Genomic DNA, 42,161 nt, shown 5'->3' on the forward strand with positions numbered 1-42,161 from the left:
CGTCCACAACGTCCAGCCTATTTCCGGTGATTGACCCAATTGTTCTGATTTGGGGCCGTTAGGCACACTCAAGCCATCTCCCCCCCCGACCTGGAGGAATGTATGACGACGGCTGCCCCCTCCGCCTCGCCCGGCGCCATCGAGGTCCGTTCGATCGACTACGTCCCGGAGGGCGAGCGGCACGGCAAGGTCTGGCACCAGGGCCCGTTCTGGTTCTGCGGCAACTTCCAGCCGTACACCGTCGCGATCGGTTTCGTCGGCCCGGCGATGGGGCTGCCGCTCGGCTGGACCTCGCTGGCGAGCACGCTCGGCATCCTGTTCGGCACCTTCTTCATGGCCTTCCACGCCTCGCAGGGCCCCTGGCTCGGGCTGCCCCAGATGGTGCAGTCGCGGGCCCAGCTCGGATATCGCGGCGTCATCCTGGCACTCGCCGGCACGCTCTTCACGTACGTCGGCTTCAACGTCATCGACACGGTTATCATCGACAACGGCCTCAACGCGGTGTTCGGCTGGGGCAAGCCGGTGATCGGGCTCGTCATCACCGTGGTGGCCGCGGTGCTGGCCATCTACGGCTACGACTGGCTCCACCGGGCGTTCCAGGTGCTGTTCTGGATCTCGCTGCCGCTGTGGCTCGTGCTGACCGCCGTCATCCTGTTCGGGGGCGCGGGCGGGCAGGCGGCCCCTTCCTCCGGCGGCTTCACCTGGGTCGCCTTCATGGTCCAGTTCGCGGTCGCGGCCTCGTACAACATCACCTACGCGCCGTACGTCTCGGACTACTCGCGCTATCTGCCCCGGCGCACCAAGACCTCGCACATCGTGTGGTCGGTCTTCTGCGGCGCCTCGGCCTCGCCGCTGTGGCTGATCCCGATCGGTGCGTGGATGGCCACCCGGCTCGGCGTCACCGACACGCTCGTCGGCATCCACGACGCGGGCGAGAACGTGTTCACCGGCCTCGGCAGCGTGCTCACGGTAGTGTCCGTGCTCGTGCTGGTCGCGACCATGGGCCTCAACGCCTACAGCGGCATGCTGACCGTCGTCACCGCCGTCGACACCCTGCGGCCGGTGCGGCCGACCCGCTCGATCAGGATCGTCACCGTCGTCGTGCTGGCCGTGGTGTGGGCACTCGTGGGGATGCTGCTCATCGGCGACTTCTCCACCGCCTTCACCAACGTGCAGCTGATCATGCTGTACGTGCTCGTGCCGTGGACGGCCGTCAACCTGGTCGACTACTTCTTCGTACGGCGCGGCCACTACGCGATCACGCACCTTTTCCGCAAGGACGGCATCTACGGCATGTGGGCGTGGCGCGGGCTGGTCTCCTACCTGCTTGGCCTGGCCGCGATGGTTCCCTTCGTGGTGCTCAGCTTCTTCACCGGCCCGGTGGCCGAGGCCATGGGCGGCGTCGACATCGCGTTCGCCGTCGGGCTGATCGTCGGCGGCGGCGTCTACCTGCTGCTGTGCCGCACGCTCGACGTCTCGTCCGAGGAGGGCGTCGTCGCGGCCAGCGAGCGCGAGCTCGCCGCGTCCTGAACCCCGCCGGATGTCGTCCGAGGAAGGAATCACATGACCGTCACCAACGCGGCCGTCCTCGTGCCGGGGCAGGGCCTGCGAAGCCGGGTGTTGCGCCTGGCCGACCCCCGGGACGACCAGGTCCTCGTCCGTATCGAGGCGAGCGGCGTCTGCCACTCCGACCTGCACGTCCTCGACGGGGACTGGCCGGTCGAGGAGCCGATCGTCCTGGGACACGAGGGCGCGGGCGTGGTCGAGGCCGTCGGCCCTGCCGTACGCGACGTCAGGCCCGGCGACCACGTCGTGCTGTCGTGGTTCGCGCCGTGCCGCCGCTGCGAGGCGTGCGCAGCCGGCCGTGCCTGGCTGTGCTCGAACACCAAGGCCGTGTCCAACACGCTGCCGGACGGCTCGACCCCGCTGTCCGACGAGGACGGCACGCCCGTGCTGCCCTTCCTCGGGCTCGGCACGTTCTCCGAATATGCCATGGTGCCCGAGACCGCCGCGATCGTCGTTCCGGACGAGGTGCCGTTCCCGGTGGGGGCGCTGATCGGGTGCGCCGTGACGACCGGGGTCGGGGCCGCAGTGCACACGGCGGGGGTGCGGCCGGGCGAGTCGGCCGTCGTCATCGGCTGCGGAGGCGTCGGGCAGGCGGTCGTGCTCGGCCTCGGCCTGGCCGGCGCCCAGCCGGTCGTCGCCGTCGACCTGTCGGACCGGCGGCTCGGCCTTGCCCGGGAGCTCGGCGCCACGCACACCCTGCGCGGCGACGACCCGGCGCTGGCGGAGAAGGTGCTGGAGATCACCGGCGGGGCGCATCACGCGTTCGAGGCCATCGGCCGGGCCGCCACGATCGAGGCGCTGCCCGGGCTGCTGCGCGCGGGAGGCAACGCGGTGCTCGTCGGCATGACCGCGCTCGGCACACGGGTCTCCTTCGACCCGTTCGACCTCGCCGACCAGGGCAAGAACATCCTCGGCTGCAACTACGGCTCCAGCGTGCCCGCGGTCGACTTCCCCCGGCTGGCGAGCCTCTACCTGTCCGGGCGCCTGCCGCTCGACCGGCTGGTCGGCGCCGAGGCCGGGCTCGCCGGCCTGCCCGCGGCCTTCGCCGACCTGCGCGCCGGCACCGGCCTGCGCACGGTCGTACGGCCGGGGGCGCCCGCGGGGACGTCCGCGGGGACGTCCGCGGGGACGGACACATGGACGGACACAGGGGCGAACGCGGGGACGAACGAGGGGGTGCGGTCGTGACGCGGGTCGCGGTGGCGCAGCTCCCGCTGCGGGTGGGCGAGCCGGAGGCGAACCGCGCCGCCGCCGAGGCGGCGATCAGGGAGGCGGCCGAGGCCGGCGCCCGGCTGGTGGTGCTGCCCGAGCTGGTCAACAGCGGCTACGTCTTCACCGGAGCCGAGGAGGCCAGGAGTCTCGCCGAGCCCGCCGACGGCCCCACCGTGACCGGATGGCGGCGGCTGGCCCGCGACCACGACCTCGTGATCGTCGGCGGGTTCTGCGAGCTGGACGGCGGTGCCGTACGCAACAGTCAGGTCATGGTCGACGCCACCGGCACCAGGGCCGTCTATCGCAAGGCCCACCTGTGGCACGACGAGCAGGACGTGTTCGTCCCCGGCGACGAGCCGGCCCCGGTCGTCGGGACCACGCTCGGCCGGATCGGCATGATGGTCTGCTATGACCTGGAGTTCCCCGAGTGGGTGCGGTCCGTGGGCCTCGCGGGGGCCGACCTGCTCGCCGTCTCCACCAACTGGCCCGCCTCGCCCGTCCCCGAAGGGGAGCGCCCGGTGCTGGTCGCCTTCGCCCAGATCGCCGCGGCGGCCAACCGCATGTTCGTCGCCGTGGCCGACAGGTGCGGGGTGGAGCGCGGCGTCGGCTGGGTCTGCGGCACCTCCCTGATCGGTCCCGACGGCTATCCCCTGGCGGGCCCCGTGCTGCGGGACGGGCCCGCCGTGCTGGTCGCCGACTGCGATCTCGCGCACGCGCGGGACAAGGCCACCGGCCCCCGCAACGACGTCCATCGTGACCGGCGGACCGACCTCTACTGGAAGGAAGAGCGCACGCCATGACAGAGCCCCGGGGACCCGTCGACTCCTCCCGGATCCCTCGATTCGCCGGACCGGCCACGTTCGCGCGGCTGCCGCGGCTGGACGAGGTCGGGCACGCCGACGTCGCGGTGGTGGGCGTCCCGTTCGACGGCGGGGTCTCCTACCGCCCGGGCGCCCGGTTCGGCCCTGCGGCCGTCCGGGAGGCCAGCCGCCTGCTCCGGCCGTACCATCCGGGCCTGGACGTCTCGCCGTTCGCCACGGTCCAGGTGGCGGACGCGGGCGACATCGCGTGCAACCCGTTCGACATCCGCGAGGCCGTCGAGACGGTGGAGGAGTCCGCCTCCGGGCTCATGGACGGCGGCGCGAAGCTCGTCACCATCGGCGGCGACCACACGATCGCGCTGCCGCTGCTGCGCGCGGCCGCCCGGCGGCACGGCCCGGTCGCGCTGCTGCACTTCGACGCGCACCTCGACACCTGGGACACCTACTTCGGGGCCGAGTACACGCACGGCACGCCGTTCCGCCGTGCGGTCGAGGAGGGCATCCTCGACACCGAGGCGGTCTGCCACGTCGGCACCCGCGGCCCGCTGTACGGCAAGGAGGACCTGGAGGACGACCGGCGCCTCGGCTTCGGCATCGTGACCAGCGCCGACGTGATGCGCCGGGGCGTGGACGAGATCGCCGACGCGCTGCGGCAGCGCATCGGCGGCCGGCCGCTCTATCTGTCGATCGACATCGACGTGCTCGACCCGGCGCACGCGCCCGGCACCGGCACCCCCGAGGCGGGCGGCCTGACCAGCCGGGAGCTGCTGGAGATCCTGCGCGGCCTGGCCGGCTGCGACATCGTCGGCGCGGACGTGGTCGAGGTCGCCCCGGCGTACGACCACGCGGAGATCACCTCGGTCGCGGCCTCCCACGTGGCCTACGATCTGATCGGCCTGCTCGCGCTGGGGAAGGCCTGACGCCAGGGGGAGAAGCCGTGATCGTCGACCTGTCGGTGCCCGTCGTGAGCGGCATGCCCGTCTACCCCGGCGACCCGGAGGTGGAGATCGCGCCCGCCCTCACGGTGGCGGCCGAGGGCGTCAACGTCCTCGGCCTGCACCTCGGGTCGCAGTCGGGCACGCACGTGGACGCGCCGTTCCACATCGACGACGCGCTGCCCACGCTCGACGACCTGCCGCTGGAACGCTTCCTCGGACCGGCGGTGGTCCTCGACGCCCGGGGCCTGCCGCCGTGTGCGCCCGTCACCCCGGCGATGCTCGCCGCGGTGACCGGGCGGCTGGCCCCGGGGACCGTCCTGCTGGTCGCGACCGGCTGGGACGAGCACTGGGGAACCCCGGAATACCGGACCCACCCCTACCTGGACGCGGAGACCGCCCGCCTGATCGTCGCCGCGGGCGTGCGCACCGTCGGCGTCGACGCGCTCAGCGTCGATCCCACCCCGGCTCCCGCCGATCTGCCGGCGCACCGCGTGCTGTGCGGCGCGCACGCCGTCATCGCGGAGAACCTGCGGGGTCTCGGCCCGCTGCTGGACGCCCAGGCCGCCGGCCGCCCGATCGAGGTCTCGCTGTTCCCGCTGCGCCTGGCCGGGGCCGACGGCGCTCCCGTCCGCGCCGTCGCCCGGATCGGCTGACCCCCGCGTACGCCGTGGGTTGACGGATGGCGGCATCGGGCTGCTATCGTGTCCGGCGCTCGTGACCCCAGGCTAGGAGACCAGACGTGGCAGGTGAGGACGACATCTCCGGGTGATACCGGAGATCGAGCGGCCCCGGCAGGCGCGCATGACCGCCGCCGATGTGGCCCTCGTTGTCGTTCTCTGATCCCTGTCCCCTTGCCGGGCGGCTCCGGTGCGCCCGGATCACGTACGAGGTCTCTCGCATGTCCGATGCGTTCATCATCTGTTCCGGCCTGTCCTTTTCCTGGCCTGACGACACGCCCGTCTTCGACGACCTGTCCTTCACCGTGGGCGGTGGCCGTACGGGCCTGGTCGCTCCCAACGGCGCGGGCAAGAGCACGCTGCTCAAGCTGATGGCCGGTGAGCACCGGCCTCGCGGCGGGAGCGTGTCCGTCAGCGGCGTGCTCGGTTATCTGCCGCAGAGCCTGCCTCTCACCGGCGACCTGACCGTGGCCGAGGTGCTCGGCATCGCCCCGGTGATCGCCGCGCTCGATGCCATCGAGTCGGGCGACGCCGCCGAGGAGCACTTCACCACGATCGGCAACGACTGGGACATCGAGGAACGCACCCGTGCCCAGCTCGACCGGCTGGGGCTCGGCGACCTCGCGTTCGACCGCATCCTGCGTACGCTGAGCGGCGGCCAGGTCGTCTCGCTCGGCCTGGCCGCCCAGCTTCTCAAGCGGCCCGACGTCCTGCTGCTGGACGAGCCGACGAACAACCTCGACCTCGGTGCGCGCCGCAGGCTCTACGACGTGCTCGGCGACTGGAACGGCTGCCTGCTGGTGGTCAGCCACGACCGGGCCCTGCTCGACCGCATGGACCGCATCGCCGAGCTCGACCGGGGAGAGATCCGCTTCTACGGCGGCGGTTTCACCGCCTACGAGGCGGCCGTACGCGCGGAGCAGGAGGCCGCCGAACGGACCGTGCGCAGCGCCGAGCAGGAGCTCAAGCGCGAGAAGCGGGAGATGCAGCAGGCGCGTGAGCGGGCCGAGCGCCGCGCGGGCAACGCCGCCCGCAACCTCAAGAACGCCGGGCTGGCGCGGATCTTCGCCGGGAACATGAAGCGGGGCGCCCAGGAGTCGGCCGGGCGGGCCGGCCAGATGCACGCCGCCCGCGTGAGCGACGCCAAGGCCAGGCTCGACGAGGCGGGCCGGGCGCTGCGCGACGACCAGAAGATCGCGCTGGAGCTGCCGGGGACCAACGTGCCCGCCGGGCGGACGGTCTTCCTCGGCGAGGGCCTGCAGGTCCGTGGCCTGTTCGCCGAGCCGGGCATCGACCTGGCGATCCTCGGCCCCGAGCGCATCGCGCTGACCGGCGCCAACGGCGCGGGCAAGTCCACCCTGCTGCGCGTGATCGGCGGCGAGCTGGAGCCGGACGCCGGCACGACCAGGCGGGCCGACGGCCGGGTCGCCTACCTGTCGCAGCGGCTCGACCTGCTCGACGTGGATCGCACCGTGGCGGAGAACCTGGCGGCGTTCGCCCCCGGCATGCCGGAGGCGGAGCGGATGAACCTGCTCGCCCGCTTCCTGTTCCGCGGCGTGCGGGCGCACCTGCCGGTGGGCGTGCTGTCGGGCGGCGAACGGCTGCGCGCCACGCTGGCCTGCGTGCTGTGCGCCGAACCGGCGCCTCAGCTCCTGCTGCTCGACGAGCCCACCAACAACCTCGACCTGGTCAGCGTGGGGCAGCTGGAGAGCGCGCTCGGCGCGTACGAGGGGGCGTTCGTGGTGGTCAGCCACGACGAGCGGTTCCTCGCGGAGGTCGGGGTGGACCGGTGGCTGGAGCTGTCCGACGGCCGACTGCTGGAGACCTGAGCCCCCCGGCCCCGCCGGGCCGGGGCGGGGACGGTCGTCAGTGGGTGCCCCAGGAGTAGGTCTGCTTGTGCAGCTTGAGGTAGACGAAGGTCTCTGTCGCCCGCACGCTGGAGATCGCCCGGATCTTTCCGAGGATCTCCAGCAGGTGGGTGTCGCCCTCGCAGACGACCTCGACCATGATGTCGACCGACCCGGCCGTGAGCACCACGTAGTCGATCTCGGGGATCTGCGACAGCTCGTCGGCCACCTGCTCCAGGTCGCCCTCGCACTTGATGCCGATCATGGCCTGGCGGGGGAAGCCCAGGGTGAGCGGGTCGGTGACGGCGACGATCTGCATGACGCCGAGGTCGAGCAGGCGCTGCACGCGCTGGCGCACCGCGGCCTCCGACAGCCCCACCGCCTTGCCGATGGCGGCGTACGGCTTTCGCCCGTCCATCTGAAGCTGCTCGATGATCTGCTTGGAGATCTCGTCGAGCACCACCGGCCCACCCTTCGCGGCAGCCGCGCGAGCCTTTGGCGGAGTCGTCATCCTCGGGGGGTGTCCTCTCTTGGCGGGCTTCGGCTTCGATCGCCGTAGCGACCTGGTGTTACAGCATCATTTTTGACATGTTGCGATCGTGGTCTGACATGTTGTCAGCTCCGTCGCTCACGTCAAGCGATTTCGTAGCAATTTGGTATCTTAGCGACGAAATCCCTTGTCGTTGGCTCTTTCCTCTGCCAGAGTCGCGACAACTCAGCCACCACCAGGAGGTCACCGGTGACCACCCGTCTCCAGAACTTCGTGAACGGGAAGTTCGTCGACGCCGCCAGCGGCCGTTTCTCCGACGTCGTAGACCCTACGACGGGGGAGGCATACGCCCAGGCACCGGTGTCGGGCCAGGAGGACGTCGACGCCGCGTACGCCGCCGCGACGGCCGCCTTCGAGACGTGGGGCCAGACGACCCCGGGCGAGCGCGCGGCGCTGCTGCTGAAGGTCGCCGACGCGATCGAGGCCCGCGCTGACGAGATCAACGAGGCCGAGTGCCGCAACACCGGCAAGCCCCGCGCCCGCATGGCCGAGGACGAGACCCCGATCGCCGCTGACCACTTCCGGTTCTTCGCCGGTGCGGCCCGCACCCTTGAGGGCCCGACCGCCGGTGAGTTCCTCGCCGACCACACCTCGGTGATCCGGCACGAGCCTATCGGTGTCATCGGTCAGGTCACGCCGTGGAACTACCCGATGATGATGGCGGTCTGGAAGATCGCCCCCGCTCTCGCGGCCGGCAACACGGTCGTGCTCAAGCCGTCCGACACCACGCCGGTCTCCACGCTGAAGCTGGCCGAGATCCTCGGCGACGTCCTGCCCGCCGGGGTTTTCAACGTCGTGACCGGCGACCGGGAGACCGGTGCGCTGGTGGTCGGCCACCCGGCCGCGAGCATGGTCGCGATCACCGGTTCGGTCGGCGCGGGCATGTCGGTCGCCAGGACCGCCGCCGACGACGTCAAGCGCGTCCACCTGGAGCTGGGCGGCAAGGCCCCGGTCGTGATCTTCGAGGACGTCAAGGACATCAAGGCCGTCGCCGAGGCGGTCGCCGGGGCGGGCCTCTACAACGCCGGCCAGGACTGCACCGCCGCCTGCCGCGTGCTCGTGCAGGAGAGCATCCACGACGAGTTCGCCGCGGCGCTGGCCGAGGCCGCGGCCGCCACCAAGCTGGGCGGCCTCGAGGTCGAGGACGCCTACTTCGGCCCGCTGAACAACGCCAACCAGCTCGCCCGGGTCGAGGGCTTCTTCCAGCGCCTCCCCGAGCACGCGAAGGTCCTCACCGGCGGCACCCGGGTCGGCGACAAGGGCTTCTTCTTCGCCCCGACCGTCGTGGACGGGCTGAAGCAGGACGACGAGATGGTCCAGGACGAGATCTTCGGCCCCGTCATGACCATCCAGACCTTCACCGACGAGGCGGACGCGCTGGCCAAGGCCAACGGCGTCCGTTACGGCCTGTCCGGCTCGGTGTGGACCACCGACCACGGCCGCGCGATGCGGATGTCCAAGCGACTCGACTTCGGCGTCGTCTGGGTCAACACCCACATCCCGTTCGTGTCCGAGATGCCGCACGGCGGCTTCAAGCACTCGGGCTACGGCAAGGACCTGTCCGTCTTCGGCCTGCACGACTACACCCGCGTCAAGCACGTCATGCACTACATCGGCGAATAGGCGCCATCGGCCGCGGCCGGACGCCTATCGAAAAAGAGGGATAAGCCTGGAATGACAGAGATCCAGGCGGGCTCGGGGGCGGCCGTCGCGGCTGCCCCCGTATCAGGAGACGTGCCCGCCATCGAACTCGACCACGTGGTCAAGGAGTACGTCTCGCACGGCGAGGTCGTACGGGCGGTCAAGGGCGTGAGCCTCGCCATTGCGGAGGGGGAGTTCTTCTCCCTCCTCGGCCCCTCGGGCTGCGGCAAGACCACCAGCATGCGCATGATCGCCGGGTTCGAGGACCCCACCCAGGGGATCGTCAGGCTCCACGGGGAGGACGTCACGAACGTCCCGCCCAACAAGCGCGACATCAACATGGTGTTCCAGTCCTACGCGCTGTTCCCGCACATGAACGTCTGGGACAACGTCGCGTTCGGGCTCAAGCGCAAGAAGGTCCCCGACGCGGAGATCAAGCGCCGCGTCGGCGAGATCCTGGAGGTCGTCGACCTGGTCGGCCGCGAGAAGCGCCGGCCGAAGGAGATGTCGGGAGGCCAGCAGCAGCGCGTCGCGCTCGCCCGGGCCCTGGTCAACCGGCCCCGCGCGCTCCTGCTCGACGAGCCGCTCGGCGCGCTCGACCTCAAGCTCCGCCAGGCCATGCAGATCGAGCTCAAGCGCATCCAGCGCGAGGTCGGCATCACGTTCGTCTACGTGACGCACGACCAGAGCGAGGCGCTGACGATGAGCGACCGCATCGCGGTCATGAACGACGGCCTCGTGGAGCAGCTCGCGGACCCCCGCGAGATCTACGAGCGGCCCGCCAGCAAGTTCGTGGCGGGATTCATCGGCACCTCCAACCTGCTGAGCGGCACCGTCCAGCAGATCACCGGCGACACCGCCGTGCTCGCGCTCGGCGCGAGCGACCGCATCCTCGTCCCCGCCGACGGCGCGCTCGCGCCCGGCGCCACAGTCGACCTCACGGTCCGGCCCGAGAAGATCAAGATCGCCAGGGACCGGCCGGAGGGCGACCTCAGCGTGGTGCGGGGGACCGTCTCCGAAGTCGTCTACCTCGGCACCTACAACAGCTACGTCGTGGCGCTCGGCGACGGCGCCGAGATCACGGTGTTCGAGCAGAACGCCCACGACAGCACGATCACCGCCGAACGCGGCGACACCGTCTGGCTCTCCTGGCAGCCCTGGCACTCCTACGCGCTGCGGTAGATTCCCCCACCGGTTTCACCCTTCGAACCCCGCCACGAATCCCGAATCCCCGGCATCCCGAATCCCCGGCATCCCGAGTCCCCGGTTATCCCGAACCCCCCGGTTATCCCGAACCCCCCGGTACAGCGAACCCGGTAGAGCGAACCCGGAGCACGAACTCCTATGAACGACCCATACAGGCAGGACCCCGCCCTCCTCCGCGGCATGACCCAGCGCCGGCTCGGCAGGCGCGACGCCTTCCGGCTCGCGGGCCTGTCGGCCGCCGGGCTCGCTCTCGCCGCCTGCGGCGTGCAGGGCAAGGGCACGGCCAGGCCGTCCTCCTCCGCCCAGGCCCAGTCAGAGGTGGAGAAGTTCTGGTCGGGCAAGACGAAGAACGGCCACGTGGACTTCGCCAACTGGCCGCTCTACATGGACCCCAAGCAGCCCGAGCTCAAGCAGTTCACCCAGCAGACCGGCATCACGGTGAACTACAAAGAGGTCATCCTGGAGATGCCGAGCTGGTTCGCCAAGATCCAGCCGCAGCTCGCCGCCGGGCAGTCGATCGACTACGACCTCATGGTCGTCACGAACGGCCTGCACTTCCAGCGGCTCGTCGAGCTCGGCTACCTGGCCCCGCTCGACCACACCAAGCTGCCGAACTTCGCGGCCAACGTCGCGCCGGAGTACAGGAACGAGTCGTTCGACCCCGGCAACGTCTACAGCATCCCGTGGGCCTCCGGCATCACCGGCATCGCGTACAACCCGAAGTACGTCGACACCCCGCCGACCATGGCCGACCTGTGGAACCCCAAATACAAGGGCAAGGTCGGCATGATGTCCGACTCCCAGGAGATCGCCAACTTCGGCCTCTTCGCGATCGGCGTGGACCCCGACAAGTCCACCGAGGCCGACTGGCAGAAGGCCGCGGCCAAGCTCCAGGAGCAGCGCGACGCCGGCATCGTGCGCAAGTACTACGACCAGGCGTACACCGACCCGCTCGCCAAGGGCGACATCTGGCTCACGATGGCCTGGTCGGGCGACGTCTTCCAGAAGAACGTCTCCGACGGCACGGACCTCAAGTTCGTGGTCCCGCAGGAGGGCGGCACCATCTGGACCGACAACATGACGATCCCGAAGACCGCGACCAACCCGGTCGACGCGATCATGCTGATGGACTTCTTCTACGACGTGAACGTCGCGGCGCACCTCGCCGAGTACATCAACTACGTGACGCCGGTCCCGGCCGCCAAGGACGTCATCGCCGCCGACGCCGCCAAGGCCACGGGCGACGACAAGAAGCTCCTCGAACAGGTGGCGAGCAGCCCGCTGGTGTTCCCGAGCGAGCAGGACACCGCCAGGCTCCGCAGCTACGTGAACGGCAAGACGCCGGAGGAGCAGAAGAAGTTCGAGTCCATCTTCCAGGCGATCACGACGTCATGAGCAGGCTCCGGGCTTCGCTGACGCCATACCTGCTGCTGTTCCCCGGCACGCTCTGGCTGGCGATCTTCTTCGTCATCCCGACGGTCGTCATGCTGTCGCTGTCGCTGCAGTCGGGCGACGTCGTCAACGGCTACGCGTTCACCTTCAACTGGCACAGCTACGTCGACGGGATCAGCACCTACCACGACCAGATCGTCAGGTCCCTGGTGTACGGCGTGATCTCGACGGTGATCCAGATCGTCATCGGGTTCCCCGTGGCGTACTGGATCGCCTTCAAGGGCGGCACCCGCAAGTCGGTCTACCTGTTCCTCCTGCTGCTGCCCTTCCTGGTGTCGTTCGTGCTGCGCACCATCTCGTGGCAGTTCTTCCTGTCCGACAACGGCATGCTGCTCGGGCCGCTGAAGTCGCTGGGCCTGGTGCCGCAGGACTTCCACATCCTCGCCACGAGCGCGGCGGTGATCGGCGGCCTGGCCTACAACTTCCTGCCGTTCATGATCCTGCCGATGTACGTGGCGCTGGAGCGGATCGACCCGCGCGTCCTGGAGGCCGCGCAGGACCTCTACGCCAGCAAGACGCAGACCTTCCTGCGGGTGGTGCTGCCGCTGTCGTTGCCAGGCGTGTTCGCCGGCGTGCTGATGACGTTCGTCCCGGCCACGTCGGACTACGTCAACGCCTCGGTGCTCGGCGGCACCAGCAACACGATGATCGGCAACGTCATCCAGAACCAGTTCCTGATCAACCAGGACTATCCGACCGCCTCGGCGCTGTCGTTCACGCTGATGGCCCTGCTGCTCGTGGGCATCTTCGCGTACGCCAAGGCGCTCGGCACCGAAGACGTGCTGGAGGTGGCGGCGCGATGAAGCGTGGCCTGCTGCGGGGCCGCGGCCTGCAGATCTACACCTGGCTGGTGATCGCCTGGCTCGTGCTGCCGATCGCCGTGATGATCCTGTTCGGCTTCAACGACACCAAGGGCCGCTACAACACGGCCTGGCAGGGCTTCACGTTCAAGTGGTACGGCAAGCTGTTCGAGATCGGCGACCTCACCCAGGCGCTGGTGAACTCGCTGCTCATCGCGGTGCTGACGATGCTGATCGCCGGGGTGCTCGGGTCGCTGATCGGGCTGGCGCTCGGCCGCTACCGCTTCCGCGGCTCCGGGGCGATGAACCTCGTGATGTTCGCGGCGATCTCCTGCGCCGAGATCGTGATGGGCGCGTCGCTGCTGTCGCTGTTCGTCACGCTCGCCGTGCCGCTCGGCTTCTGGACGATCCTGATCTCGCACGTCATGTTCTCGATCTCGTTCGTGGCCGTGACCGTGCGGGCACGGGTGATGACGCTCGACTCCTCCCTTGAGGAGGCCGCCCGCGACCTCGGCGCGGGACCGTGGACGACGTTCCGGCTGGTCACCCTGCCGATGATCTTTCCGGGCGTGCTGGCGGGCTCGATGCTGGCCTTCGCGCTGTCGATCGACGACTTCGTCATCACCAACTTCAACTCCGGCGGCACCATGACGTTCCCGCTGTGGATCTGGGGGGCCACCCGCGTGGGCCTGCCACCGCAGGTGAACGTCATGGGGACGCTGATCTTCGCGGCCGGTGTGCTGATCGCCGTGGTCAACGCCCTCCTGGCCCGCCGCCGCGCCAACGCGTGAGGATGTGGGATTCGTGGTTCCGTCGAAGGCGCTCGCCGACGCGGAGCGCAAGCCGTACTGGCTGGACCGGCCGATCGCGCCCGAGCCGCTGCCCCCGCTGACGGGAGACGTCACGGCCGACCTGGCGGTGGTCGGCGGCGGGTTCACCGGCCTGTGGACCGCGCTGATGGCCAAGGAGCGCGACCCCTCGCTCGACGTGGTCCTCCTGGAGGGCCGCGCGGTCGGGTGGGCCGCCTCCGGCCGCAACGGCGGGTTCTGCGCCGCCAGCCTGACCCACGGTCTCGGCAACGGGCAGGACCGCTGGCCCACGGAGATCGCGACGCTGGAACGGCTCGGCCGGGAGAACCTCGACGAGATCGAGGCGACCCTCGCCCGTTATGGCGTCGACTGCTCCTTCGAACGGACCGGGGAGCTGCGGGTCGCCACCGAGGAGTGGCAGCTCGCCGGGCTCGACGAGGAGGTGAGCGGGGCGGCCTCGCTCGGCGTCCGGCTGGAGCGGCTCGACCGCGAGCAGGTGCGGGCCGAGGTGGACTCCCCGACATACCTCGGCGGCGTGTGGGACCGCGAAGGCGTCGCCATGGTCGACCCGGCGCGGATGGCATGGGGGCTGCGCGACGTCTGCGTGCGGCTCGGCGTGCGCGTCTTCGAACACACGCCGGTGCGCGCCGTGCACGACGACGGCGTCACGCTCGAACTGGAGACGCCGAAGGGGCGGGTCAGGGCCGGGCGGGTGGCGCTCGGCACCGGCGCCTTCCCACCGCTGCTGCGCCGGCTCAGGCACTTCCTCGTGCCGGTGTACGACTACGCGCTGATGACCGAGCCGGTGCCGGACGACCTGCTGGCGGCGATCGGCTGGCGGCACCGCCAGGGCATCGGCGACTCGGCCAACCAGTTCCATTACTACCGGCTGACCGACGACAACCGGATCCTGTGGGGCGGCTACGACGCCGTCTATCACAACGGCGGCCTGGTCAAGCCGGAGTACGACCAGCGCGACGCCACCTTCGAGAAGCTCGCCACACACTTCTTCGAGACGTTCCCGCAGCTCCACGGCCTGCGCTTCACGCACAGGTGGGGCGGGGTCATCGACACCTGCAGCCGGTTCAGCGCCTTCTTCGGCACCGCGTACGGCTCACGCCTCGCCTACGCCGCCGGATACACGGGCCTCGGCGTGGGGGCCACCCGCTTCGGGGCCAACGTCATGCTCGACCTGCTGCAGGGCAGGGTGACCGAGCGGACGGACCTGCAGATGGTGCGGCACAAGCCGGTGCCCTTCCCGCCGGAGCCGGTGCGGTCGGGCGTCATCCAGCTCACCCGCTGGGCCATCGCCCGGGCCGACGAGCACGAGGGCCGCCGCAACGCCTGGCTGCGCACCCTCGACGCCTTCGGGCTCGGCTTCGACTCCTAGGTTCTCGTACCTTTCGGCGTGGACGACGACTGGGGAGCCGCCCGGGCCGTCCGCGAGATCTTCGTGCCTTTCGCGCACAGGTAGCCTGCCGGCGCAGAAGACACGGATCGAGGAGTTCCGAGATGACCACAGAAGCCGGGCCCCCGCTCCTGGCCGTGGCGCGGCCGCCGCATCCCGCCCGATCGCGCTCGTGACCGGTGTCGGCCGGACCGTGGGCATCGGCGCGGCGATCGCCCGTGAGCTGGCCGCGTCCGGCTGGACATCGCGTTCACCTACTGGACGCCGTACGACGAGCGCATGACCTGGGGCGCCGAGCGCGGCGCGGCAGACGAGATCGGCAGCTCACTCGCCGCGCGGGGCGCGGCGTTCGCGGCGATCGAGGCGGACCTCGCCGACGTGCGTGCGCCGGCGCGGATCTTCGACGAGGCGGAGCGCCTGCTCGGAGGCGTCACCGCGCTGGTGATGAGTCACTGCGAGTCGGTCGACTCCGGCCTGCTCGACACCACCATAGAGAGCTTCGACCGGCACTTCGCGGTGAACGCGCGTGCCGTCTGGCTGCTGATCCGTGGGTACGGCCGGCGGTTCCGCGGCGTGCACGCCAACGTCGTCAACCCGGGGCCCGTGGACACCGGGTGGATGTCGGATGAGGTGCTGGCGAGATGCCTCGCGCAGACACCCCTGGGCCGGCTCGGCATGCCGCAGGACACCGCGCACCTGGTGAGCTTCCTGTGTTCCCGGCAGGGGCAGTGGATCAACGGTCAGTTGCTCAAGAGCAACGGCGGGTTCTCCTGAGCCGCCCGTCGCGAGCCACCTGCGGCACTACTACCAGAGGTAGCATGCATGGTATGAGCGGTAGTAAGAAATACTCCGTGAGCCTGCCTGAGGAGCTCGCCGAGGCGATCCGTGCCCAGGTCGGACCGGGCGGTTTCTCCGCCTATGTCGCCGAAGCCCTCGAGCACCGGATGGCCATGGACAAGCTGCGCGAGATCGTGGCCGACTTCGAGACCGACAACGATCCGCTGACGCGAGAGGAGATCGACGCGGCGCGTGCCCTCCTGCGTCACGACCACAGGGCCAAGGGCGGGGCGGCCGCCTGATGCCGGGCACGCTCGTCCTGGACAGTGAGGGCCTGTCACGGCTCTACCGCAAGGACCGCAGCGTGCTGGCGCTTCTCGCGGCTGCGGAGGAGGAGGGCGTACGTGTCGTGACCACGGTGATGACCACGCTCGAGGCCGACGACGAACGGGTGCATCCGGCACGGGTCCGATGGGTTCTGTCGCGTATCGACGTCCTCGACGTCACCCGGGAGGTGGGAGCCGAGGCGGCGGCGCTGCTGCGTACCCACCGCCTTCGCGGTCACAGGTACGCGATCGACGCCGTCCTGGCCGCGAGCGCGCGTGTCGCGGCCCGTCCGGTCACGGTCCTGACCTCCGATCCCGCGGATCTCACGCCACTCTGCGGCGACCACGTCGAGATCGTCAAGATCTAGGTGCACCGCCACGATGTCGGTCATCACCGCGGACACACCGCATGAAGCCCCGGTTCGACGTTCAGACGAGGGGATGAATCTCGCGCTGAGGGAGTTCGAACCACTCCGGGTCCAGATGAGCACCGCTGTCCATGGTGACGAGCGCCAGAGCGCTCGCGCGCGACGCGATCGTGAACGGGTCAGGCAGCAGGTGCACCAGGTGGTCGAGAGCGTGCGGGTCCGGTCCGTGCACCTCATGCGGGTCGAGATTGTGCATCCACAGCCGGATGTGCCCATCGGCCGCGTAGAGCATCCATGCGCGCCCGACCGGCCTGTCCGGCCGTTGGACCACCGTCCAGTTCAGCCCCATGTCCAGCCACTGCGCCACGCTGAGCAAGCGCCGGTAGTGCTCGACCAGGTCCATCGGGCCGTCAGGCGGTGAGCCAGCGGAGCGGGTTCTCGTGGGTGATGAGACGCAGGGTGTCGTCGTCCACGCCGGCCTCTCGCAGGGCAGGGAGGACTGAGGAGAACAGCCGCCCGTAGCCCTGCCCGCCGTAGCCGGACAGGTGCTCCCGCAGGCGTACGCCGCTGCTGAGCAGGACGCGCTCGGCGTGCCCGCCGTCGAGGAGGGTGAGGACGTCCTCGGCGTCGTCCACGCTCACGTACGCCCCGGTCTCGGCGATCTTGCGCTGGACCAGTGGATCGCCGGAGCGGGCGGCCAGACGCCGGGCGGGGACGTTCTGCGAGAGCAGGAGCTCCAGCAGCTCCAGGCCGCCCGTCGCCACGGGGAGGTCGGTGCGCAGCGAGGCGCGGGCGGCGGCGGTGACGGCACGCTCCTCGGCCGGGGTGGGCGTCTCGTCCCACGCGGCGGCGACGATGACACCCGGCCGCGCGCCCGTCCCGTCGAGCCCGGCGCCGATCTCGTGCAGCAGGTCGGCGGTCAGGTCCTCCACGCCGTACCGCGTGATGGCCGCACCCGCGAACGGCTGCGCGGCGAAGCCGGTGGCGGCCACGATCGGCACCCGCGAGGCCATCGAGATCCGGGCGAGCGCGGCGGGGTCGCGGGCCATGCCGATGCAGCTGTGCTCAACGATCAGGCCCAGCGCCTGCTCCCTGCCGAGGTTCTTGACCTCGGCCAGCACATATCGCTCCTCGTCCAGCCACCGATGGGGATCGGAGTCCACGCCGATGCCCCAGCGGGTGTCGGTGCGCAGGTGCTCGTACGGCAGCACCGGCCCGTCGATCTCGGAGACGGGGACGGCGCCCGTGACGGTCTGGATACGGGGAAAATATGCGCCGGACATGAACGGACATTAACCGATTTTTTGCCGAAACAGCTCGCGAATCACATGATTCTTTGGTTTCGACCAGGTGAAATCAGCTCATCGTCTTGCCGCCGTTGACGGCGAGCCGCTGGCCGGTGACGAACCGGGCACCGGGGGAGGCGAGGAACGCCACCGCCTCGGCCACGTCCATCGGCACGCCCATGTGGCCCAGCGGGACGTCGCTCAGATAGCCGGTGTAGTCCTCCGGGGGAACGTCCGCGTGCCGCTCCACCGGGATCCAGCCGGGCTCGACGGTGTTCACCGTGATCCCGTACGGCCCCAGCTCCCGGGCCCACGACCGGGTGAGCCCGTGCATGGCGGCCTTGGCGGCGACGTAGTGCCCGAACTCCGGGTTGCCGAGATCGGTGACCTCGCTGCCCACGTTGACGATCCGGCCCGAGCCGGCCTCGCGCATGCCGGGCAGCACGGCCTGCAGGATCAGCAGCGGGGCCTTGACGAAGAAGCGGAGCTGGCCGAGGTGGTCCTCCCAGGTCTGCTTCTCCACCGGCACCAGCGGCTGGGGACCGGTGGCGTTGTTGACGACCACGTCGACAGGCCCGATCGCGGCCACGCCCTCCCGTACGGACTCCTCGTCGGTGACGTCGAACCTGGCCAGAGCGGCCGAGCCGCCGGCGGCGGTGATGCGGTCGACGACGGCGGAGGCCCCGGCCGTGTCGTTGGCGTAGTTGACGGCGACGTGCCAGCCGTCCGCGGCGAGTCGTTCGGCGATGACGGCGCCCAGACCTCGTGAGGCGCCGGTGACCAGTGCGTTACCCATGACATGCGTCCCTATCACAGATCACGTAGGGCGATGGGGCGGGGGAACCGGCCCGGATCGGCGCCGACGCCCTCGTGGGCGGGTGGCGCACCGGCCTGCACGCCCGCAAGCAGAGCTTCCACACCGTGAGCAACTTCGCCGTGACGGTGGACGGCGCCGAGGCGCACGTGACCACCAAGGGATACTCCTACAACCTGCTCGACGCCGAGCTCGGCGGCGGCATGTTCGAGGTGTGGGGCGTCTACCGGCTCCGGCTCGTACGGCAGGCCGTGGGGTGGAAGGTGACGGCCTTCGCGTTCGACGCCTGGCACACCCGCGGCGACGAGGCGGCGCGCACCCACCGGCTGGAGGCCTGACGGGGGCTGACAAGGACCAACGGGGACTAAGGGGGGACTAACGGGTGACCGCCGGAGTCTCGGTGTGCAGCCGCCCCAGGACCCGGCGGAACGCCCAGACGGATGCCGCGAAGGCCAGGCCGGTGACGACGGCGACGGCGGCGGTGCGGATGATCAGGTAGTCGCCGATCGACTCGTTCAGCAGCAGCCAGATGCTCATGGCCGAGTTGGCCAGGAGGACGAACGCCCACAGCAGGGTGATCCGGGCGAAGAAGGTGCGGACGCGTTCGTGCCGCAGCACGAACGACGGCAGGTGGATGTAGTCGAGTGTGAGCCGCTGGACCAGCGGGCGGCGCATCCGCACCGACGCCAGGAGCACCATGCTGATGCAGATCGTGCCGAGCTCCGGCTGGATGAAGTAGAGGACGGGGCTGCCGGTCCACAACCCGATCACGGTGCGGAAGGTGATCGCGATCGTCGCCATGATCATCGTTCCCGGCACGGGCTGGCGCCGGACGAGCCGCCACAGGACGCCCAGGTAGACCCATGACACCGCGGCCATCAGCGCGCCGCGCAGGCCGAGCACCGCGAGGGCCGTGTAGAAGACCACGAGGGGGGCCACCACGCCTTCGAGGAGCCTGGGCACCGCCTGCCTGATCAGCGCGGTGAGCCGTGGCAGGGCGAAGGGTGCGTGGTTCATGGCGACTCCAACGGGCCGGTGGGGGAGACCGACGCTGTAGTTGGGCAACGCGCCTACCCGGACATAACGGATGGAAACCCCGGGTTGGGCGGCATCGTCGGTGGCTTACCGTACCTGACCGTCACGCCCGCGGGGGCCGAATGCCGAAGCGCCCCCGCGCTTCATAACGGTACGGTATGCCTCCAGTGGCCGTCTCGGCCGATGGAAAACCCCTGATCAGCGCTTTACCAGGGGGTGCTGAGCGCTTTTCCCGGCGGGTGGCGGATGCGGGTTACGTTGACGGCATGGACTCGGGTTTCGGCTACTTCGCAACGGATGATGCGGTTCGTCCTGATTCCTTGGCCCGGCTCGTCGAGCAGCGCGGCCACACGGCGCTGCTGTTCACCGAGCACACGCACATTCCGGTGCCACCCGCCGGCGAGACGCCGAAGGACCAGGAGGGAGGCGAGCTGCCCCGGCGCTACTGGCACAGCTACGACCCGTTCATCGCCTGCATGGCGGCGGGCGCGGCGACGACGCGGCTGCGCGTGGGCACGGCAATCTGCCTCGTGCCCGAGCACGAGCCCATCAGCCTGGCGAAGACGGTGGCGAGCGTGGACAACCTGACCGGCGGGCGGTTCGAATTCGGCATCGGCGCCGGATGGCAGCGTGAGGAGCTGCGCAACCACGGCGTCGATCCGGCCCGCCGCTTCGCCGTCATGCGGGAGCGGGTGCGGGCGATGCAGGAGATCTGGACCCGTGACGAGGCCGAGTTCCACGGCGACTTCGTGTCCTTCGACCCGATCTGGTCATGGCCGAAACCGGCGCAGAAGCCCTACCCGCCGATCCTGGTGGGCGGCGCCGGGCCGCGTGTCTTCGACCGCGTGCTCGGTTATGGGGACGCGTGGCTGCCCAACTACGGCCCCGGAATCCTGGAGCGCATCCCCGAGCTGTTCCGGCGGGCCGAGGAGGAGGGCAGGGACGTCGAGGTCATCGTGGTGTCCGTGCCGGCCGACCCCGGCGTGCTGGAGCGGTGCGAGAAGGCGGGGGTCGCCCGGGTCATGCCCTGGCTGCCGTCGGCCGGGTGGGACCGGATCCAGCGGGCGATGGACGCCTTCGAGAACGCCCTCGCCGACATGCGCGGCGAATGAGCCTGCCGGATGCCCGCCGGATGAGCCCGCCGGATGAGCCCGCCGGATGAGGCCGCCGGATGAGGCCGCCGGATGAGGCCGCCGAATGGGCAAGGCCCAGGGCGGGTGTCAGCTCAGGGTCGCGGTGGCCAGCTTGGCGCCGAAGCCGAGGAAGAGCGCGCCGACACCCGAGGTGAGCCCGGCGGCCAGCTTGCGGCGGCGCCGGAAGTGGCTCGCGAGGAACGTGCCGCCGAAGATGAGCGTGCTCAGGTAGGTCACGCTGAAGATCTGCACGATCAGCGCCAGGATCAGGAACGACAGCGCCGGCGCGCCGTACGACGGGTCCACGAACTGCACGAAGAACGCCACGAAGAACAAGATGGCCTTGGGGTTGAGCAGGCTGATCGTGAACGCCTTGCGGAACGGGCTGCGCACCGGCGCCTGCTCGGTGGTCTCCGTGGCCTGGGCCGTCTCGGCGACCTGGGAGGCCGCGGCCGTGCCGCGGGAGGCGCGCAGGGAGCGCCAGGCGCCGCGGAGCATGCCGAAGCCGATCCACGCCAGATAGATCGCGCCCGAATACTTCACGATCGAGAACAGGACGGGCGTCGACTTCAGCAGCGACGCGACCCCCGCGGCCGACAGGAACATGAGGACCGAGTCACCGGCGAAGACCCCGGCCGCCGCCCGGTAGCCCTGCCGCACGCCACGCTGCGCGGCGGTGGACAGCACGAAGAGCGAGTTGGGCCCCGGAAGCAGGATGATCAGGAACGTTCCCGCGATGTAGGTCCAGATGTTGGTGATGCCGAAGAACATGCTCGCTCCCGTCACGAAATCGCATGTCCTGTTATAGCCCTATCCAGGCGCCGGTCACAGTCAGTAGATTCCTATTGACTTGGTAGGGAACGCGGGAGAATCCTGGGGTGCATGACGTTGTGGAAGCCTGACCCCACGTTCTATCCCTCGCCGAGGGACGCCGCCGAGGCGCCGCCGGAGAAGCTGGCCTACGTGGCCGCCTTCGACCGGTCGGCCCAGCGGCCCGACGCGCTCGCCGTCCTCGACACAGATCCCGGCTCCCCGTCGTACGGGACCGTGGTGGGCTGGACCGACCTGCCGTACACGGGGGACGAGCTGCACCACTTCGGCTGGAACGCGTGCAGCAGCGCGCTGTGCCCCTACGCCCCGCACCCCCACGTCGAGCGGCGCTACCTGATCATCCCCGGCCTGCGGTCGTCGCGGATCTACATCTACGACACCAAGGACCGGGTCAGCCCCGAGCTCGTGAAGGTCATCGAGGCGGAGGAGCTGGGCAAGCGGGCCGGCTACTCCCGCCCGCACACCGTGCACTGCGGCCCCGAGGGCCTGTACGTCAGCGCGCTCGGCGGCTACGGCGACGACGGGCCCGGCGGCATCGCGATCCTCGACCACAACTCGTTCGAGGTCCTGGGCCGGTGGGAGGTCGACCGCGGCCCGCAGTACCTCGCGTACGACTTCTGGTGGCACATCAACCACGACGTGCTCGTCACCTCCGAGTGGGGCACGCCGTCCATGGTCGAGGACGGGGTGGTCGGCGAGCTGCTGCTCGGCCGCAAGTACGGCCACAAGATCCACTTCTGGGACCTGCGCAAGCGCAGGCACGTCCAGGAGGTGGACCTCGGCGACCAGCACCAGATGACGCTGGAGCTGCGCCCCGCCCACGACCCGACCAAGACGTACGGCTTCGTGGGCGTCGTGACCAGCGTCGAGGACCTGTCGGCCTCCGTGTGGGTGTGGCACAAGGACGGCTCCCGGTGGACGGCCGAGAAAGTGATCACCATCCCGGCCGAGCCGGCATCGCCCGACGACCTGCCCGACGTGCTCAAGCCGTTCGGCGCGGTGCCGCCGCTGGTGACCGACATCGACCTGTCGGTGGACGATCAGCGCCTGTACGTGTCGTGCTGGGGCACCGGCGAGCTCAAGCAGTATGACGTCTCCGACCCGTTCAAGCCGGTCGAGATCGGCTCGGTCCGCCTCGGTGGCATCGTGCGGCGCGAGGCGCACCCGGCCGCGCCGGACGAGCGGCTCTCGGGCGGCCCGCAGATGGTCGAGGTGAGCCGCGACGGCCGCCGGGTCTACGTCACCAACTCGCTGTACGGCGCCTGGGACGACCAGTTCTACCCCGACGGCGTGGGCGCCTGGATGGCGAAGGTCGACGCCGAGTCGTTCACGCTGGACGAGCGGTTCTTCCCGCACGGCGACGACTTCCGCGGCCTGCGCCCGCACCAGACCCGGCTCCAGGGCGGCGACGCGTCCTCCGACTCCTACTGCTACCCGTGACCCTGACCGCCGTCATCCTGCTGGGCGCCTTTCACGGGATCAATCCCGCGATGGGCTGGCTGTTCGCCGTCGCCCGCGGGTTGCAGGAGCGCAGCCGCGACCTGCTGCTGCAGTCCCTGCCGGTCATCGCGCTGGGCCACCTCGCGTCGGTGGCCCTCGTGGTGCTCGCCGTGTCGGCGACCGGCTCGATCGTGACGGCCACGGCCCTCTCGATCGGGGCGGGCGTCGTGCTCGTCGGGTTCGGCCTGTGGCACCTGCTCTCCCGGCGGCACTTCCGCTGGGTGGGCATGCGGCTGTCGCTGCCGCAACTGGCCGCCTGGTCGTTCCTGATGTCGTCGGTGCACGGCGCGGGCCTGATGCTGCTGCCCGTGCTGACCCGCATGCCCGCCGCCGGTCACCACGGGCACGCCCTGTCGGGCGGCATGCTCGTCGCCGGGGTGCACACGCTCGCGATGTTCCTCACGGCGACCGTCGTCGCCGTCGTGGTGTACGAGTTCCTCGGCGTGGCCGTCCTGCGCCGGGCCTGGTTCAACCTCGACAGGATGTGGGCGTTCGCCCTGGTGGGAGCCGGCGTCGTCACCCTCGTGGGCGCCGTCTGAGCGACCACGCGACGGGCGGGCGGCGCGGCCTCCCGTACGGCTGGCAGGATAGACCGGCGTGCGGGTTCGTCTCCTCGGCGCGCTCGAGGTCCTCGATGACGACGGGGCTCCGGTCGCCGTCACGGGCACGCGGGTGCGCGCGTTACTGGCCGTGCTGGCCATGCGGCCCGGCCGCCTCGTCCCGGCCGACCGGCTCGTGGACGCGCTGTGGGAGCGCGACCTGCCCGCCAACGCCGCGAACGCCCTGCAGACGCTGGTCAAGCGCCTGCGCGCGGCGCTCGGGCGGCCGGACGCGGTGCTGTGGCGCGACGGCGGCTACGTGCTCGACCTCGACCCGGCGCGGGTCGACGCCCACGTCTTCCTGCGGCTGACCCTGCCGTACGCCACGGGCACGCTGCCGGACGGGGTGACGGACGGCGTCACGGACGCCGAGGCCGCGAGCGGGGAGCTGGACGAGGCGCTGGCGCTGTGGCGCGGGCCCGCCCTGGCCGACCTGCGCGCGGTGTCCTACCTGGCGGCCGCTGCGGCCCGGCTGGAGGAGCGGCGGCTGGCCGCGGTCGAGGCACGCGCCGCCGCGCACCTCGCGCTCGGCCGTGAGGTGGACCTGTCGGCCGAGGTGGCCGCCCATCCGCTGCGTGAACGGCTGTCCGCCCTGGCGATGCGCGCGCTCGCCCGCTCGGGCAGGCAGGCGGACGCCCTCGCCCTGTGGGAGCGGATCCGCCGGGCGCTCGCGGACGAACTCGGCGTCGATCCCGGTCCGGAGCTGCAGGCCGCCCATCTCGACGTACTGCGCGGGCAGGATGCCCCGATGCCGCCCAGCCCGCCGATGAACCGCACCCCCAGCACCCCCAGCACCCCCAGCACCCCCAGCGCCCCCGGCGATAGGGGCACCCCCGGCGCGGCGGGCGCCCCCACTACCGGCGCGGTGGGCATCCCCGACGTCCCGAGCACACCGGGCACCCCTGGCATCCCCAGTGCCCCCGGCATTCCCGACGCCGCCGGTTCCCCCGACAGCCTGGGCGGCTCCGGCACTCGCGCGGGCAGGGTGTGGGCGCCGCCGACGACGTTCGTGGGCCGCGAGGAGGAGGTCACGCGTCTCGCGGCCCTGCTGCGCGACTCCCGGCTGGTCACGGTCGTCGGTCCGGGCGGGGCGGGCAAGACGCGCCTCGCGGTCGAGACGGCCCTGCGCGTCGTCCCGACCAGTGCCGCCGAGCACCGCCACGGCTCCGGTACCGGAGGTTCCGCGGAGGGCGGGCGAGGCGAGGACAAGCGTGGCAAGAGCGGGCGGGGTGAGGACAAGCGTGGTGAGAGCGGGCGGGGCGAGCACACGTGCGGTGAGGGCCAGTGTGGTGACGACAGGCACGGTGAGGGCCGGTGTGATGAGAGCAGGTGTGATGAGAGCGGGTGCGGCGAAGGCGCGTGGCTGGTCGAGCTGGCCCCTCTGACGGACCCTGCCGACGTCGTGCGGTCCGTGCTCGAAACGCTGGGCGTCGCCGCCGAGCCGCGGGTGGGCGGCGACTGGCGGCGCGACCCGCCCGACCCGGCCGAACGTCTGGTCGCCGCCCTCTCCGGGCGCGAGTTGCTGCTCATCCTCGACAACTGCGAGCACGTGATCGACGCCGCGGCGCGCCTGGCCGAGCTGGTGCTGCGCCGCTGCCCGGGAGTGCGCGTGCTGGCGACCAGCCGCGAGCCGCTCGGCGTGCCGGGGGAGACGCTCGCCCCGATCCCTCCCCTCGGCCTGCCCCCGGAGGGCGTCACCCCCGGCGAGGCGGGCGGCTACCCCGCCGTACGCCTCCTGGTCGACCGCGCCCGCGCGGTGAGTCCCGGCTTCGTCCTCGACGAGCGTACGACGCCGCACGTCGTGACGATCTGCCGTCGCCTCGACGGGATGCCGCTGGCCATCGAGCTGGCCGCGGCGCGGATCAGGGCGCTCGGCCCCGAACGGCTCGCGGCCCGCATCGACGACCGGTTCCGCTTGCTGACCGGCGGGAGCCGTACGGCTCTGCCCCGGCACCGCACGCTGAGCGCGGTGGTCGAGTGGAGCTGGGACCTGCTCGCGCCCGAGGAGCGGACGCTGGCCGAGCGGCTCGCGGTGTTCGCGGGCGGGGCCACGCTGGACGACGCGGAGCTGGTCTGCGGTGGCGACGGCCTCGACGTGGTGGCGGTGCTGCCGTCGCTGGTCGACAAGTCCCTGCTGGAGACGCCGGGCGACGGCCGGTTCCGGATGCTGGAGACGATCCGCGCATACGCGTTGCGACGGCTGACGGACAGCGGTGAGCTCGACCACTACCGGCGCCGGCACGCGGCGCACTTCCTTCGGCTGGTCGAGGACGCCGAGCCGCGCCTGCGCGGAGCCGGGCAGCTGGAGTGGATGGCCAGGCTGACCGCCGAGCAGGACAACCTGAACGCCGCCCTGCGCTGGGCCGTCGACTCCCGGGACGCGGAGACCGCGCTGCGCCTGTGCGGCACGATGAGCTGGTATTGGTGGCTGCGCGGGCATCGCGGTCAGGCGTCCGTCTGGGCCGGGCAGGTGCTCGACCTCGTTCCCGAAGGCCCGCCGGCCGGGATGGTGCGCGCCTATGCCGGATGCCGGTTCGCGGTCACGGTCACCCGGCTCGGCATGATCTGGACGGAGCCCGGCCGCGTCGAGGAGATCCGCCGGGAGCTCGGCGACCTCATCGAGGAGGCGCTCCGCGAGGGGCCGGTGCATCCGATGCTGCCGATCCTGCGGGCGGTCGTGACGGCGATCGCCGGACGCAGGGAGGATGCGGCCGCGATGCTCGACGCGTACGCCGGCTCGGACGATCCCTGGCTGGCCGCCTCGGCGCTCATGATCAGAGGCGGCTCGCTCGGCCCGCACGGCGGCAGCGAACGGGACGTCGCCGAGGCGGTGCGCAGGTTCCGCGCACTGGGGGATCGCTGGGGGCTCAGCGAGGCCCTCCTCACGCTGGCCACGCTCCGCGCCCGCCGGGGCGCGGAGACGACCGACCTGATCGACGAGATCGCCGGGCTGACCGCGGGATGGGTCAGCGCGGACGACATGATCTCCACCCTGACCCGCCTGGCCGAGCTGCGCCTCCAGGCGGGCGACCGCGAGGGCGCGGCGGCGGACGTGGCGGCGGCCCGTTCCCACGTGACCGCCGGCGTCTCGCCGTACGCGCTGGTGCAGGTGAGCATTTGCGAGGCGAACGTGGCGCGGAGCGGGGGCGATCTCGACGGCGCGGTGGCGGCGTACGAGGAGGCCCTGTCCGTGCTGGAGGACAGCCCCGCCGTCCCTCAGCAACTCGCGTCGACAAACGCCGCGTATGGCAGGACGCTGCTGGCCAGGGGCGACCTCGACGGCGCGCTCGCGCGTCATCACCAGGCGCTGGACGCCCTCGGCGCCGCCCCCGACCCGCCGGTCCTTTCGACCGTGCTGGCCGGGATGGCCATGATCGCCCTGGCCGGGGGCGACGCGACGCGGTCCGCGGCGCTCTTCGGTGCGGCCGACGCCGCGTTCGAGGGCTGGCGGGCGGACGCCGAGGCCGCCGCGGCGCTGGAGTCGGCGCGTGAGACGGCGGGCCCGGCCTTCGACGCCGCCTACGAGCGGGGCCGTACGGCGTCGCGCGAGGACCTCGGCCTGCCCGTCACCGGCAGCAGCAGGTAGGACGGCGCGCTGATCGTGATCCGCGCGGGGGCCGCGTGCCGGGCGAACTTGGGGAAGTTCGATCCCGCCACCTCCACCCGCACCCGGTGCCCGGCCCCGAAGACATGGGCGAGGTTGCCGAGGAGGACACGCGCCGTCTCCGGCTGAGCGCCGCCGCCTGTGAGCTCGGTGCCGCCGTCCGCGACTTGGGCGGCACCGTCCGCGAGTTGAACGCCGCCGCCTGTGAGCCGAGTGGCACCGTCCGGGAGTTGGGTGGCGCCGTCCGCGACACGCGCGATGCCGTCCACGAGGATTTCCTCCCGGCCGTCGGGGTGCACGTCCACAAGCTTGCCCGTCACCGTGAAAGACCTCGCGTCGGATTCCACGGTCACCACCAGTTCGGCCGCGCCCATGACCTCAAGCGGCGCCGGCAGCGGCCCGGTCGTGTGGCGCAGCACGTCGGACCGGCCGGCGAGCGGCCGCTGGTCCACCGGCCCCGGGCCCGGCGGCAGGAACTCGACCACGCCGCCGCCCATGGTCGGCACGGGATCATCGGGGTCGGACAGGAAGCAGGCGCGCAGCTCCGCCTCGGGCCCGAGCGAACCACCGTCTCCCAGGTGATAGCGGACAGTCTCGTTCTCGGGCGGCCAGCCGGCCATCGTCCGCCATTCGCAGGCGCCGGTGACGAACACCCGCACCTTCGCGTCGTCCCGCAGCGGTGTGCCGCGCATCCAGTGGCCGAACCAGTCGAGGTGGAGGCCCGTCCAGTCCACGGCCTCCCCGCTCGCCTGGTCGCCGTAGTCGCGCCCGGCCAGAGTCCGCTCGCGGAGGGCGTGGCTCCACGGGCCGACGACGAGGCGGGCCCGGTCGCGCAGCGCGTGGTAGGTGCGGATGGTGCTGTCGCGGAAGTAGTCGTACCACCCGGTCGACAGCAGCGCAGGCACCTCGATCCTGTCGTAGCGGGCCTCCAGGTCGGTTTCCCTCCACAGCTCGTGCGACGGGTCGGGGTGCGCGAGCCAGTCGGCATAGAAGGGGAAGAGCGCCGTGATCTCCGGCTGGTCCTCGACGGGCAGGCGGCGGAGCAGCTCGCCGAGCCGTGCCGCAAGGGAGGCTTCGCTCGCGTGGAGCCGTGCGCGGCGGGCCACGTGGAGCGGCGCCATGACGGCAGCCAGGACCGGCAGGATGACGCCCAGCCTGGGAACGCCGCCGGCGTACACCACGTCGTGCAGCCCGGCGGGGCAGACGGAAGGCGTGATGGCCCGCAGCCCGTCCGGCCGCTCGCTCGCGGCGAGGAGCTGGGCGATCCCGAGATAGGAGTCGCCGAACATCCCGACCTGCCCGTCACACCAGGGCTGACGTGCGGTCCAGGTCACCGTGTCGTGCCCGTCGGCGGCCTCTCCGGTGAGGAACCGCAGGTCGCCCTCCGACTCCCCGGTGCCGCGCACGTCCTGCACCATCACCGCGTAGCCAGCCGACAGCAGCCGGGCGACGTCGAGCCGAAGTCCCGGCCCGTACGGCGCCCTGCCGTACGGGGTCCGGGCCAGCAGGACGGGGTGCCGCCCGTGAGGCGCGGGCAGCCAGACGGTCGCGGCGAGCCGGGTGCCGTCGCGCATGGGCGTCCACACGTCCCGGCCGTCGGGGAGCTCATGGGCCCAGGCCGGCACGGGGACGGGGACCCCCGGACTCCTCCCCGGGGCGTTCACCGGATCCTCCGGGCATAGGCGCGTACGGCGAGCGGGGCGAAACACGCGGTGACGGCGGCGGCCCAGGCCAGCGTGACCCAGACGTGCGGTCCCACGGGAGTGCCGAGGAGCAGCGCCCGGACGGCGTCGGCCAGGTGGGAGATCGGGTTGATCGACGACCACCAGCGCAGCGCGGCCGGCAGGTTGGCCGGGGGGATGAACGCGCTGCTGCCGAACGTCAGCGGCAGCAGGATCACGGTCGCCATGCCCTGCATCGAGGCGACGGACTTGGCCTTCAGCCCGAGCCATGCCGACACCCAGCTCAGGGCCAGGGCGAACAGCAGCAGGAGGGCCACACCGGCCAGCGCCTCCAGGGGCGCGGCGGTGATGCGGAACCCGGCCGCGATGCCGGCGAGCAGGGACACCGCGATGGTGACCGTCGTCATCAACGCGTCCGCGGCGACCCGCCCGATCAGCGGGGCAGAGCGCGCGATCGGCATGCTCCGGAATCGGTCGAACACGCCTTTCACGATGTCTTCGGCGAGGTTCATGCCCGTGGTGTTCGTCGAGATGAGGGTCACCTGCGTGAGCACGCCGGGCACCAGGTAGCGCGCAGCATGATCGGGGTCGCCGGACATGGCCCCGAACATCAGGACGAAGACCACGATCATGAAGACCGGCTGGAGCAGGAACTGGATGAGCCGGCCGAGTTCGTTCCGCAGCGGCACCAGGCTCCGCCAGGCGAGGGTCATGCCCTGGGCGAGCGCGCCCCTGCGTCCGGTCGTGAACGGTGTGGCGGTCATCGCGTTCTCCCCGCGGTCGTCGGCCGGTCTCACTCGTGTCGTGGGTGCGACGGTCAACGCGTCCTCCCCGAGGTCGTGGTGCCGGTGAGGGCGAGGAACGCCTCGTCGAGCGTGGGCCGCCGGACGGCGTGCTCGGCGAGGGAGACGCCGGCCTCCTCCAGCCGCCGGAACACGGCCAGGCTCACGGAGGAGTTCAGCAGTGGCACGCTGATCAGCCCGTTCTCGCCGCGGTGCGGGGTCAGCCCGGTGACCTCGGCGAGGATCAGTTCCGCCTTGTCCGCGTCGTGCTCGGGCCGGATCTCCAGACGCCGGTCACCCGCCCTGGCTTTCAGCTCGCCCGGCGTGCCCGTCGCGGCCACCACGCCGTGGTCGATGAGCACGATCTCGTCGGCGAGCTGGTCGGCCTCTTCCAGATACTGCGTCGTGAGCAGCACGGTCGCCCCGCCCGCCACCTGCTCGCGCACGATGCGCCGCAGGTCCGCCCTGGCGCGCGGGTCGAGCCCGGTCGTCGGCTCGTCCATGAAGACGATGGACGGCCGGCCGACCAGGCTGACGGCGAGGTCGAGCCGACGCCGCATGCCGCCGGAGTAGGACCCCGCCGCCCGGTCGGCTGCGTCCTCCAGCGTGAACTCGGCGAGCAGCGCCGCCGCCCTGCTCCGGGCGTCGGCCCGGCTCATGCCGAGGAGCCGTCCGATCATCACGAGGTTCTGCCGCCCGGTGAGCTTCTCGTCCACCGACGCGTACTGGCCGGTCAGCCCGATCAGCCTCCGCACCTCGGCCGGCGCCTTCACCACGTCGTGCCCGCCGACCGCCGCCCGGCCCTCGTCGGGGGAGACGAGCGTGGCGAGGATGCGGACCGCGGTGGTCTTGCCGGCGCCGTTCGGGCCGAGCACGCCGAGCACCGTGCCCGGCGGCGCGGCGAGGTCGACCCCCGCCAGCGCGGCCTTGTCGCCGTATCTCTTCACGAGGCCGTGGGCCTCAATCGCGTACGTCATGCTCCGACGGTCGCCGCCCGTGCTGGCACGGAGCTGGCAGAGGGCTGGCGGAGGGCTGGCCGGAAGCTGGCACCGTGCTGGCACGGAGCCGGAATGACACTCGCGCAGCGTCGGCAGGGTGTCGGCACGGTGTCGGCACGGCGTCGGCACCATGGCGAGCGCGGGCGGCGGTCTCGCCGGTCGCGGTGAGGGTGAGCGGCTGGGTGGAAGTGGCGAACGTGGGCGGCGGTCTCGCTGGTCGCGGTGAGGGTGAGCGGCGGGTGAAGACGGCAGGGTCAAGGGCGAGGCAGAAGCGGCGAGCGCGAGCGGCTGGGTGGAAGTAGCGAGCGCGGGCGGCGGTCTCGCCGATCGCGGTGAGGGTGAGCGGCAGGTGAATACGGCAGGGTCAGGGGCGGGCAGAAGCGGCGAGCGCGAGCGGCTGGGTGGAAGTAGCGAGCGCGGGCGGCGGTCTCGCCGGTCGCGGTGAGGGTGAGCGGTGGGTGAAGACGGCAGGGCCAGCAGCGGGTGGAAGTGGCGAGCGCGAGCGGCAGGGCAGAAGCGGCTGGGGTGAAACTTGCAGAGAAGGGCGGCATCGCGGATAACCGCAGGTGATGCCCCTGGAACGCGCCCACCTGCGACATGAGACGCGCATAACCCGGGCTTAAGACTGCGCCGCTTGTACGTCCGGCGATGACGTCACTACGCTCCCGCGGCATTCCTCTTCCCGCCTCCATGTTCGTCGCGGAGGCTCGTCCTTGTTCGGAGCCCACCATGGGAGCGATCACGCGTGGCGCCTTCGCCGTCGTGGTCCTGAGCGCCGTGTTGTCCTCGTTGTTCGTGGCCTGTTACGACCTGGTCCGCGCCACCGAGACCGGCGTCAGCGCCGTCGGCCAGACGCAGGCCAGAACGCGTGTCGTGGTGCGCAAGGCCGCTGCCGCGCCGGCCCAGGGCACGCCGGCGCGGGTCGTGGTCGCTCCCGCGCAGGGCGCATCGGCGCAGGGGGCCGCTCTGGCACAGGCCGCCGTCGCTCCGGCCCAGGCCGCACCCGCTCAGGCCGCGGTCGCAGGCGCGCAGGGGGCCGTTCCTGCACAGGCGGCACCGGCCCAGGCCGCGGTCGCTCCCGCGCAGGCCGCACCGCCGCAGCCGGCCTCTCCCGAGCAGGCCGCGTCTGCGCGGGCCGCCGCACCCGTGCCCGAGGTGACGGTCACCGTCACCGTCACGCCGTCGCCGTCCCCCTCGCCGGGCCGCATCAGGGTGGGCTACGTCTCGCAGCGCGGCGCGTACGGTGCGACGTCCACCGTGCGCGACCTCGACACCAGCGGGCTGGCGGGCAGGCTGACCCACGTCTTGTACGCATTCGCGAACATCGACCCCGAGTCGCTGACCTGTCTCAGCGGGGTCACCCAGCCTCTCGCGCCCGACCCCAACGACCCCGACCAGGGCGACGGCGCGGGCGACGCCTGGGCCGACTACCAGCGTGGTTTCACGGCCGCGGAGTCGCTGGACGGTGTCGCCGACCCTCCGGACGCCCCGCTCGCGGGAAACTTCAACCAGCTGAAGAAGCTCAAGGCTCGCCACCCTGGCCTGAAGGCACTGATCTCGATCGGCGGCTGGACCTACTCCAAATACTTCTCGGACGTCGCCCGCACCGCCGCCGCCAGGCAGAGGTTCGTGAAGTCGTGTCTCGACGCCTACATCAGGGGCGACCTGCCGGGAGCCGGAGGCAGGGGCGGCCCGGGCAGCGCGGCGGGCGTCTTCGACGGCATCGACATCGACTGGGAGTGGCCGGGTGGCGGGGGTCACCTGGGCAACCACACCGGTGCCGATGACAGGCGGAATCTGACGGCCCTGCTGGCCGAGTTCCGCGCGCAGCTCGACGCGCTCGGCGAGGCCACCGGCCGCCACTATCTGCTCACGGTCTACCTGCCCGCCGACGCCGATCGCATCGACGCCGGGTTCGAGCTGGAGAGGATGGTCGGCCTCGTCGACTTCGTCAACGTCCAGCGCGAGGGCCGGCACGCCGTCCGCGAAGGCGCGATCCTGCGCTGAGCCGCCCTCGCCGACCTACTCGCGGTGCCCCGCCCGGCGGCCACGGCGACCTGTACGCGACGGCTGCCCGGCCTGCGCGCGGTGCCCTGCCCGGGCAGGCCGGGGCGGTCTCCTGGCTGGGGGAGCGGCGATGGCGGCGTTCCCCGTTCCCCGTTCCCGTTCCCCGACTGAGCCGTCAGCCCGAGAAGCGGACCTTCGCGCCCCGGCTGGTGATCGACAGGACGCGCACCGACAGGCCGTTCAGGCTGCCGCGCGCGCCTTCGCCGAGCGTCACGCTGACGCCGGGCCCCCACACGTGGACCATGGGACTGTTGAAGAAACCGCTGTGCACCCTGGCGACGCGCACCCTGGACAGGTGGTAGCGGCTGGCGACGCGGAAGCTGACCGGCTTCGTGATAGTGATCGTGCACTTCCCGTCGTAACAGGCGCGGAGACTCGGCTTCGCGGCCGCGCTCGCCGGGGTGGCGATGAGGGACACCGCCGTTGCGGCGGTCGCGAAAGCCAAGGCAGTTATGGCTGTCCGGTGCATGAGCTCCCCTGATGTCCGTGGCACGGAACGCCTGACTTATCCATTTACACACGGTTATGGACCGACAGTAACGAATCGCCAAGAGAAGGTAAAGCACGTTCCGCAGTCGAGAACACACGCTTCGTCTCATCACGCGCCCGATCGTCCGCGGAGGCAACCGACGGACGTGACCTGACAGGCGGGTGCCGCCCACGATGTGGCGCGCTCGACATGTCCGACGCACCCCGCGCGGGAAGTCCGGGCGCCTCTGACAGGCGGTGTGGACCTTAATGGCCGAGCAGCCGGCCCTTAACACGCGCATAACCAGGTCCCGTACGCCGAGCGGCGATGACACGGTTCGTTAGGAACGCTGTCGAATTGGGTCTTGTGGACCCGCGACCGCGAAGCTACGATCCGTACAACTCTTAGGAAACTTTCCTAAAAGAACGACCGGGAGCCGCATATGGCCCTTCCTAACCTCTAGCGCCTTCCTCTCGCGTCCCGTCACCAGACGCCCTTGAGTGCCGTACGGCCGGTGCCGTTCCGATCGGCCGCCTCCGTCAGGCGCCGGCCGTACGGATTCCCATGACCTCCCCGTTCACCCCCCACAGAGGTTGTGTCCATGCAGATCAGGTACGTCTGGCGTGCGCTCGCAGCGATGGCCGCACTCGCGCTCGCTCTCGTCGCGCTGCCCGCCGAGGCCGCCACGGTCAAGGCCGTCTTCTCGGCCGACTCCGACTGGGGCTCCGGCTATCAGGGCCGCTACACCATCACCAACACCGGGACCGCGGCGATCTCCGGCTGGACGGTCGAGTTCGACCTTCCGGCGGGTTCGACTGTCGGGACCTACTGGGACGCGCTCATGACGCGTTCCGGCGACCACTACACGTTCAGGAACCGCGAATACAACGGCGGCCTGGCTCCCGGCGCCGCCACGACGTTCGGGTGGGTGAACGGCGGGCCCGGCAAGCCGGTCAACTGCCGCCTCAACGGTGGCCCGTGCGACGGTGCGACGACCTCGCCGTCCCCCTCGCCGAGCCCGTCTCCCAGCACGTCACCAAGCCCGAGCCCGTCGCCGAGCGCCTCTCCGAGCTCGCCGCCGCCCGTGCCCCTGCGCGCCGCGCCGTACGTGGACATGGGCGCCTGGCCCACCCCGAGCCTGATTGCGATGGCCTCGGCCTCCGGCCTGAAGAGCTTCACCCTCGCGTTCGTCACCGCGTCGGGCTGCAAGGCCATGTGGTTCAACGCGTACGACCCACGGCAGAAGTGGGCGAAGGACCAGATCGACGCGATCCGGGCCGGCGGCGGTGACGTCAAGGTGTCCTTCGGCGGCGCGACCGGCATCGAGCTCGCCCAGGCGTGCACGGACGTCAACGCGCTGGTCACCGAGTATGACGCCGTCGTCACCGCGTACGACCTGAAATACATCGACCTCGACATCGAGGGATCCGCGGCGGCCGAGCCCGCGTCCATCGCCCGCAGGTCGCAGGCGCTCGCCCGGCTGCAGCAGGCCCATCCCGACCTGAAGATCTCGCTCACGCTGCCCGTGCTGCCGAACGGCCTGACCTCCGACGGCCTCAACGTGGTGCGGTCGGCCCGCGACGCCGGAGTGCGGCTCGACGCCGTCAACGTCATGGCCATGGACTACTACCAGTCCGTCGACTACGGCGACGCGGCGGTCCAGGCGGCGAACAGCGTCTTCGCGCAGCTCAAGAGCCTCTATCCGAGCCTGTCCGACGCCCAGGTGTGGCGGATGGTCGGGGTCACGCCGATGCTCGGCCAGAACGACGACGGCCGGATCTACAACCAGGACGACGCCCGCCAGCTCGTCGCCTTCGCCAAGGGCAAACACCTCGGGCTGCTGGCCTTCTGGGAGATGACCCGCGACCGCAACGCCTGCACCGGCGCGCTCTACTCCTGCACCAACATCCCCCAGTCGCCCTACGAGTTCTCCAAGATCTTCGCTTCGTACACGGGATGACGCACATGAAGAAGCTCATCGGCCTGGGCGCGGCGGCGTCCGTCGCCTTCGCGGGCCTGCTCACGGCGACGTTCACCGGCCCGGCCCTCGCCGCCAACATCGCGGCCAATCCGGGGTTCGAGTCGGGTCTGTCGGGCTGGACGTGCGCGTCCACGGCGCAGGCGGTGTCGAGCCCGGTCCACGGCGGATCGGGGGCGTTGTCCGCGACCCCGGCCGGCAGCGACTACGCCCGGTGCGAGCAGACGGTCACCGTCAGGCCGTCCACGACGTACGCGTTGTCGGCGTGGGTGCGGGGGAACTACGTGTTCCTCGGTGCGACCGGCACCGGGGTGAACGCCCAGACGTGGGCGTCGCCGGGATCGGCGTGGTCGCAGCTTTCGACGTCGTTCACGACAGGGTCGTCCACGACGAGCGTGACGATCTACGTCAACGGCTGGTACGGCCAGGGCACCTACTTTGCCGACGACGTCGTCCTCGACGGCCCCGGCACCCCGCCCTCGCCCTCTCCGTCACCTTCGGCGAGCCCGTCCCCGTCCCCGTCGGCGAGCCCATCGGCGAGCCCGAAGCCGTCCCCGTCGGCGTCCCCGTCACCCTCGCCGAGCGCGCCGCCACCGCCGGGCGGCAATCGGCTGATGGCCGGATATCTGCACGCCTCGTTCGCCAACGGCTCCGGCTACGTCCGGATGGCCGACGTCCCCGACGCGTGGGACATCATCGACCTCGCCTTCGGCGAGCCGACCTCGCCCACCTCCGGCGACATCCGGTTCACCCGCTGCCCGGCCACGGAGTGCCCGAACGTCGAGAGCGACGCCGAGTTCGTCGCGGCCATCCGCGCCAAGCAGGCGGCCGGCAAGAAGGTGCTGATCTCGATCGGCGGCCAGAACGGGATCGTCCAGCTCACCACCACCACCGCCCGCGACAAGTTCGTCCAGTCCGTCTCGGCGATCATCGACAGGTACGGCCTGGACGGCCTCGACATCGACTTCGAAGGCCACTCGCTGTCGCTGAACGCCGGTGACACCGACTTCCGCAACCCGACCACCCCGGTGGTCGTGAACCTCATCTCGGCGATCAAGACGCTCAAGGCCAGGTACGGCGCGAAGTTCACGCTCACCATGGCCCCCGAGACGTTCTTCGTCCAGCTCGGCTACCAGTTCTACGGCCTGGGCCGCAACGGCACCGCCGACGCCCGCTCGGGGGCGTACCTGCCGGTGATCCACGCGTTGCGTGACGACCTCACGCTGCTGCACGTCCAGGACTACAACTCCGGGCCGATCATGGGCCTCGACAACCAGTACCACACGATGGGCGTGGCCGACTTCCACGTCGCCATGACCGACATGCTGCTCACCGGCTTCCCCGTGGCCGGTGGCGCGACGTTCCCGCCGCTGCGTCCCGACCAGGTGGCGATCGGCCTGCCGGCCGCGCCGTACGCCGGCAACGGCTACACGAGCACGGCCGAGGTGCAGAGCGCCTTCACCTGCCTGGCGAAGGGGACGGGCTGCGGTTCCTACCGGCCGCACGGCACCTTCCCCGGCCTGCATGGCCTCATGGCCTGGTCCGTCAACTGGGACAGGTACGCGGGCTCCGAGTTCTCCCGTTCCCACAGGGCGTATCTCGACGCCCTGAAGTGATCCCCCCACCCACCCCCCAACCCTTGCGAGGAGAAATGCACCTTCGCTTTGGTACCGGCCGGCGTGCGAGGACGGCCCTCGCTCTGCTCGCCTCCCTCCTCATGGCCGTCGCCGGACTGGTCGCGGGCACGGCCGCGTCCGCCTCGGCGGCCCCGAACAGCGTGGTCATGCTGGCCTACCCGGCATGGGCCCCGAACACCTGGTACGCCATCGGCGCCCGCGTGACCTACAACGGCGTCGACTACGAGTGCATCCAGGCGCACACGTCCCTGGTCGGCTGGGAGCCCCCGATCGTCCCGGCTCTGTGGAAGAAGGTCAGCGGCGGCGGCAACCCGTCCCCGAGCCCGTCGCCGACGCCGCCCGCGGGCGCGCCAGGCAAGCCGGGCAACCCGTCGGTCACCGGCACCACGAACTCGTCGATCTCGTTGTCGTGGGGCGGGTCGAGCGGCACCGTGACCGGCTACCGCGTCTACGAGGGCACCTCGGTCAAGGCGACCGTCGGCGGCACCAGCGCCACGATCTCCGGCCTCGGCACCTGCACCACCCACACGTACACCGTCAAGGCGTACAACTCGAACGGCGAGTCCGCGGCGAGCGGCTCGGTGACCGGCACCACCACGGGCTGTCCCGCGAGCGGCGGGAAGCTGCCCGGCGCGCCCTACCTGTACATGGGCTGGGGCAACCCGCCGAACCCGGCGACGGTCATGAACGCCACCGGCGTCAAGCAGTTCACGATGGCCTTCATGCTCTCCAGCGGCGGCTGCAACCCGGCCTGGGACGGCTCCCGCCCGCTGTCCGGCAGCCCTGACGCCACCGCGATCTCGCAGATCAAGGCCGCGGGCGGCAACGTCCAGATCTCCTTCGGCGGCTGGTCGGGCAACAAGCTCGGCCCCAACTGCTCCAGCTCGTCCGCCTTCGCCTCTGCCGTCCAGCAGGTCATCAACGCCTACAGCCCGGCCGTCGTCGACTTCGACATCGAGAACAGCGACGAGTTCGAGAACGAGGCCGTGCAGGACCGCATCCTCGGCGGGCTGAAGATCGTCAAGCAGAACAACCCGAACGTCAAGGTCGTCGTCACCTTCGGCACCACCACGACCGGCCCGAGCTGGTGGGGCACCCGCCTGATCAACCAGTCGAAGGCGCTGGGCGTGAACATCGACAACTACACGATCATGCCGTTCGACTTCGGCGGCGGCGCGAACATGTACCAGAACACCGTCAACGCGGCCGAGGGCCTGAAGAACGCGCTCAAGTCGGCCTGGGGCTGGAGTGACGCGCAGGCGTACGCGCACATGGGCATCTCGGGCATGAACGGCCTGTCCGACCAGCAGGAGCTCACCTCCGTGGCCACCTGGACCCAGATCCGTGACTGGGCCAAGTCCAAGGGCCTCGGCCGGCTCGCCTTCTGGGCGGTCAACCGCGACCGCGGCTGTCCCGGTGGGGGCGTGGTGTCGAACTGCAGCGGCATCGCGCAGAACGACTGGGACTTCACGCGGATCACCGCGGGCTTCTGACCCGTCCGCCTCTCGACGGCCAGAGGGATCCGGGCACGGCCCGCCGGACCGGATCCCTCGCCGCCCGCGCGGATGCGAGCGCGCACCGTTGTGAGCCCAGACCGTTGTGAGCCCAGACCGTTGTGAGCCCAGACCGTTGTGAGCCCAGACCGTCGCGAGCCCAGACCGTTGTGAGTACGGACCGACGCGAGCACGGACTGATGTGAGTACGGACCGACGCGAGTCGGGCCGCCATGAGCAGGCGGTCGGCTCGGCGGGGATGACCCCCCTACCCGCCGTGCCGGTCGCCCCCGTGCGTGGGGGCGAGCAGGCCGATCAACATTCCGACGATCATGGCCACGGCAACGGTGATCCACAGGCGAATTTTCATCGAAGTCTCCCGAATGTAACGCTCCGTGGTCACAATACCCCGAAATGTGACGGACCGCGATGGCCGACGGCCCGAATCGGGGAACGAGTCGCCTGTACGCCCATTCGTCAGGCAGGCTTGGCACGTCATGGAATACGCGATCCCCACCAGCATCGTCCTCGTCGCCGGCGTCGTGCTCGCCCTTGTCGCCCAATGGAAGGGCTGGCGGCCGTCCCTCGCCGTCACGCTCACGTTCGGCATCGCCGTACGCGTGCTGATCATGGTTCTGTCGGCCAGGGACACCCACTGGCAGCCGGTCGACTACGTCAACAGCTTCCAGCCCGCCGGTGTGGCGATCCTCGACCACCGCGATCCGGTGCTCGAGAGCAACGGCGGATGGCACTTCCTCCCCACCATCCCGTACATGTACGGCCTGCTGCTGTGGCTGGGCATCCCGTGGGAGTACGCCGGGCGCATCGTCACCGTCGTCGCCGACGTTGTGCTGATTCCGCTGGTCGGCAAGCTGGCCGGGGCGCGGACCGAGAAGCTGCGCGCGTTCCAGTACGCCTGCAACCCGCTCGCGATCCTCGTCGCCTCCGTGCACGGCCAGGTCGAGCCGGTCTCCCTGGTCTTCGGGGTCGCGGCGTACGTCGTGGCGCGCGGCCCGGGAGAATGGCGGCGCCCCGAGCCGCTGCCGTGGGCCCACATACGGCTCGCGAACCGCGACCTGCCGCTGCCGTGGATTTCGCCGGCCGAGATCGTGCGGCGCATCGTCCACCCGTCGGACGAGGACCGCGCGGCGACGGGCCGGGCCGTGTGGGCGGGTCTGCTCATGGGGCTCGCGCTCTGCGCCAAGAGCTGGCCGGTGATCCTCGTGCCTGCTCTGCTGATGTTCCTGCCGGGGCTGCGCAGCCGCCTGGTCACACTGGTCGCGACCGGCGTCTCGCCGGTGTTCTTCCTGCTGACGCTCCCGATCGGCGGCTGGACGGAGTGGCGGCAGCTGCCCGAGGTGCTCAACACCATCGGGCTGCGGCCCAGCGACGTCCGCCCGATCACGGGTGACTGGGGCTGGACCGCTGTGGTGAGCGGCGGACACTGGAACCTCGACCCGACCCCGGCCAGGATCGGCCAGTACATGATCTACGCCGCGATCGTCGCCTGCCTGTTCTGGTGGCGCAAGGCCGATCCGGTCGACGTCACGATCGCGATCCTGCTGTCCTTCATGATCTTCACGCCGCGCCTGGGCGCGCAGTATCTGCTGTGGTTCATGCCGTTCCTGGCCGCCCGGCCCACCCGCTGGGCCTGGCCGGCGATCATCGGCAGCTCGCTGTGGGCGGCGATCGGATACATCGTGCTCACCCAGTTCCCCGGGCCCAAGTGGGGCGAGCTGCACGTGCCGTGGTCGATCGGCTCGCTGGTGCTCTTCCCGGTGCTGATCGCGGCGATCCCGTGGCGGCGCAGGAACACGGAGATCACGCCGGATTCGCTTCCGGGGGAGAGGGAGAGCGTCCCCGCCACCTGAGCCGGGGCCCCGGTCTCCGGTCGCGTCTCAGGTCAACGCCTCAGGTCACATCTCGGGTCACGCCTCAGGTCACGATGAGGCGGACCATGTGGCCGTGGCTCGCGTAGCCGGAGTCGCCGTCGAGCATCCCGGTCACGCACTCGAACACGCCCGGTGCGGCCTGCCGTACGAAGAAGACGGTCTCGGCGATCGCCGACAGCAGCCGGATCACGTCGCGCTGCACGTGGACGCCCTCTCTGTCGCCGGCCAGCGAGACCGTCACCTCGTACACGCCGTCGTCGAGCAGCCGTTCACCGGTCAGCAGCCACTCCGATCCGCACGCCCGGCGCAGGTGGGGGAGCAGATGCGCCTCGGGCTCCTCGGCCACCCACCCGTCTCGTGCCATCGCGTCGAGCAGGGCGGACACCTGTGGCTCCATCGCCGAGGCGTCCGCGATCCCGGTGAGGCGCTCGTCGTTGTCCCATCGCCGCATGATCAGACCCTAAGCCGGAGCACGGCGGCGCACTCCGCAAGCGCTCCGTGTCGGGTTCCGTCCTCGCAGCTCCACCCGAAATGTCGCCCACGGCTCTGCGCCCGGACGGTCTGCGCCCGGACGGTCTGAGCCTCAGCGAGGCTCGTGCTGTTCGGACTGCTCGTGCTGCTCAGACTGTTCGGGCCCTCCGGCCTGTTCCGGCCGGGGGTCGGGTTGGGAGCTGGGTTTGGAGCCGGGATCGGAGCTGGGGGAGCGCTCCGGTAGTCGTCCTGAGATGAGCGCGGCGGCCCAGGCGCCGTCCGGATCGCTGTCGACGAGCAGAGCGCGGACGAGCAGGCTCAGCGGGATCGCCAGCAGCGCGCCGAGCGGACCGAGCACCCACGTCCAGACGATCAGCGAGAGGAACGTGGCCGTGGTGGACAAGCCCACCGCGTCACCCAGGAACTTCGGCTGGATGAACGACTGGATCACCACGTTGATGGCGATGTAGGCGATGATCACCAGCAGCATCGTCTTGGGCCCGCCTTCCAGCAGTCCGAGCAGCGCCGGCGGGATGAGGCCCAGGATGAACCCGATGTTCGGGATGTAGTTCGTGATGAGGGCGAGCACCCCCCACAGCAGCGGGAGCGGCACGCTCAGCACGTACAACACGATGATGTCCAGGACCGAGCAGATGAGGCCGAAGACGGTCGAGACGACGAGGTAACGACGAGTCCTGTACGTGAAGGACTTGAGCGCACGGGCGAGGGCGGGACGTTCGGCCGACGCGGCGTCCACGATCCGGGCGAACACGGGAGCGTCGAGGCTCATGGCCAACAGCAGCACGACGATCAGGAACAGGCTCGACAGCACGCCCAGAAGGCTGCTCAACACGCTCTGGGCGAGACCGATCAACTTGCTGAAATCGAGCGACGACAGCGCCTTGTTGAGCTGTTCACTTCCGTAGCCGAGGCTCGCCGCCCAGTGCTGGAGGTCGGCCACCATCGCGTTGAACTGCACCGCGTACGTGGGAGCCAGGATGGCGAGCTGCGCGGCGGCGAGGCTGAGCACCGCGACCATGCCGAGCAGGACCAGCAGCACCACCGCGAGGGGGAGGGCCACCTGCAACCACACCGGCGCGTTGTGGCGAGCCAGCCAGCCGCGCACCGGGGCGACCGCGATGACGAGGGTCAGCGCCAGGACGACAGGGCCGACGATCGAGCCCACCGCCTGGACGCCGGCGAGGGTGATCACTGCGGCCGCGGCACAGACCAGCACGATCAGGGCGCGAGGGAACCCCTGTCGAGTCACGTCCCGTACCTACCCCTTCTCCCTGTGGAAAGGCTGTGCAAGGTGGATCAGTCGTAGCACGCCCCGGCCCCTACCCTTGCCCGCGCGGGCGAGTCGTGACGGGAATGAAGCCGGGTCGGGCGTCGTTCGATTCGTGCGGACCTTCCACCCAGTGGGTGACCTGCTGGAATAGGTCTCCGCACAGGTGCGTTGGAGCTTAGCCGGGCCAAGTCGTCGGCAGGC

Annotated in this window: 38 protein-coding genes (1 of these 38 only partly in view); 25 read left to right on the top strand and 13 right to left on the bottom strand. The window is 70.8% G+C overall.

The features are described 5' to 3' along the window. Positions 1–7, bottom strand: partial view of a PucR family transcriptional regulator gene (locus tag HCK04_RS28630; protein ID WP_142650485.1) — the start only. The gene continues 1,451 nt to the left of window position 1, outside the view; only the first 7 of its 1,458 coding nucleotides appear in the window; its start codon is at positions 5–7; its stop codon lies off the left edge, out of view. Between the two features lie 95 nt (positions 8–102). On the opposite strand from HCK04_RS28630, the gene HCK04_RS28635 reads away from it, so the two are divergent. The 6 genes from HCK04_RS28635 to HCK04_RS28660 all read left to right on the top strand — a co-directional run bounded on the left by HCK04_RS28635 (position 103) and on the right by HCK04_RS28660 (position 7,043). Then, positions 103–1,530: a cytosine permease gene (locus tag HCK04_RS28635; protein ID WP_142650486.1), complete on the top strand. Its 1,428-nt coding sequence runs from the start codon at positions 103–105 to the stop codon at positions 1,528–1,530. A 33-nt stretch (positions 1,531–1,563) separates the two neighbouring features. Next, the gene (locus HCK04_RS28640; protein ID WP_142650487.1) at positions 1,564–2,754 is read left to right on the top strand and encodes a Zn-dependent alcohol dehydrogenase; all 1,191 of its coding nucleotides are present in this window, start codon (positions 1,564–1,566) and stop codon (positions 2,752–2,754) included. Beyond that, entirely contained in the window at positions 2,751–3,578 is an 828-nt protein-coding gene (locus tag HCK04_RS28645) for a nitrilase-related carbon-nitrogen hydrolase (protein WP_205830817.1), read from the top strand. The genes HCK04_RS28640 and HCK04_RS28645 overlap by 4 nt, the downstream gene beginning before the upstream one ends. Beyond that, positions 3,575–4,519, top strand: a complete 945-nt coding sequence (gene speB / locus HCK04_RS28650) for an agmatinase (RefSeq protein WP_142650489.1) — start codon at positions 3,575–3,577, stop codon at positions 4,517–4,519. The genes HCK04_RS28645 and speB overlap by 4 nt, the downstream gene beginning before the upstream one ends. A 17-nt stretch (positions 4,520–4,536) precedes the next feature. Next, positions 4,537–5,190, top strand: a complete 654-nt coding sequence (locus tag HCK04_RS28655) for a cyclase family protein (protein ID WP_142650490.1) — start codon at positions 4,537–4,539, stop codon at positions 5,188–5,190. 245 nt (positions 5,191–5,435) lie between these two features. After that, positions 5,436–7,043, top strand: coding sequence for an ABC-F family ATP-binding cassette domain-containing protein (locus HCK04_RS28660; RefSeq protein WP_142650491.1), 1,608 nt, complete (start codon positions 5,436–5,438; stop codon positions 7,041–7,043). Positions 7,044–7,080: 37 nt separating this feature from the next. Here HCK04_RS28660 and HCK04_RS28665 read toward each other — a convergent pair whose 3' ends face one another. Beyond that, entirely contained in the window at positions 7,081–7,572 is a 492-nt protein-coding gene (locus HCK04_RS28665; RefSeq protein WP_030511698.1) for an Lrp/AsnC family transcriptional regulator, read from the bottom strand. A 228-nt stretch (positions 7,573–7,800) separates the two neighbouring features. On the opposite strand from HCK04_RS28665, the gene HCK04_RS28670 reads away from it, so the two are divergent. The 9 genes from HCK04_RS28670 to HCK04_RS28710 all read left to right on the top strand — a co-directional run bounded on the left by HCK04_RS28670 (position 7,801) and on the right by HCK04_RS28710 (position 16,398). Continuing rightward, on the top strand, positions 7,801–9,234 hold the full coding sequence (locus HCK04_RS28670; protein ID WP_142650492.1) for a gamma-aminobutyraldehyde dehydrogenase: 1,434 nt from the start codon (positions 7,801–7,803) through the stop codon (positions 9,232–9,234). A 51-nt stretch (positions 9,235–9,285) separates the two neighbouring features. Next, on the top strand, positions 9,286–10,434 hold the full coding sequence (locus tag HCK04_RS28675; protein WP_142650493.1) for an ABC transporter ATP-binding protein: 1,149 nt from the start codon (positions 9,286–9,288) through the stop codon (positions 10,432–10,434). Positions 10,435–10,596: 162 nt separating this feature from the next. Beyond that, positions 10,597–11,853, top strand: a complete 1,257-nt coding sequence (locus HCK04_RS28680) for a spermidine/putrescine ABC transporter substrate-binding protein (protein WP_205830818.1) — start codon at positions 10,597–10,599, stop codon at positions 11,851–11,853. Further along, positions 11,850–12,713: an ABC transporter permease gene (locus HCK04_RS28685; RefSeq protein WP_142650494.1), complete on the top strand. Its 864-nt coding sequence runs from the start codon at positions 11,850–11,852 to the stop codon at positions 12,711–12,713. The genes HCK04_RS28680 and HCK04_RS28685 overlap by 4 nt, the downstream gene beginning before the upstream one ends. After that, positions 12,710–13,501 (top strand): ABC transporter permease, encoded by a 792-nt coding sequence (locus tag HCK04_RS28690; RefSeq protein ID WP_142650495.1) that lies wholly within the window; start codon positions 12,710–12,712, stop codon positions 13,499–13,501. Before HCK04_RS28685 ends, HCK04_RS28690 begins: the two co-directional genes overlap by 4 nt. Positions 13,502–13,514: 13 nt before the next feature. Further along, positions 13,515–14,909, top strand: a complete 1,395-nt coding sequence (locus HCK04_RS28695; RefSeq protein WP_142650496.1) for an FAD-dependent oxidoreductase — start codon at positions 13,515–13,517, stop codon at positions 14,907–14,909. A gap of 297 nt (positions 14,910–15,206) precedes the next feature. Continuing rightward, the gene (locus HCK04_RS28700) at positions 15,207–15,701 is read left to right on the top strand and encodes an SDR family oxidoreductase (RefSeq protein WP_312845777.1); all 495 of its coding nucleotides are present in this window, start codon (positions 15,207–15,209) and stop codon (positions 15,699–15,701) included. A gap of 53 nt (positions 15,702–15,754) precedes the next feature. Then, positions 15,755–16,006 (top strand): hypothetical protein, encoded by a 252-nt coding sequence (locus HCK04_RS28705; RefSeq protein WP_142650497.1) that lies wholly within the window; start codon positions 15,755–15,757, stop codon positions 16,004–16,006. Then, positions 16,006–16,398 (top strand): type II toxin-antitoxin system VapC family toxin, encoded by a 393-nt coding sequence (locus HCK04_RS28710; protein WP_142650498.1) that lies wholly within the window; start codon positions 16,006–16,008, stop codon positions 16,396–16,398. The genes HCK04_RS28705 and HCK04_RS28710 overlap by 1 nt, the downstream gene beginning before the upstream one ends. Before the next feature lie 61 nt (positions 16,399–16,459). Here the strand turns inward: HCK04_RS28710 and HCK04_RS28715 are convergent, their stop codons facing one another. From HCK04_RS28715 to HCK04_RS28725, 3 genes are all read right to left on the bottom strand, one after another. Then, positions 16,460–16,801, bottom strand: coding sequence for a hypothetical protein (locus HCK04_RS28715; protein WP_142650499.1), 342 nt, complete (start codon positions 16,799–16,801; stop codon positions 16,460–16,462). Between the two features lie 7 nt (positions 16,802–16,808). Continuing rightward, entirely contained in the window at positions 16,809–17,681 is an 873-nt protein-coding gene (locus HCK04_RS28720; protein WP_142650500.1) for an aryldialkylphosphatase, read from the bottom strand. Between the two features lie 73 nt (positions 17,682–17,754). Continuing rightward, positions 17,755–18,480 carry an SDR family oxidoreductase gene (locus HCK04_RS28725; RefSeq protein WP_142650501.1) on the bottom strand — a complete coding sequence of 242 codons (726 nt, stop codon included), beginning with the start codon at positions 18,478–18,480 and terminating at the stop codon, positions 17,755–17,757. A gap of 56 nt (positions 18,481–18,536) precedes the next feature. Here HCK04_RS28725 and HCK04_RS28730 point away from each other — a divergent pair, with 56 nt between their 5' ends. Then, positions 18,537–18,836: a nuclear transport factor 2 family protein gene (locus HCK04_RS28730; RefSeq protein ID WP_142650502.1), complete on the top strand. Its 300-nt coding sequence runs from the start codon at positions 18,537–18,539 to the stop codon at positions 18,834–18,836. Positions 18,837–18,873: 37 nt separating this feature from the next. Here the strand turns inward: HCK04_RS28730 and HCK04_RS28735 are convergent, their stop codons facing one another. Continuing rightward, a complete protein-coding gene (locus tag HCK04_RS28735) occupies positions 18,874–19,515 on the bottom strand; it encodes a VC0807 family protein (RefSeq protein ID WP_142650503.1) in 642 nt (213 codons plus the stop codon). Between the two features lie 338 nt (positions 19,516–19,853). Between HCK04_RS28735 and HCK04_RS28740 the strand changes: the two genes are divergently transcribed. Then, complete coding sequence (locus HCK04_RS28740; RefSeq protein ID WP_240971898.1) at positions 19,854–20,645, top strand: LLM class F420-dependent oxidoreductase; 792 nt, start codon at positions 19,854–19,856, stop codon at positions 20,643–20,645. A 108-nt stretch (positions 20,646–20,753) separates the two neighbouring features. Here HCK04_RS28740 and leuE read toward each other — a convergent pair whose 3' ends face one another. Further along, the gene (gene leuE / locus HCK04_RS28745; protein ID WP_142650505.1) at positions 20,754–21,437 is read right to left on the bottom strand and encodes a leucine efflux protein LeuE; all 684 of its coding nucleotides are present in this window, start codon (positions 21,435–21,437) and stop codon (positions 20,754–20,756) included. A 111-nt stretch (positions 21,438–21,548) separates the two neighbouring features. Here leuE and HCK04_RS28750 point away from each other — a divergent pair, with 111 nt between their 5' ends. Genes HCK04_RS28750 through HCK04_RS43810 form a run of 3 tightly spaced genes read left to right on the top strand, consistent with a single transcriptional unit; the run spans position 21,549 to position 27,182 of the window. Beyond that, positions 21,549–22,937 (top strand): selenium-binding protein SBP56-related protein, encoded by a 1,389-nt coding sequence (locus tag HCK04_RS28750; protein WP_142650506.1) that lies wholly within the window; start codon positions 21,549–21,551, stop codon positions 22,935–22,937. Further along, positions 22,925–23,536: a hypothetical protein gene (locus HCK04_RS28755; protein ID WP_205830832.1), complete on the top strand. Its 612-nt coding sequence runs from the start codon at positions 22,925–22,927 to the stop codon at positions 23,534–23,536. The genes HCK04_RS28750 and HCK04_RS28755 overlap by 13 nt, the downstream gene beginning before the upstream one ends. A 58-nt stretch (positions 23,537–23,594) precedes the next feature. Further along, a complete protein-coding gene (locus HCK04_RS43810; protein ID WP_142650507.1) occupies positions 23,595–27,182 on the top strand; it encodes a BTAD domain-containing putative transcriptional regulator in 3,588 nt (1,195 codons plus the stop codon). Here the strand turns inward: HCK04_RS43810 and HCK04_RS28765 are convergent. The 3 genes from HCK04_RS28765 to HCK04_RS28775 are packed head-to-tail and all read right to left on the bottom strand — an operon-like array spanning position 27,116 to position 30,641. Further along, positions 27,116–28,864 (bottom strand): CocE/NonD family hydrolase, encoded by a 1,749-nt coding sequence (locus HCK04_RS28765; RefSeq protein ID WP_142650508.1) that lies wholly within the window; start codon positions 28,862–28,864, stop codon positions 27,116–27,118. The genes HCK04_RS43810 and HCK04_RS28765 overlap by 67 nt on opposite strands. Further along, positions 28,861–29,646: an ABC transporter permease gene (locus HCK04_RS28770; RefSeq protein ID WP_142650509.1), complete on the bottom strand. Its 786-nt coding sequence runs from the start codon at positions 29,644–29,646 to the stop codon at positions 28,861–28,863. The genes HCK04_RS28765 and HCK04_RS28770 overlap by 4 nt, the downstream gene beginning before the upstream one ends. Before the next feature lie 53 nt (positions 29,647–29,699). Then, positions 29,700–30,641: an ATP-binding cassette domain-containing protein gene (locus HCK04_RS28775; protein WP_142650510.1), complete on the bottom strand. Its 942-nt coding sequence runs from the start codon at positions 30,639–30,641 to the stop codon at positions 29,700–29,702. Between the two features lie 750 nt (positions 30,642–31,391). Here HCK04_RS28775 and HCK04_RS41455 point away from each other — a divergent pair. After that, complete coding sequence (locus HCK04_RS41455) at positions 31,392–32,669, top strand: glycosyl hydrolase family 18 protein (protein ID WP_240971899.1); 1,278 nt, start codon at positions 31,392–31,394, stop codon at positions 32,667–32,669. Positions 32,670–32,844: 175 nt separating this feature from the next. On the opposite strand, the gene HCK04_RS28785 is transcribed toward HCK04_RS41455, so the two are convergent. Beyond that, on the bottom strand, positions 32,845–33,174 hold the full coding sequence (locus HCK04_RS28785) for a hypothetical protein (protein ID WP_142650511.1): 330 nt from the start codon (positions 33,172–33,174) through the stop codon (positions 32,845–32,847). A 625-nt stretch (positions 33,175–33,799) separates the two neighbouring features. On the opposite strand from HCK04_RS28785, the gene HCK04_RS28790 reads away from it, so the two are divergent. From HCK04_RS28790 to HCK04_RS28805, 4 genes are all read left to right on the top strand, one after another. Then, on the top strand, positions 33,800–35,158 hold the full coding sequence (locus HCK04_RS28790; RefSeq protein WP_142650512.1) for a cellulose binding domain-containing protein: 1,359 nt from the start codon (positions 33,800–33,802) through the stop codon (positions 35,156–35,158). 5 nt (positions 35,159–35,163) lie between these two features. Next, positions 35,164–36,792: a glycosyl hydrolase family 18 protein gene (locus HCK04_RS28795; RefSeq protein ID WP_142650513.1), complete on the top strand. Its 1,629-nt coding sequence runs from the start codon at positions 35,164–35,166 to the stop codon at positions 36,790–36,792. Positions 36,793–36,893: 101 nt separating this feature from the next. Next, positions 36,894–38,306 carry a carbohydrate-binding protein gene (locus HCK04_RS28800; RefSeq protein WP_240971900.1) on the top strand — a complete coding sequence of 471 codons (1,413 nt, stop codon included), beginning with the start codon at positions 36,894–36,896 and terminating at the stop codon, positions 38,304–38,306. A 497-nt stretch (positions 38,307–38,803) separates the two neighbouring features. Beyond that, positions 38,804–40,177 carry a hypothetical protein gene (locus HCK04_RS28805; RefSeq protein ID WP_142650515.1) on the top strand — a complete coding sequence of 458 codons (1,374 nt, stop codon included), beginning with the start codon at positions 38,804–38,806 and terminating at the stop codon, positions 40,175–40,177. 64 nt (positions 40,178–40,241) lie between these two features. Here HCK04_RS28805 and HCK04_RS28810 read toward each other — a convergent pair whose 3' ends face one another. After that, on the bottom strand, positions 40,242–40,649 hold the full coding sequence (locus tag HCK04_RS28810; protein WP_142623512.1) for a hypothetical protein: 408 nt from the start codon (positions 40,647–40,649) through the stop codon (positions 40,242–40,244). A gap of 132 nt (positions 40,650–40,781) precedes the next feature. After that, positions 40,782–41,939, bottom strand: a complete 1,158-nt coding sequence (locus HCK04_RS28815) for an AI-2E family transporter (protein WP_142650516.1) — start codon at positions 41,937–41,939, stop codon at positions 40,782–40,784. Positions 41,940–42,161: the final 222 nt, after the last annotated feature.

Source organism: Microbispora sp. CL1-1, assembly GCF_012034195.1.
Taxonomy (GTDB): domain Bacteria; phylum Actinomycetota; class Actinomycetes; order Streptosporangiales; family Streptosporangiaceae; genus Microbispora.

Bases quoted from the DNA above. Each gene is read 5' to 3' on its own strand.
- HCK04_RS28635 (WP_142650486.1), top strand. From the start codon at position 103: ATGACGACGGCTGCCCCCTCCGCCTCGCCCGGCGCCATCGAGGTCCGT.
- HCK04_RS28640 (WP_142650487.1), top strand. From the start codon at position 1,564: ATGACCGTCACCAACGCGGCCGTCCTCGTGCCGGGGCAGGGCCTGCGA.
- speB (WP_142650489.1), top strand. From the start codon at position 3,575: ATGACAGAGCCCCGGGGACCCGTCGACTCCTCCCGGATCCCTCGATTC.
- HCK04_RS28660 (WP_142650491.1), top strand. From the start codon at position 5,436: ATGTCCGATGCGTTCATCATCTGTTCCGGCCTGTCCTTTTCCTGGCCT.
- HCK04_RS28665 (WP_030511698.1), bottom strand. From the start codon at position 7,572: ATGACGACTCCGCCAAAGGCTCGCGCGGCTGCCGCGAAGGGTGGGCCG.
- HCK04_RS28675 (WP_142650493.1), top strand. From the start codon at position 9,286: ATGACAGAGATCCAGGCGGGCTCGGGGGCGGCCGTCGCGGCTGCCCCC.
- HCK04_RS28680 (WP_205830818.1), top strand. From the start codon at position 10,597: ATGAACGACCCATACAGGCAGGACCCCGCCCTCCTCCGCGGCATGACC.
- HCK04_RS28685 (WP_142650494.1), top strand. From the start codon at position 11,850: ATGAGCAGGCTCCGGGCTTCGCTGACGCCATACCTGCTGCTGTTCCCC.
- HCK04_RS28690 (WP_142650495.1), top strand. From the start codon at position 12,710: ATGAAGCGTGGCCTGCTGCGGGGCCGCGGCCTGCAGATCTACACCTGG.
- HCK04_RS28700 (WP_312845777.1), top strand. From the start codon at position 15,207: ATGACCTGGGGCGCCGAGCGCGGCGCGGCAGACGAGATCGGCAGCTCA.
- HCK04_RS28705 (WP_142650497.1), top strand. From the start codon at position 15,755: ATGAGCGGTAGTAAGAAATACTCCGTGAGCCTGCCTGAGGAGCTCGCC.
- HCK04_RS28710 (WP_142650498.1), top strand. From the start codon at position 16,006: ATGCCGGGCACGCTCGTCCTGGACAGTGAGGGCCTGTCACGGCTCTAC.
- HCK04_RS28715 (WP_142650499.1), bottom strand. From the start codon at position 16,801: ATGGACCTGGTCGAGCACTACCGGCGCTTGCTCAGCGTGGCGCAGTGG.
- HCK04_RS28720 (WP_142650500.1), bottom strand. From the start codon at position 17,681: ATGTCCGGCGCATATTTTCCCCGTATCCAGACCGTCACGGGCGCCGTC.
- HCK04_RS28725 (WP_142650501.1), bottom strand. From the start codon at position 18,480: ATGGGTAACGCACTGGTCACCGGCGCCTCACGAGGTCTGGGCGCCGTC.
- HCK04_RS28735 (WP_142650503.1), bottom strand. From the start codon at position 19,515: ATGAACCACGCACCCTTCGCCCTGCCACGGCTCACCGCGCTGATCAGG.
- leuE (WP_142650505.1), bottom strand. From the start codon at position 21,437: ATGTTCTTCGGCATCACCAACATCTGGACCTACATCGCGGGAACGTTC.
- HCK04_RS28750 (WP_142650506.1), top strand. From the start codon at position 21,549: ATGACGTTGTGGAAGCCTGACCCCACGTTCTATCCCTCGCCGAGGGAC.
- HCK04_RS28770 (WP_142650509.1), bottom strand. From the start codon at position 29,646: ATGACCGCCACACCGTTCACGACCGGACGCAGGGGCGCGCTCGCCCAG.
- HCK04_RS28775 (WP_142650510.1), bottom strand. From the start codon at position 30,641: ATGACGTACGCGATTGAGGCCCACGGCCTCGTGAAGAGATACGGCGAC.
- HCK04_RS41455 (WP_240971899.1), top strand. From the start codon at position 31,392: ATGGGAGCGATCACGCGTGGCGCCTTCGCCGTCGTGGTCCTGAGCGCC.
- HCK04_RS28790 (WP_142650512.1), top strand. From the start codon at position 33,800: ATGCAGATCAGGTACGTCTGGCGTGCGCTCGCAGCGATGGCCGCACTC.
- HCK04_RS28795 (WP_142650513.1), top strand. From the start codon at position 35,164: ATGAAGAAGCTCATCGGCCTGGGCGCGGCGGCGTCCGTCGCCTTCGCG.
- HCK04_RS28800 (WP_240971900.1), top strand. From the start codon at position 36,894: ATGGCCGTCGCCGGACTGGTCGCGGGCACGGCCGCGTCCGCCTCGGCG.
- HCK04_RS28805 (WP_142650515.1), top strand. From the start codon at position 38,804: ATGGAATACGCGATCCCCACCAGCATCGTCCTCGTCGCCGGCGTCGTG.
- HCK04_RS28810 (WP_142623512.1), bottom strand. From the start codon at position 40,649: ATGCGGCGATGGGACAACGACGAGCGCCTCACCGGGATCGCGGACGCC.